Source organism: Balneola sp., assembly GCA_002694685.1.
Taxonomy (GTDB): Bacteria; Bacteroidota; Rhodothermia; order Balneolales; family Balneolaceae; genus Gracilimonas.
In genome coordinates this window covers 173,015-230,685 of the sequence record NZMW01000010.1, presented here as the reverse complement: position 1 = coordinate 230,685, position 57,671 = coordinate 173,015, and the positions used below count along the sequence as shown (strand labels likewise).

Here is a 57,671-nt window from a genome sequence, read left to right as displayed (position 1 = left end):
GTGCAGTTCCCCAACAGTAATATGCAGATCTTCTTCAGAATTGAGCTTATATGTTTTCCAGATGGAATCCGCCATAAAGGGATCTTTTTTGATGATTTTCTTAAAATTCGTGTTGATTAAATATGCCTATTTTTTCGCAGATTTTATAAGCTAATAAGTAAAGAATTCTACCTCTACCTTTATTAGTTCGGCTTGTGTGTTGAACATTTATTACTCTTCCTCGTCTAAGTGTTCAAATAATTTTTATCGATCTTTTATGACTTCCAATCTTGACTGGGGACCTTTTCAGAAGTGGCTTTTTCGTTTTGTTGTCATTTATGTCCTTTTATACATTTTACCCATTGTTTGGCTGTCCATGTTACTTGGCTATACTGAACCCGCAGAATACCAAAGTAGTGTCCTTATTCTTGTAGCTATCAGGGTTGGTTTGAGTATCGCAGGCGCAACAATCTGGAGTTTTCATTACAAAAACGCTGAACCACATCCTTCCCACATATATATTTTGACGCTCGCCCTCCGTTCTTTTCTTTTTCTCACTATGATGACCTATGGCTTCGCAAAAGTTGCTTTAATACAGTTTTCTGAGGCAAGCCTTATTCAACTAGTTACTCCTGTAGGTGAACTTAGCCCAATGCGTCTGCTTTGGATTTATATGGGGTATTCTTCGGTTTACCAGATTTTCACCGGTCTCTTGGAGGTTGCCGGAGGATTTCTCTTGCTATATCGAAGAACAACAACCCTTGGCGCCTTACTTATTGCCGGGGTAATGTCGAATGTAGCTCTTATGAATTTCATGTTTGATGTTCCGGTCAAAAACCTTGCTACTCATTTATTTGTCTTTTCTTTGGTTCTTGCCGCTTTTGATTACAAGCGAATTCTAAATGTTTTTATTCTGAATAAGGACGTTAACGCGCGTGCATTTGAATCCCCATTTCAAGCCGAATGGTTTACTAAAGCAACCAAGTGGATTAGAAAAGCTATGATTGGAGCTGTAGCTCTTGGCTTTATTGTAAGCGCGGCTTTGCCTTTAACTTCCTACTCCAGTAAAAATAAACCTGAGCCTGAGCTTTTTGGCATATACATGGTTACTTCACAGGAAGCTTCCTTCCGCGAAAACGCCTGGGAATATTTCGTTATCGATCGCTACAACCAAACTTACATTCGTTATAAAAATAATTCAAAACCATATTTCAGAACTCTGGATACCGAACAACAAACGTTGACGCTTAAGCCTCAAGGAACCGGTTCTGAGCGATTCTTTACTTATATGACAAACGGCAATAAGCTCCACCTAACTGAAATCTCTGAAGGTGATTCGCTGCTTTTCAAAATGGAAAAAATCGATATGGAAATATTTCAGCTTCTCAGATAGCTCCAAAACCGCCCTTTCAAAAAAACAAATTCCTCAATTCTAAAAATTTGAAACAAATGAATTTTTTGCTAATATGTTTCAAGATTTTAGAATTGATTACTTATGAAACTACTTACCCGAACTGAAGAGTTTATTTTACTGGCTGTATGGAAGCTTAGAGATGATGCCTATAGCATCCCCATCCAGGAAAAGCTGAATGAAATAACCGATAAAGACTGGTCGCTCGGTGGAATTTATATGCCACTTGAGCGTCTTGAAAAACGAGGTTTCCTTAAATCTCAACTCTCTGACTCTACCCCCGAACGCGGTGGTCGTCAAAAGAGAATCTATTCCCTGACTCCCTCAGGAAAAGAAGCACTTCATCATGCTTACGAAGTACAGCAAGCCATTTGGCAAGGAGTCCCTCAACTACTATTCGGGGGCAATTAGCATGTCTTCCCGCCCTCCTAAACTAGCCCAGAAAATTCTAGAGAAACTCCAGTACGATGATGTCTGGAAAACCACCGTTGGCGACTTTGACGAATACTTTCATTATCTGGCAAAAAAAGAGGGACCTAAAAAAGCTAAACGCTGGTACTGGCAGCAAATACTTCGGTATGCCCCTTCAAAAATCACTCATAAATTTTACTGGTCTGCCGCTATGTTTCTTAATTACATCAAGATTTCTTTTCGGAACCTAAAGAAGCATAAAAGCTATTCTTTTATAAACATATTTGGCCTTTCTGTAGGATTGGTATGCTTTGTTTTGATCGGTTTGTTTGTGCAATATGAATTGAGCTATGACAAATTTCACGAAACAAGTGATCGTACTTATCGCGTTTTAGCTCAGCAGCCCGGCAATGAATACATGGGGTCAGACATGTACACCCTTACCCCAACAGCTCTGTCTGCTACTATGAAAAGCGACTTCCCGGAAGTTGAAGCCGCTACCTATTTCGGGATGACAAGAACTTTGCTTTCCATTGAGGATGAGACTTTTAGTGAAGCTGGAGTTTTGTCAGATGGAGATTTCTTCCAGATTTTTAGCTACCAATGGTATGAGGGAAATCCTGAAACAGCACTACAAGACCCAAATTCCATCATCCTTACAAACTCGCTTGCTAATAAACTTTTTGGTAGCGAAAAAGCTATAGGCAAACGTATAGACCAAACCTATGGAACCGGAAAAAAGGTAACCAAAACAGTAACCGGAGTGATTGCCGATCCGCCTAAAAACTCTCATTTCACCTTTAATTATGTTATCAATGATCAGGCAACTCCGTATTACACCTATAATTTGAATGAGTGGAGTAACACCAATTATTATTCATTCATCACCTTAAAGAAAGGCACTTCTGAGGAAGCTTTCGCCGATAAGCTCCCAGGATTTGTCAAAACCTATATCGGTAGTTCAAATTACTATAAGAATAGCCCGGAAAAGCTCCCTGTTCACTCGCTTCAGCCTCTCGAAGATATTCACCTTTATTCTGCCGGCTTGAACTTCAACCCATCCACTTCCGGAAGTATCAATACGGTATATATGTTCTCTGCGATAGCGATTATCATTTTGCTGATTGCGTGCGTCAATTATATGAATTTATCTACGGCTCGCTCATTAACCCGCTCAAAGGAGATTGGCGTTCGAAAAGTCGTGGGAGCTGTGCGTTCCAATATCGTGGTTCAGTTTCTTTCAGAAGCCGTAGTTATTTCTTTGCTTAGTATTATAGCCGCGGTTTTGTTCATTGCCCTCACTTTACCAATCTTCAGTAATCTGATTGGCCGTGAGTTGACTACACAAATATTTCTTCGATGGGATTTTTGGGCTTTAACTTTGGCCGCCAGTCTTGGAGTAGGCATTATTTCAGGAAGTTATCCTGCTTTATTCACATCAAAATTAAAACCTGCTTTCATCCTTAAACGCCATACTAAAAGCGGCAAGAAAACCTCATTACTGAGAAATATTTTAGTGATAGCTCAATTTACCGTCACTATCGTACTTTTGATAGGCTCCATTGTGGTGTTTCAGCAGTTAAATTTTATCCAAACTACAGATACCGGCCTTAACCGGGATCAGGTTATTACAGTAGCTACGAACGATTCAGAAATTTGGGATCGCTTTGATACGGTTAAAGAAGAACTAAACAAGAATCCTTCTGTTCAAGCAGTAAGCTCTTCTCAGTTTGACCCTGTTTATATGAGCAGCAGAACTACTGTAACCAATTGGGAGGGAAATCAGGAAGGAGATGAACTGAGTATTTACATCTCTCCGGTTGGTTTCGATTTTATAGAAATGTTCGATATACAAGTTATTGCTGGAAGGTCCTTCAATCAGGAACAGTATTCACCCGCAAAAGCAGACTTCCTCATTAATGAAGCCGCTCTGGCGGAACTTGGCTGGACGCCATCCCAAGCAATTGGCAAAAGCTTTGAGGCGTGGGGTAACTCGGGAACCATTGTTGGAGTAGTTAGAAACTTCAACTTTCTATCTCTTCGTCAGGAGATTTCTCCGCTCACCATAATGCTTGCACCTGATTACAATTATCACCGATATGTTCTTATCAAGGTTAATGGGGATCAGGTTCAGCAAACACTCGCTGATCTACAAAACTTTTTTGCCTCTTTCTCTCCAGACCTTCCATTTTCCTATACATTTCTGGATGACTCTTACAATAACTTATATGAAGAGGAGCGCCAGTTAAGCACTATCTTCAATTACTTTACCTTGCTCGCCTTCATCATTGCAAGCCTTGGCCTTTTTGGTTTGGCTACTTTTGTGATTGAGCAACGAACAAAAGAGATTGGCATTCGGAAAGTTCTTGGGGCAAGTGTTCCGCAGATTTTAACTCTGCTTAATAAAGACTTTATGAAATTAATCTTAATCAGCTTCCTAATTGCAGCGCCAGCCGGCTGGTTTTTATCTGCCAGCTGGTTAAAGGATTTCGCTTATAGAATCGAGATTGGTCCTGCGACTCTAATTTTAAGTGCATTGCTTGCTTTTGGTATTGCTCTGATCACAATCAGTTTTAAATCCATTAAAACTGCGCTGGCAAATCCGGTAAATAGTCTTAAAAGCGAATAAACTCTATGTAAGCATTTACATGAGAAAATGTGTGGAGTGATCTTTATTATGTGAGCCGTTGGAACCTAATAAAGACATTCATGAAGAAATTACTTAGCCTTTTTGTATCGGTATTCATTTTAACTTCTATTTCTCTCGCTCAGATACCTGATGAAATTGAAATTGTTGACCCTCCCTTTTGGTGGGTTGAAATGCCTGTCAACGAACTTCAGATTCAACTCTATGGAGAAGACTTAGGTCAGTATCGAGCTTCTATAGATTATCCGGGAGTTCAGATCACAAGTCAATACGCCGTAGATTCTCCCAATTATCTTTTTCTCTATTTTGATATTGACGAGTCTGCCAAGGCCGGCTCCATGCCCATCAAGCTCAAAAAGGGCAATAAAACTATCACCCTGAATTATGAATTAAGAACCCGGGAGTCTGAAGAAGGGCGCAATCTTGGATTCGATTCCTCTGACTTAGTTTACCTGATGATGCCGGACCGCTTTGCTAACGGAGACCCCTCAAACGATACCATTGAAGGAATGCTTGAGTCAGCTGACCGGTCCAATCCAGAACGCCGTCAGGGAGGGGATATACAGGGAGTGATCGATCATCTTGATTACATTCAGGATCTCGGAATGACCGCCATCTGGTTTACTCCTACCTTCGAAAATGATATGACCGCAGAATATGGTGCTTATCATGGATATGCTGCTACGGATTTGTATAAAGTTGATCGCCGGTTTGGATCTAATGAACTTTACAAAGAGTTGGTTGATGCCGTACACGATCGGGGAATGAAAGTCATCATGGATATGATACACAACCACATTGGCGACCAGCATTGGTGGATGAAAGACTTACCAACAAAAGATTGGGTTCATGATTTTGAGGAATATGGGCAAACCAATTATCGCGGAGTGATTGTGGGTGACCCGTATGCTTCCGAATCGGATATGGACCGCTTAGTAAAAGGCTGGTTTGTGAAAGAAATGCCTGATCTGGATCAGCGCAACGATCTGCTTGCTGACTATCTCATTCAAAATACCATTTGGTGGATTGAGTATTCTGGCATTGATGGAATTCGCATGGATACCTATGTATTTCCTTATAAAGATTACATGGCTCGTTGGGCGAAAGAGGTGCTGGAAGCTTATCCTGATTTCAATATTGTAGGAGAATCCTGGGTAGAGAATGTAATTGCAGAATCCTTCTGGCAATATGATGAACCGGGTGTTGAAGACGGCTATGATTCACACCTTCCAAGCGTTACCGACTTTCCTTTTTCTTTTGCCGCTCGTGATGCACTTAACGAAGGTTTTGGATGGAATAACGGGCTCACCAAACTTTTCTATGTATTCAATCAGGATATGGTTTATGCTGACCCTATGAAGAATGTGATCTTTTTAGATAACCATGATATGAGTCGTATCTATGAACATCTTGGAAAGAATGAAGCTCACTTTAAAATGCTTTATCCGTTTTTATTGACTGCCCGTGGCATTCCGGTTGTGTATTATGGAACCGAGCTTATGATGGGCCACCAAAATCGCGGAGGGGATGATGAAGCCTGGAGGCAAACAATGCCCGGTGGCTGGCCTGATGATAGCCGAAGCGTGTTCACTGAAGAAGGTCGCACGGAAAAGGAAAATGAAATTATGGAGTGGGTCAGTGATTGGGGGAAGTGGCGATTGGGTTCTCCGGCTGCTCAATATGGAGAACTGTTGCACTTCGTCCCTTATGATGGAGTTTACGTCTATTTCCGGATTCACGAAGAACAAACTCTGATGATTGTGATGAATTCCAATGAGGGTTCTGTTACTATGGATGCCGATCGTTATCAGGAAGTGCTTAAGAATTTCTCCACGGGAATGGATATGATTTCTGGTAATGATGTTGATGTAACTAACGACTTTAGCGTTAGTGGTAAGACGACTGCCGTTTTTGAGTTAAGGTGAATTAGCTAACCTCATCATGAAAACAGTGGTGGGGTTAATTTTAAATCAAAACAATACTTGAATACTGGAAGTTACGGTTCTGTTTCCATACCTCTTCAATACAACCTAAATTTCCTATTTAACTCTTTTTAGTTACATTCTTGAAAACCAGAGAGGTTCAAGATGTCGAGAGCTATCTATTTACTTCCTATTTTACTTTTTTTTTCGGGGTGTTTAATCACCAATAGTTTTGAATGTGCCCTTCCCTTTTCCGGGTATGAAAGGGCGGGATATTTCTCAACCACGCCTGTGCCTGTCCAAACCATTTCGGTGGGTGATACCGTCTTTTTTGATGTCGATGCATACTGGAGCTACGGTTATGAGTGTGAAGAAGAGTATGGTACCGAACCTCATTTAACAACCTTCATAACCAATTCTGAAAATGTCGAGTTTTACAGACAGGAAAATCACGTTTTTATGATTGGTCAAAGGCCTGGAGATTTTACCGCCACCATCGTTGGTAGTGCTTACATGACAAGAAATACGAACATGGACTCCTATTCAGTTTTCCTTCCCATTAATATTAGCGTGATTTCGGAACCTATAGAAAGAGGCCGGCAACGGGTGGTTTTCCCGCCAACGGGCAGAATTGATGGCGTTCAAATTTTGAATGTAGATACAAAGTTCCCTCGGGTCCAACTTATGGCTTCATATTCACCTGAAGTTGAGATCAATAGTTACAGAGATTTTAATGCCTTCTGGACCTTAACCCCAAGCCTTGATCCTGAAATCATTCCTGAAAGTAAGTTTACCTATAACCTCAGAGACCACGGCGGATCAGATAACAAGCATTACTTTGTGCCCGACGACTCGCTGCGTGAAATCTATCATGGCTATGTGGAAGTTCAGGCTGGTGGGAGAATTTATGGCCGAACCTTCACTCTTGATTTAAGTTCTTATCTGAATTAACAAATTAATCTCATTCCTAATATAAGCCTATAGACTGATATTAAGTTTTAATTTTAATATTACTATATTAAATATATTATTCTAAATAAGGCTATAGACTTATGAATAAATCGAAAAACCACATCCTCGCCAAACAGTTAGATCGTAAATTTGCTCAAATTGATCCTCTTAACACACTTGAGGCTTCAAAAAGTGGATGGGTGCATCAAATCCGAAAGGCGTTGAACATGTCTTTAAGGCAATTGGGTGATCGGCTGGGAATTACCCCACAGAGTACCAAAGACTTAGAGACCCGGGAAGCTAACGGCTCCGTCACTTTAAAGACCATGGAAGATTTTGGGCGTGCTCTTGAATTAAAATTTGTTTACGGTTTTGTCCCCATCGATAAGAATATTGAAGCCATGATTGAAGAGCGGGCAATGGCAAAGGCTAAAGAAATTGTACAGCGTACCTCTCACTCCATGAGATTAGAAGATCAGGAAAGATCTGAGGAACAACAGGAGCAAGCGATTAAGGAAAGAGCACAATCCATTAAAAATGAAATGCCGCGCTACCTATGGGATTAACCTTTGACTATATAACGAACCAAGACATTCTTACTGAAGAGGATCAGGATGGGTTACTCATTCCATCCATCTCAACTCTTGAAGAACTCAAAGAGTTTGAGCACCTGAATATCGAAAAGGCAGTGGAATGGTCTTTGAAAAGACGATTTAATCTAAAGACCGTTTTCTCTGAAGACTTCATTAAAACCCTTCACAAAAAAATGTTCAGTGATGTATGGAAATGGGCTGGAACATTTCGCACCACGAATACAGGCAGCGGGGTTGATAAACTTGAAATCCACACAGAACTTCGGTCACTTATAGAAGACACTCTTCATTGGATCATCAACAAAACGTATGATCCGGATGAAATAGCACTTCGGTTTCAAAGCAGACTGGTTTCCATTCATTGTTTCCCAAGTGGAAATAGCCGTCACTCCCGGTTGATAGCGGATATCATTATAACTCACATATTTAAGAAGCCTGTCTTCAGCTGGGGGCGCAACTTAACCGCCGATAATAAAATAATTAGAGAGAAATACGCTCAAGCTCAACAAGAGGCAGGTCATGGTGACTTCTCGTTGTTAATTGAATTTGCCCGGTCTTAGTTATTCCTGGCCTTCAGCACTACAAACTTCACTTAAAAGGCCGTATCTTTAAGGCTTAATCAAGCAGTCAGAAAACACTATGAGCACGGCCACAGCCGAATCACAAATTACCAAAGAGGCGAAGAAGAGACGTACCTTCGCAATTATTTCTCACCCGGATGCCGGGAAAACAACCCTCACTGAAAAGCTTCTTTTATATGGCGGAGCTTTGCATGAGGCTGGATCTATTCGTGCTCGAAAAGCAACACGTCATGCCGCATCTGACTGGATGTCTATAGAGCAGGAGCGTGGTATTTCTGTGACTTCTTCCGTACTTCGTTTTGAAAAAGATGGCATCAAATACAACCTATTGGATACTCCGGGTCACAAAGACTTTTCTGAAGATACGCTCCGAACTCTGGTAGCGGCTGACTCCGGCCTTATGGTTATTGACGTTGCCAAAGGCGTAGAGGAACAGACCGAAAAACTATTTGAAGTATGTAAGCTCCGTGAAGTTCCGGTTATCACCTTTGTGAATAAATGTGACCGCCCCGGCATGGAGCCACTCGAGATTCTAAGTAACATTGAGAATAAGCTAGGCATTGAAGCCGTACCGGCAAGCTGGCCGATGGGCTATGGCCAAAAATTTCAGGGTATCTATGATGTGATCAACAATGAAGTTCACATGTACCAAAAAACGGATCATGGTGCTAAAAAGGCCGTTACTGCCGTAATGAGTGTTGAAGAAGCCATCGAAGCCTCTTCTCTTTCCCCGGTCGAAAAAGAAGCCTTCCAGGAAGAGGTAATGCTGATTGAAGACATGTACGAAAACATGGATCGTGAAGCTTATGCTTCCGGAAAAGTAACTCCGGTATTTTTTGGCTCGGCGCTGCATAATTTTGGGCTGGATGTTTTTCTAACCTATTTCCACCAGTTGGCTCCGCATCCTCAACAGTACAAAACACCGGAAGGATTGGCTCGGGATTTAAATGATGGATTTTCCGGCTTCATCTTTAAGATGCAGGCCAACATGAATCCTGATCATAGAGATTGTGCAGCTTTCATCCGTGTGGCTTCAGGGAAGTTTGAACGAGGTCAACAGGTAACCATCGCTGGATTGGGTAAAAAAATCAAAATGTCTACTCCCCATACTTTAATGGGAGATGACCGCCAGCTTATGGAAGATGCTTACCCCGGTGATATCGTCTCGATTTTCAATCCCGGTTCATTCCGAATTGGAACTACGATTTTTGAGAAGAATGAAGTCAAATTCGATGTAATCCCTCTTTTTACGCCTGAGCATTTTCAGAAAGTAGCGACTAAAGATCCATTCAAAAGAAAACAGTTACGCGAAGGATTACGACAGCTTTCAGAGGAAGGTGTGGTTCATGTATTTGAAGTGCCAAATGGTGTTGGAAATGAGCTTCTCCTTGGTACAGTTGGGGTGTTGCAGTTTGAAGTTGTGGAACACCGCATGCAGTCAGAATATGGAGTGGAGTTAATTAAAACTCCGGTTTCTTATCACTGTGCCCGCTGGCTGCCCAACAATAATGATGAAGTTATTGAAAAGCTTGATGCCAGTTATTCCACCCACGTCACTAAGGATATGGAGGAAAACCCGATTGTACTTTTTGATTCCCAGTATGCGCTAAGCCAGGGGGAAGAGAAAGTCGGGACAGAGAATCTGTTTAAGTTCAAGCAAGGGTAAGAACTTCGAACAAGGAACACTGAATTTCGAAGGTTGAACTTTCTATGTTTTTTTTATCCTGAAAAATATGCTTCGGAAAACGCTCTTAATCTATATTATTTCAGTAGCTTTGCTCGCATTGCTTTCAATTTCCTGCAATTTAACGGGGGATGATTGTGGTCCTTTTAAGGACAAGTTTAAGGTTGTCAATTTCGATGTTGAATTAGAAAATGTTTCAATCTCTTCTTCACTTGGCGAGTTACAAATCGCCCATTCCGCTTTGCAAACAGATACCGTTAAAGTAGCTGAATTTGGCATAAGCCTCTTTCCTGTTTCCGAGTACTATTCACTTAACACTTCGCCTCGCCGTTCGTTTTCGTTCTTTTCAAAAGCCTATGCTTGCTCTCCTCCCATTCCTGTTTCGGAAGAAATTATCACTAATATTAAGATATCCAGTAACCGAGACTACAACTCCAACTTCAGCGCGGGAGATGATTTATCCGAATTATTTGACGTAATGGTCTTTTATCGGGGCGAGGGCTACGAAGCTTACAGCCTGAATGAATTTATCTCCTCCAACCCTTCCGTTCCGGATGAGTTGTTTTTGATTCCATCATCTACCCCGGAAACTACCCAACCCATTACTTTTACGATTCAATACTACCAGGATGGAATTGACCTCGACTACTTTGAGAGTACAACCAAACCTGTGGTTATTACTCCATAGCCTTAAAAAGACTTCATAAAAAAAGAACGCCCACCACAGAAGGGCAAGCGTTCAAAGTCTTTTGTTCCTTGTTGGATCTTCTTACTGCGATTTTCCTCCATTAGCTTGAAGGTCAGCAATGCAGTTTGCATCCAGCGGAGCAATCTCTCCACCAAAGAAATCACCAAATACGCCAGCATTTTCCATGGCGTAGTACATCAAGCAGCTGTCGTTATCACAGTGTCTTCCGTTTTCGGTATCCTGATGGTTCGTCTGCATTTCAGTTCCTGATCCGGGAATATTTACCAGCCCGAATAAGTGACCAAATTCATGCCGGAAAGAAATAGACTCTGTTAACCGCCTGGAAGGCTGATTGAGTCCGCCGCTTACCTCGTCATACGTTGCACCAAAAAATGCATTTGAGGTATTGAAGTATGCAATCCCAAGCACGTTGCTCTGTTCATACTCACCGTCTACAATAATCATATAAGCTTTAAGTGTGGTTCCTTCTGTGTATTCGTCACGGTGTTCCTCCTCAAGATCTCTTACTTCGTCGGCAGTGTAAGATGACTGACCAACAGCAGGAATCTCGGTCGGCGTATTAATGGTTACGGACTGCTTGTTTAGCCTTTGTTCAAAAAAGGCTTTCAGGCTATCGAGTGCCTCGGCATTTGGTTCATAGCCCTGCATGTAATCAATCTCTACTTCGAGGCTTGTAAAGGTTTCATTAGAGAGAAAGTCATTCGCTGAGGCGCCGGGGTTTTCTACATGTGAATATAGAATTTGGTCATCCCCGTCAGATCCTGTTGAATTATCTGAACAACTCACTCCCAAAAAGGCCGTGGTCAAGATTATTAAACTGAGTACTAAAAACTTTGATCGAAATATCATTTTGATTTTTGTTTGCTTCAAATTCACCTAATTAAATGGCTAGCATGGAGTTATTGTTCCATAAAATCTCAATCGTTTGGGCTTGCCCTCTATATTCCCGCTTTTTAAAATGAATGCATATGTGTAATTTATGTTATGGAATCAAAATTTCCCATTCGCAAAATTATCCATGTTGATATGGATGCGTTTTACGCAGCGGTAGAGCAGCGGGATAATCCTGATTTGCGAGGAAAACCTGTTATCGTTGGCGGCTCTCCCAGCGGGCGGGGTGTTGTAGCTACTGCAAGTTATGAGGCACGAAAATTTGGTGTCCATTCAGCCATGCCTGCTTCACAAGCTATCCGCTTATGTCCGCACGGTATTTTTGTAAAAGCGAATTTTGATGCTTACAAAAAAGCCTCCCAGCAAATCCGGGAAATATTTTTTGATTACACTGATTTGGTGGAACCTCTTTCTATGGATGAGGCCTTTCTGGATGTCACAGACAATCATAAAGATATTCCCTCGGCCACGCTTATTGCGAAAGAAATCAGAGAAAAAATATTTGAGGAAACGCAGCTTACTGCCTCGGCCGGTATTGCTCACAACAAGTTTTTAGCAAAGGTGGCTTCCGACATCAACAAACCGAATGGAATGGCGCTTATCACTCCGGAGAAAGCCGAGGCCTTTTTGGAAGAGCTCAACATCAAACAGTTTTTTGGTGTCGGGAAAGCTACTCAGAAAAAGATGCATGCGGTTGGCATTAAAACCGGAGCTGATTTAAAAGAATGGAGTGAAATTGACCTGGTGAAAGCCTTCGGGAAATCGGGGCGGTTCTACTATCGTATTGTGCGGGGAATTGATAATCGGGAAGTGAGGCCGCATCGCGTTCGAAAATCATATGGGAAAGAGCGGACCTTTTCTGATGACATCGATAGCCTGGAATGGATTAATAACTTTTTGGATGAATTAGCTCAAACCATTTCAGAAGGAATGAAGAAAATTAACGCTGCTGGAAAAACCATCACCCTGAAAGTTCGCTACAAAAATTTTGACACCATCACCCGCAGCTATTCTCTGCCTCACTATACAAATCGATATCGGGATATTATGGAAGTAACCCGTAAATTGATGGAAGAAACTGAAGTGGGGAGCCGGCCGGTTCGCCTTTTAGGTATCACCTTATCGAATTTGAACCTGAACGAAAACACGGTCTTTGAGCAGTTAGAACTTCCACTTTAATAAAGTCTATTTTAATACCTGTTTCTGGCAGCAACCACACATCCATTTGATACATGAAAAAGTTCAATCTGCTTTTTTTATTTAGTTTTTTCTTTGTCCTACAGGGTTTTGCTCAGAACGATATCGACTGGGTTTTTGACGACTCCTCGCTGCCGGAAATTTATATAGTGATTGACCAAGATTCACTAGATCAGCTTTTTGAGCCGGAAGGCTGGTACAGTGACCACGAATATCCCGCTACTTTTATTTTTAAGAGAGATGCTGAAATTGATACCGTTGATAACATCGGATTCAGGATTAGAGGTAATACCTCCAGAGCATCACAGAAAAAATCCTTCAAGGTATCTTTTAACACTTTTGTTGACGGAAGGGAATATCACGGCCTGGATAAAATGAATTTGAATGGCGAACATAATGATCCTTCCATTATCCGAAGTAAACTTAGCTGGGATCTTTTTGATGAGGTCGGCATCCCGGCTTCCCGATCAAATCATTTCAAGGTGTATATCAATGGTGAATATTACGGGCTATACATCAACATAGAGCATATTGACGATGAGTTTGTACAGGATCGATTTGGGGGTGAAGAAGGCAACCTCTACAAATGCCTCTATCCCGCCGATCTTACATATCGCGGACCCAATGGAGACGACTATAAATTTGAGGCAGATGGCCGCCGAGCTTATGAACTCAAAACTAATACGGAGGAAGATGACTACTCCGACCTCGCCTCTTTGATCAGCTTTTTTGAAAATGCTTCCGATAGCAAATTCGAAAAAGAAGTAGAAGATCACATTAATGTTGATGGTGTGCTGAGGTGGATGGCTGTCGACATTTTAACCGGAAGCTGGGACGACTATCTATTTAATAAGAACAATTTCTACCTCTATAATAACCCGGAAACCAACCGCTTTGAATTTATTCCCTACGATTATGACAACAGCTTCGGTATTTGGTGGGATGGTATTTATCCCGGTATAGATTGGGGAACCAGAAATGTTTTGAATTGGGGACATCCGGATCAGTCGCGACCTCTTTCCGAACGTATTCTTTCTGTTGATAAGTACAGCAATCGGCTACAGTTTTACATCAACGAATTAATCGAGGGCACTTTCAATGAGACTGAAATGTTCTCTGAAATCGACCGAATTAAAGCTCTCACTGAGGACGCTGCAGAAGAAGACCACTACCGCACGCTTGACTATGGCTACACCACCGAAGACTATCACAATTCTTTTGAGGAAGCGCTGGGTAATCATGTAACCTATGGCATCAAACCGTATATCACGACTCGGATCAATTCCGCTATGCAGCAGCTTTCTGTAAGCAATATTGAGCCTGTAATTAAGGATGTTAATTTTGAAGTAAGCACTGCTACAGGTGGCTTTCGGTTAAGCGTCTCAGCAGAAGTAGTGGATGAGGATGTTCCTGAAATTGAAGTTTTTATTGAAGAATCAGATCAATCATTCACGCTGTCCGCAGGAACGAGCTCTTCTTCATTAAAAACGTACAGCGGCTCTATAATTCTGGATGAGAATATTGGAGATTTCTCTTTCTATATGATGGCTGAAGATGAACAAGCGCTCTCCTCACGATACCCAAACAACAGCGATCGATTTTTGAACTATGAATTTCTTGCCTCTAAAAACAGCCTGCTGATCAACGAGTTTCTAACCGATAATGAAACCGGCATTCAAGACGAGAGCGATTCTTTTGAGGATTGGGTTGAGCTGTATAACCCGACTGAAAACAGCATTTCACTTTCGGATTATTTTTTGACGGATGATTTTGACGATCCAACCAAATGGGCCTTTCCGGATACTTCGATTCCTGCCGGTGGACATTTGTTAATCTGGGCTGATAATGATGAGGAAGAAGGACTGCTTCACACTAACTTTGGCTTGGATAATGAGGGTGAACAGCTTGGCCTGTATTTTCAGGAGGATGCAGAATTCTTTGTGGTGGATAGCCTCAGCTTCGGAGCCCTTGCCGATGATATTTCTTATGGCCGCAAAACAGATGGCGATGATGAGTGGGTTACTTTTGAAATCCCAACGCCCGGCTCAGCAAATCTTGTTTCTACTTCAAAGGAAACCGAAATCAATCATCCTGAAAATGTAGTTTTATATCAGAACTACCCGAACCCGTTTAACCCCGTCACCACCATTTCATACCAGTTAAATACAACTTCAAATGTTCAAATAACCATTTTTTCTATCGACGGAAAGCTGGTTCAAACACTGGTAAATGAACAAAAGCCGGCCGGCCTTCATACCATTGAATTAAACGGCGTTTCTCTGGCAAGCGGAACTTATTTATATAGGCTCACAACTCCGAATCTAACGATTACACGAAAACTCGTTCTTTTAAAGTAACTCGCTCTTGATAAATAAAGCTTGCTTAAAGCAAGATGTTTACTATTTTTCCGTTGGGTACAAATAACAAAACAAACATATGGCTTATAAAATCAAGTTGAGAGTAACCACTCTACTAGTAATTCAGCTTTTATTCCTCGTTTCTATTGCGAGTGCACAAGACAAGACCTCAGACATTCAGGATAGGTCGAAAGACATGTTTCAGGAAATGAATACCGGAGAGCTCACTCTTCGGTTTGTCAACGCACTTACTGGTGAGTATGTGCCGGGAGCAAGTGTTTTAATAAACGGAGAAGAGAAGTTTTCTGATTATGAAGGGAAAGTGCTTTTTAAACCTTCGATAGAAAACGGTCAGGTTCCGGTAGTTTTTGAGAAGGAAGGGTTTATCACCGCAAGGTTTGACATTGAATTGATGGTTGGCACTATATTTCAGAACCGAATTTCTGTTTCTCCAGATTTACAACCCGGATCAATTCGAATAGTATTGGACTGGTCAGATAGTCCTCGTGATCTCGATGCCCACCTTATTAAAGAGGGGGGATATCATATCTCGTATCGCAACAAAAAGTCCAGTGATGACGGAAAGGCTAAACTGGATCGCGATGACCGTAATGGTAATGGACCGGAAACGATCACCGTTAAGCAGGTTGACCAAGGGGATATATATACCTACAAAGTTCTGAATTACAGTGACCGCAGAAATGAAAATTCAATGGCCCTCGCGAACGCATCGAGAGCTACCATTCGCATTTATGGCGACAACCAGCTGCTAGGGACCTACCGAATTAACGACGAACGTTTTGGAACGGAGTGGACCGTATTCCAAATTAAAAACGGCCGTATACAGCCCGTTGATACTGTAGAGTAAGTTTTTAGTGATGAAGTGAGGAATGATAAAGTAGTTTGTTAGAGCTTATGAGCTTTTCTTCTGTCGTTGATCATGCTCAATAAAAGCTTGATTATCTTCGTCATCAGCCGAATTCTTTTAGAGGCTGTCTCATCGGATAAAAGATGTCTGCTTTTGAAGTACCAGTCCCTTGTTTCTCTTGCTGAACCCAATGCAATTTCATAAAAGCGAGCCTTCTCCTTATTAGAAATTCTTGAATACCCTTCTACTATATTCGCACTAACAGAACCTGAGGATCTGTATAGCTGATCTGCTAAAGAATAATACCTTTCAGCTATTATCTTTTGTGAGTCGAACCAGCTTACATCTGACAAGTATAGCGCCAACTTGTAGCCTTCCATTTTCCAAACCACATCATTTTTGATATCAGGATGTACAGATTTCTCCCATTCGCTATAGTTCATTGCATCTTTTTTATTTCTGTAAGAGCAACTTCAGAGGTATTCCTTACAAATAATCTATAAATAACTCACTTATCACCCGTTACTTCATCACTTTATCAACTCACAACTATCATTTTACCCAGATAATCGTGAATTTCCCATGATCACAATCAACTTAAAGAAATTGACAGAAAATGAGTGACGGTTACGGATTACTAAAAGGAAAAAAAGGAATCATTTTTGGTGCGCTCGACGATCGCAGTATCGCCTGGAGAATAGCACTGGCTTGTAAAAGGGAAGGAGCTGACTTTGTGCTTTCTAACGCTCCTGTTGCCCTCCGCCTTGGTGCACTCGACGCCCTTGGTGAAGAAACAGGCGCCCCCATCATTCCTTGTGATGTAACAAAGGATGACGAGATTGAGGACTTAATGGCTCAGACAAAAGAGCATTTAGGTGGAGTCGACTTTATCCTTCACGCCATTGGGATGTCGCCGAATGTCCGCAAGAAGCAAGAATATACCGACCTCAACTACCACTGGCTGCAGCAAACACTGGATATTTCAGCGATTTCGTTGCACCGTGTTCTTCACCATGCTGAAAAAGCAGAAATCCTGAATGACGGCGGAAGTGTTGTGGCTCTTTCCTATATCGGAGCTCAGCGTATTTTCTCTAAATATTCAGACATGAATGACGCAAAGGCGCTGCTTGAAAGTATTGCTCGTAACTATGGCAGCCGATTAGCAGATCGTGGCATTCGTGTAAACACGGTTTCTCAGGCTCCAACGAAAACTTCTGCCGGAACGGGAATCAAAGGGTTTGATGGCATGTATACTTTTGCCGATATGATTGCTCCGATGGGAAATCCGTCTGCAGATGAATGTGCCGACTACTGCGTTACATTATTCTCTGACCTTACCCGAAAAGTGACTATGCAGAATCTCTTCCATGATGGTGGGTTTGTGAACTCCGGAATCTCTGAAGAAATGATTAACGACTTAGCGAAAGTTTACGGCGATAAAAACGAAGAATAATATATGCCTGACATCATTCTCGGTATCGATCCTGGCTCCCGAAACACCGGCTATGCCCTGTTGACGGAAAAAGGCGGAAAGCTAATCGCATTACGGTGTGATGTTATCCGCCTTGCCGATATCGATGACCATGCTGAGCGGTTACAGGTTATTTTTGATCGGATTTCGGGTATCATTAAATCTAATCAGCCTACATCTTGTGCTGTTGAGACGCCTATTTATGGAGTCGATCCGATGGCCATGCTAAAGCTTGGGCGGGCACAGGCCGCTGCCATGCTGGCTATAAAAAACTCCGGCCGGGATGTGACCGAGTATTTTCCTAAGGTTGTGAAGAAGTCTATCACTGGAAACGGGAATGCCAGCAAAGAACAAGTCGCTTTTATGCTAAATAAAATGGTGAAGCTTCCTGATGAAAAGTTATCGAATGATGCCACAGATGCATTGGCTGTTGCCTGGTGTCACCTGATGAAAGGGCAGGGGATTCCCGGTTCATCTCCAACAAAGAAAACGCACCAGAATAACAAGAAGGGTGACTGGGCTAGTTTTGTGGCAGATAATCCTGACCGCATTAAGGGAATTTAGCTGGCAGTACACATATATTCAGCTTAGTAATACATCCAGATCCCTGCCTTCGCGGGGATGACTTTGAACAACTAAACTTTTTTTAACTGTCATTCCCGCGAAAGCGGGAATCTAATTGAAGGCTTAAGAGACATTGTAGATTATGATCGCATTTTTAAAAGGCTACATCGAAGAAAAAAAGGAAGGGATTGTGATTCTGGATGTGCAAGGTGTAGGATATCGGGTTGAGATTTCTTCTATCACACAAGAGCAACTCGAAAGCGCCGGTTCAGAAGTAAAGTTGCTTACTTATCACCACATTACCGATAGTGACGAGCGCCTGTTTGGCTTTTTCTCCTCTGATGAAAAGGCGTTGTTTGAAAAACTCATAACTGTAAAAGGAGTGGGGCCAAAATTAGGACTTACTATTTTATCCGGCCTTCCTGCTGATCAGTTGATTGGCGCCATCACCGGCTCTGATACGGCTACCTTATCTAAAGTGCCGGGCATTGGGAAGAAAACAGCTGAACGTATTATCGTAGAGCTGAAAGATAAGCTTGCTGAATATGCTGCATCTGTAGGTGTTACGCCAACCGGTTCTCAGGAAGCAAGCGTTTCCGGGGAAGCTATTTCTGCTCTGGAATCACTGGGGTTCAAGAAGAAAGAATCCGAGCAGGCAGTAATGAAAGCCATGAGAGATTCAGGAAGTGATGACTCTTCCGTTATCATTAAGAAGGCGCTAGCTAGCTTGAATAAATGATCTTATCGCCATGCTGAACTTGATTTAGTATCTGAGAAAGACTTTAAGTTTATTACTCTCCCGCAACCTGTGGCTCACTACTAACCAGTATTTCCTTCTTAAATACTAGAATTACATCCTCCAATATCATATAGAGGCAGGGCACTAGAACAAGGATGATTGCTGTGGCAAAAACAATTCCGAATCCTAAAGAAATAGCCATCGGAATGAGTTGAGTTGCCTGAATCGAGGTCTCAAGAATGATGGGTGTCAATCCCCCAAAGGTCGTTAATGTGGTTAGGAGAATGGGTCGAAACCTTCTTAGCCCCGCCTCATGAATAGCATCAAAGGCTGAGTGATCTTTGCGTTTTTTATTGGCAAAATCAATCATAATCAGAGAGTCGTTCAGTACTACTCCCGAAAGTGCAATCACTCCCATTAAGCTTACCAGCGACAAGTCATATCCCAATAAAATATGGCCAATTACGGCTCCTACAATCCCAAATGGGATGGCACCCATTACAATGAGAGGCTGTGCATAGCTGTTAAAAGCAATAGCAAGCAGAGCGTAAATAATCATTAAAGCCAAAGCAAATCCACCCCATAGTGCTTGAGTAGATTCCCGCATTTCTGCCTGACTTCCTTCAAAACTCCAGGTGATTCCCGGAAATTCCTGCCTAAGCTCTGGCAGTACTTCGGCCTGAATGGATTCTAAAACCCGGCCCACAGCATTAGAGGGTTCCGCATCCATGCTTACCGACACTACGCGCCGGCCATCTCGGCGGTTGATGCTGGTAAAGGCTTCTCCCTTCTTAAGCTCAACCACATCCATAAGGGGTACTTCTGTACCGTCGTCTGTCTGAATTACCAGCTCTTCCAGATTATAAATATCTCTTCGTTCTTCGAGAGGAAGTTTAACCCGAACCTCAACTTCATTGGTTCCGCGAAGCTGTCTCTTCGCCAAAGCCCCGAAAAATGCATTCCGAACCTGCTCACCGACTTCAGCGGAAGTTAGACCAAGCTTTCGACCCTCAGGCAACAACTTAAAGTCATACTGCTTTTTGCCTCGATTATAGTTATCCCCTACGTCTCGGGTAGCATCAAATGACTCAACCCGCTCAACAAAAGCCTGGCTTGCAGCTTCCAGTACATCGATATCCGAATGACTCAAATCAACGCTGATATCCGGAAGATATCCACCCGGACCTGCTTCAGCCTCAAAGTTAATTTGATCGACACCCGGAATATCCCCGATGTTATCTCGCCAAAGCTCGATAACTTCCTGCGTACTCATACTTCTTTCTGCCGGAGGTTTCATCACAATTTCAACGTCAATGAAACTCTGCCCCCGAACATTGGTTTTAATTCCCTCAGCTTCTTCAAAAAGATTATACTCCTCGAACATCCTGTAAGTGGCATTCGTCACATCCTCGGCTACCAAAGCGGCTTGTTCATTTGTCGTTCCTACCGGAAGACCAACACCTGCTTCAATCTCATCAGCGGGCTGTTCCGGCATCAGCACCATCCCCATGTGATCACTATATCCATAGCCGCCAATCACGAGTAGCAATGCAATAGCTGTGCTTAATGAAATATACCGGTTTCGAAGGCAGCTGTCTAAAAATTGACGATAGTAGGCATCAATGAAATGCTGAAATTTCTTGGAAAATGCCTGTTGCCAGCCTTCCAGCTTTTTAGTCATCTGAAATGGATTCTTCTTTGGACTGTGACCCAGATGCGCAGGAAGAATGAACAACGCTTCGAATAGTGAAACAAGTAAAACCACAATCACTACAGCGGGCAGAGGCCACCAATACTTACCTGTTACCCCCGGAATGAAAAGCAGCGGCACAAAGGCTATAACATTCGTTATTATGCTGAAGGTAACAGGTTTACTCACATCTTTTGCACCGGCAATGGCTGCCTCGATGTTACTCATTCCCCTTTGACGATACTCATACACGTTTTCACCAACTACGATGGCGTCATCCACGACAATCCCGAGAACAACAAGGAATCCAAACATTGAAATCATATTAATACTCAGGCCGATGAGCGGAAGGAATAGAATGGCCCCTACAAAAGAAATGGTCATCCCCATCATCACCCAAAAAGCCAGGCGATATTCCAGAAACAGTGCCAAAATTACCAGTACAATCACTATCGCGAGCAAGCCATTTTCTGTTAAAAGCCCCAGTCGCTCTCTATAATCCTGGGCGGTATTTCCATCTATTCTGTAGTCAACTCCCGGAGGAAATCCGGCTTTGGCTTCTTCGATAACACCCAATACTTTTTCTTCTATATCCAGTGGCGACTGATTTCCAATTCTATAAACCTGTATTTCAATCGACGTATTTCTATTGAATTGAGAAGGTAAGCCAATTTCCTCAAATCCATCTCGGATTTGTGCAAGTTCCCCCAGCGTTACCGTGCCACCTTCAGCTGATGAAATGATTTCAATCTGGCTAAATTCATCTGCCCATTGCTTACGGTCTTGCATGCGAAGCAGAATTTCACCGCCCGTCGTTTCTACTGCGCCGGCCGGAACATCAATACTTGACTGAGCCACAATATCTGCTATTTGTCCCAGCGTCAGGTTATACTCTAGCAATTTTTGGCGGGGAATCTCAATGTGCGTTACATAATCAGGGACGTTGCCGAGTTCTACCTGTGTAATTCCCTCTGTACTCAATAGTTGGTCCCGCAGCTGTTCTGCCAGTTTACGCAAGGTCCAGATGTCGGCTTCTCCATAAAGCCCTATTTCTATCACTTCTCGCTGATTAGATTGAAGGCGAACTTGGGGTTCCTCAATGTCGTCAGGGAAGGTGTTAATTCGGTTTACAGCCTGATCAATATCCTGAAACGTTTTCATCCGCTCAGCACCAGTAACCAATTCTATAGAGATATTTCCTGAACCTTCCTCAGCTGTAGAGGTAATTTCTTTAATCCCCTGCACGCCACGGATTGCTTCTTCAACAGGACGCAAAATACCCTGCTCAACTTCAGCGGGAGCTGCTCCGGGATAAACCACACTGACTTCCACAATATCCAGCGCATACTGGGGAAAGACTTCCTTCTGAATATTGAACATTGTCCAAATTCCGCCTCCCAATAAAATGATCATCAGCAAATTGGCGGCGATAGGCTTTTTCGCCATATATTCGATTATACCCGAAAATAATCCCTCTGTATTTTGGCTTGAATCACTCATTATTCACTACCACTATTTGATGAGTTCTCCAGTCGTAAAGCAGCTCCTTCTGTCACCGAACTCAAGTTTGTGGTGATAACTTCTTCGCCACCTTCGAGTCCAGCGGTGATATAAGCATATACCGCATCCTGAAATTCAATTTCCAGATTTCTGATGCTTAATGAATCTCCCTGTTTTACCCACGCGGTTTCATCAGACCTGAGGTAGTCTCGATTTAGCCTAACCACATTCTCCAGTGGCTTGGTTTGAATATTCGTTTCTACAAATGAGCCAATAATCAGCTTCGGCTTATCAGCATTTTGATTCTGAATTGAAATTGGATCAGCAACTTCAACTAAAACTCGAGCCATCCGGGTTTGATTTTCTAAGGAGCCTAATTGCCGATAAAGCGTTCCGGTTCTGGATTCATCTTCATCCCAAGCAGTTCGGTTTCTGATTATTACATCCGATCCGGTGCTGTTCTCATCAAATGATAGCCACCGTAGCTTTGATATGGGAACCGTTGTTTCAACCCAATAATGATCGACCCCAACCAACCTTCCTAAATCTTGTCCCGGACTTACCAAAGAACCGATATTTACATTCCGATTTAATATGTAGGCATCGAAAGGAGCTTTAATTGTAGTTCGCTGCAAGTCCAATTCAGCTTGTTTGTAGGATGATTCAGCTGCTTCTACCTGAGCTTTTGCAGTTTCAAGCTGAGGCTCTCGTAAAACCAATGCTTTATTTTCGGGAGCGAGGGTATCATCTAAAAGCTCATATTCTCTTTTGGCTGCCTGCTGAAGACCCATCTCCAGCTTTAAATCTGCCTGAGCCTGACTTAATTCACTTTTAGCTTGCTGAAGATTATTCTCATAATCAGAAGGATCAATGCTTAGCAGGACTTCACCCTTTCTAACATAGCTTCCGGGCGAGAACTTTTCTGATAAGCTTAATATTTCCCCGCTCACCCGCGAACCCAGAACGATATCTTGCGACGGAATTACGGTGCCGGTAGCTGTAATAGAAGGTATGAAGTCACCCTGTTCCACTTCTACCACATTCACCAGCATGGCTGTTTGTTTAGTCGCTCCGGATCGCGAAGCTTCAGGTTCTGTAGAAAAAATTAGTGCAATTAGAGCTGCTGCTCCAATCAATATTCCTACAGAAATAATTAATGTCTTTTTCCATCCCATATTTCTAAAAGGCTGATATAAACTTGTTGTTATCGTTTAATAACTTGATAACATCAACTTGTAAGCAGTGATCAGCGTTCAAAAAAGGATGTAAACGCTTGTTAGGGGAGGCTCCTACTGCAAAGATACTATGAGTGGCTTCCGTCACCTGGTTGTGAAAACTTTGCTACCTCAACAACCTAAACACACCGCCTTTAACCGGCAAGCTGTTTAGTAGTAAATTATTCAGTGGTTAGAACTTTTTCCCATCTCAAAATTTGCTACCCTTAAACATGAAAGAAAAGAGAAAAAAATTTAAAGGATCCCCGAAAAGGTATCACCCCAAAGGCATTACCATTTTGTATGAAGATTATGACATCATAGTCATAGAAAAAACACATGGCTTGCTTACTGTTCCCAACGACAAAGAAAAGGATAATACCGTTGAATTTTTGCTTGGCGACTATGTTCGAAAAGGGAATCCAAAATCCAGAAAGAGAGTCTTTATAGTACACCGACTCGACAAAGACACCTCGGGGATTCTGGTTCTGGCTAAAAGCGAGCAATCCAGAAAATTCCTTCAGGATAATTGGAAGAAAGCCACCAAGACCTATTACACGGTTATAAATGGCCACCTTAGAAAAAAGGAAGGGATATTAAGCTCCTACCTTGCTCAGAATTCGATTCATCGGGTATATTCCGTGGGAAAAGATTCAGAAGACGGAAAACTTTCAAAAACGGAATACAACGTTTTAAAGGAATCAGATGAGTACAGTTTGATAGAGGTGAACCTTTTAACAGGTCGTAAAAACCAAATTCGTGTCCATTTTGCCGAAACCGGACATCCCGTTGTGGGCGATAAAATGTACGGAAAGAAAGAAAAAGGGATTAAGCGACTCTGCCTTCATGCCGCAACACTTTCAATAAACCACCCGGTTACAAAAGAGAGAATGACTTTCGAAACCGAGATCCCTGAATACTTCACTTCTTTAGTTAGTTGAGCGGTGATATTTTGAAGCAAGCAATTCTGGCAACCGAACTAATGTAACGAACTCCATGGGAGTTTCTTTATCTATTATCATTAACTAGAGGGGCATGCTTTAATTTATGCGTAGCCTGTTCGGATAAGCCACGAACAGATTGCAATAGATATAATACTGACAACCCAAGTGCCGACTAATGCCATTACGAAAGAAACTGTGGCCATTACCAATGGAGAACCATTATAATAGAATAAACTATATATGAAGGTGAAAATGGCAAATATAAATGCTGCATTTTTGACAACCTCCTTTCCTAAAAAAATCCCATCTTTGACGCTTATTCTTTCGACTGATTTACCTGAATTCTTTAAAAAGAAATAAAGCAGAACTGGAATAGGCACCATGGAAAGGAGATCTGGAAAAGTACTTAATGTATTTGGCACACTACTAAGGACATTTCCAAGTGTAAAAAAGAAAATTAAACTAATAGCGAGACCAATAGAATACTTTTTCGTTTTGTCCATGGGTTATATTAGTTGGTTATAGTTGCGAGCTAACAACCCAGCGTTTATTCGACGCGGGGATAATGACTTCTTACATGTAGCGAAATTAAATTCTTAGAAACAAGTTTCCATCACAGTTCGTCCGCGCCCAATCTAAAAAGCTTGTTAATATGCTTTTTTAGGTAATACTTGACTTGTATGCCAGATGGTGAGCATGTCTACCCGATTTGGTTTTAACTCGTACACCAGGCGATAATTACCATGGATTAGTTCCTTTATCTCTGGTCGATTAAACTCCGGAACCATTCTTCCACTATCGGGCTGTGTTCTCAGTTGCTCACAATACTCAAAAATACCTTCGGCCCATTGGATAGCCGTAGGGATATGATCTAAAGCAATATAATCTGTACACCCTTCAATCCTTGTTAAAAATCGATCGGTTAAAATTACTTCCATTTAGAAAGATGACTTTCGATTCTATTTTTTGCTTCATCTACAGAATAGGTCTTGCCTTGTTCCACCTGTTGCTTGGCTTCCAGTAAATCTTCCAGCATTTCCATTTTTTTAGTGACCCGTTCATATTCTGATACATCCATTAAAACCGCAGCACTCTTCCCATGTTGAGTAAGTACGATAGGTTGCTTTTCCCTTTTTAAGCGTTTCACAAAATCAGCAGAGTTCTTTCTAAACTCAGAGAGGGGTTCGATATCGTTGGTAATAGAAATATTCATATCAGTACATTAAAAGTTTTTTAAAGTACTTATAATATACTGGAATGTGTTTTGAGAACCAATGGAGGACTGGGTTGGCTGACGACCCAGCGTATAACTGGTGCATGGATTATGATTTGGTTGAAGTAGCGAATTAATTTCTGGCAAACAAGTTTCCATCGCAGCTCGTCCGCGCCAGATTTAAAACACCTTGTTAGGTGGCCATCCTATTTAGATCAAAGGCTTCTGAAACATCCTTTTTATAAGTTCTACCAACGGGGATCTCCTTTTCTTTTACAATGATCTCATCCAAATTAAACGCTCTGCAAAAAACAGGATTTACGATATAGGAACGATGGACTCGCACAAAATTGGTTAATTCTTTATTTAACTTTTTGAGCGTCATGCGGGTAACTATTTTTTTATTTGCCAAATGAATGTGGACATAGTCTCCAAAACTTTCGATGAAATAAATCTTGTTGCATGCGATTCGGTGAGTTTTGCCATCACTTTTCACCTCAAGTAGTTCTTCTGTTTCATCTTGCCGAAGTTGGATTACTTCTTTTTGTTTCATCGACCAATTACGCAACGTTTCATAAGTAATTGCAGGAAGAGAAAATAGAATTGTGGTAATCATTAAATAGAACGTATCCCAGAGTACAAAGTCTACTCCTGCTACAGCATTCAAGGCTAAGAAAATGCGTTGCATTAAGACACAAACTATCTGAATATTTAAAACTCCCAGAAAGACGGTAACAGTTAACAGAAAAAATAATAGATACTTTTCTTCAAAAAGCAGGTTAGGAACCGCCCAGTAAATTAAGAAATAGGTTACTCCAATAATCATCGGCAGACTAAAACTGGCATAAACAACCCCTTGTTTCATTGAACCAATGTAAGAGTACAGTAGGGTGAAAGAGAGGAAAGCTGTCACCCAATAGGCGCTATGAATTAGAAATTGTCGTCGTTTCAAAAGCTATCATTTCTTAGTTTTTAACAAAGTACGTCGTACTACTATTGTTTTTCAAATGTGATGGCGAACAAACAGCAACTGTTTATCGCATTTTAGCTGTTATTCATCGAAAACCTATTCCAATGCAGCTAGAAACCATTATAATATTGCCAGAGCTGAAAATCGAAGTTAAAAAATGAGCTATGTGGTTTGAATATTTTATAGATGCGTTTGTTGAAAAATTTCCAATCTTCATGGTCGTAATAACTTTTTCTGGCTTCTTAGGCCTTTATAAGACAATCAAAAGTACTTCAACTCAACAGACTCGAAAAGATAGAAGTTACATTTTAGGGACCGGACTTTTTGCTCTTATTGTTGGACTTCTTGTATTTCCAATCGAAACTTTTCAAATGCTTGATACTATAAAATCAGCTGGCGATAAGCAGCCTTCAATTGTGATGGGAGGATTTTATATTCTTTTAGTACCTATGTTTTACGGGCTATTCTGGTTTTTTATCTCGTTGGCAGGATGGCTCTATCACAAAAGAAAGGTAACTACGGATTAAATTTTATAACGGCCCAGTGTTTAATCGGCGCGCGAATTATGATTTTCTTGAAGTAGCAAAATTAATTCCTGGCAATCAAGTTTCATCCAACCCCGTCCGTGTTCGATTTGAAATACTTTGTTAGGCACATTTTTTCTGTTACCAAAACCCGATTAAGTTGAAAAGATCTATGGGAAGGTGGCCTTGGTTGAGGCAGAGCCTCCACTTGGCACTCCACAGCTGAGCTACGGGACGAGGATATAGACTAAACCTGAGACTACCTTCCTAAATTGATGTAAGATCTACAGATCCCTCGAAGAAAACAGCTAAACCTTCCGTTCATTTTACTGTCGGGATGACAAATAAAATAGAATAATCCTTAGTGGTAGTTATAGAACTGACCTCTAATGAACAACCTCGTTGTCATTTCGAATGGAATGAGAAACCTAAGTATGATTATTAAAGCAATGAGCACCGGGTCAACCAATGCTCGAATAATGAATGAATGGTATGTATACCATGGTCATTGGTCATTGGTCATTGAAATATGGGATTTAGCACTTACACCCTCACCCCATATCCAACACACTATGATCTCCTACATCCACTTTACCTTTCACGCTTTTAAGATGGGTGTGCGCTCCAATAGTTGATCCTTCAGTTTCCACATCCTCTAAAGTAGCATTGTCACGAATGATAGTGTTTTCAACTTTTGAGTTCTTGATCACTGTTTTGGCCTCAATGCTGACTTTAGGGCCTACTGTACTGTTCTCAATTACTACACCTTCGCCAATAAATACGGGCGGAATAATAGTTGATCCCGGATATTTGCTCTCGTCAACTCCATCAAATTCTTTCTCGGTGATGAGTCCGGTAGTTTCCAGCCACGCGAGAAGGGTTCCGCAATCCAGCCATTCGTCAACGGTTGCCGTTTTGAAAACTTTGCCTTCTTTAATCATCATATCTAAAGCCGCAGTCAGGAAGTATTCTCCACCCGGACCTCTCATATCATCATTAATAACTTTCTCAATTTTCTCCTTCAGGGCATTACCGCTCTTGAAGTAGTACACCCCGATAATGGCTAAGTCTGAAATAAATTCTTTTGGCTTCTCTACAAAACCGGTGATGGTGTCACCTTCATAAACAGCCACTCCAAAGCGGGATGGATCTTCCACTTTCTTCAACCAGATAACGCTATCGGCATCGCCTAATTCAAAAGGTTCTTCACTGTCAAAAATGGTGTCCGCAAAAGCAATAATGACCTCACCGTCTAGGTGATCACTCGCACAAGCTACTGCATGTGCCGTCCCTAACGCTTCGGCCTGCACTTCAAAAATGGCTTCTGCATTATGTCGCTTACTCATTTCACGCAATGGCTGCTTGATGTCTTCCCCAAAATCAGGACCGAGGATATACACAATTTCACTGATATCACGATCGAGCGTGCGGTTAAAGGTCTCCACAATGCGCTCTACAATCATGGTTCCCGCTACGGGTAAAAGGGGTTTAGGTACGGTGTGCGAATGTGGACGAACTCGTGTTCCTCGTCCGGCCATTGGGATAATTAATTTCATATATTTGGCTGCGTTGATTGAAACAATTTTATTAAGTGGCGGTGAATATAGGAGGGTTATCAACCAAATTCGAGCAGGGTTTCTTTTGTTAACCTCCTTTTAACCTTGTGAATACATATCATCTGTAAGATTAAACTAAACCAAATATATTGAACTGGTATCATCTTCTCCTCGATGTTGGAGCTATCCTTTTTTGCCTCATTATGTTGCGCCATACCTGGTATCGCATGCGTTTTTTTGTGCACACCTATCAGCAGGTAGGCTATAAGAACAATGAGTTCTGGCAGTGGATGAAAGGCCATTGGGATGAGAAAGTTATCCCGGCAAACATTGCCATCCTCAATGTCTTTATCTTCATTTTTATTCTTTTCAGTGATTGGTTTTTAGAAACCTTCACTTACTCTTCCCTTTCAATTTTCTTTTTTGTGTTCAGTTATTTTTGGTTTGGCTCTGTCTCAAACTATAAACCGGCTAAGGTGAAGAAGCCTCTCGTTTATACGGCTCGGGTTATGCGGCTAATGATTCCTTTCGTCCTTTTTAGTGCTTTCTTTCCGGCACTGTTTACTTATCTGGGTTTTACTGGAATGATTCCTTTTATTCAGCTTCCTTTGCCTAACTTTTTTGCCGGACTTCAAAATTATGACCTAACCATCCTGGTTTTTGGCTGGGCGTTCGGCACCATGATTGTCCCATTTTTTGTGCTCCTTTCAGGACTTCTCACCAAACCCATTGAACTCTACATCCAGTATGGTTTCAAGCAGCAGGCCCGTAAAAAATTGGCTTCTATGCCGGATCTTAAAGTGATTGCCATTACCGGCAGCTATGGAAAAACCAGCACTAAGTTTATGATTCGTGACTTGCTGAAAGAGCGCTTTAATGTGTGTTCAACTCCGGGCAGCTACAATACGCCAATGGGTATTTGCAAAGTTATTAACAACGACCTCCAATCACACCACCAAATCCTTATTCTTGAAATGGGCGCTCGATACGAGGGTAACATTCAGGAACTTTGTGATATTGCAAAGCCGGATATTTCTGTGGTTACAAATGTAGGAGTGGCTCATTTGGAGACGTTTGGCTCACAAGATGTCATTGCCCGCGAAAAAGGCAGGCTCGTTGATAATTTGACTGCCGGCGATGTCGCTATTTTAAATGGGGACGATGAGCGGGTGGCAAAGATGGGCGCCGGTCGAGAGGAGATCACCCGAATTTTGGTTGGATTAAATCATGGAAGTATTATAGGATCAAATATCTCTTATGATACATCAGGAATGGAATTTGATGTTTCCGTTGATCAAGATTCTGAGCGTTTTAACACCCAATTGCTGGGTGCTCATAATGCTCAAAACCTTTTGCTGGCTGTTGGCGTGGCGCATCACTTTGGCATCCGTTTAAAAACGATGGCGATTGCCGCAGCTAAGATCGAGCCGGTCGAGCATCGGCTGGAGCTTAGAAAGCAGGGCGATCTTTTTGTGATTGATGACGCTTTCAATTCGAATCCGGTGGGAGCAAAGAATGCGGTGGAAATCCTGAGTCAGTTCAACTCCGGGCAACGAATTATAATAACGCCGGGAATGGTAGAGCTTGGTGAAATTGAGGAAGAAGAAAATCAAAAATTTGGCGAGGCCATCGGCAAAGCAAATTTGGACTTAGTCGTTTTAGTGGGAGAGGAGAGAGCCAAGCCAATTTTAGAAGGCATCAAAAACTTTGACAGCACCGCCATGAATGTCAGAGTCGTAAACACCCTGTTCGAAGCTAACGAGCTGGTGCGCAAACACGCCCGTGGCGGAGACATCATCCTCTACGAAAACGACCTCCCTGATGTATATAATGAGTAGGAAATTTTAAATTAGAAATGTTGAATTATGAATGTGGGATAACTCTTTAAGAAAAGACCCTGCCCTCCAATTTATAATTTATAATTCAACATTTCTAATCCCCTACTCATACCGAACTGCATCAGCTGGTTGAACCTGAGAGGCGCGATGTGCCGGATACCAGCTTGCCAGTAAACAAAGCATTAAGCTCGCTGACAGAATAATAATCACATCAACCGGACTTATCATTACCGGATAGGCATCAATTATAAAAGCAGAAGAGAGTTTAACCAGCCCAAAATTCATTTGTGCCCAGCTTAAGAGCAATCCTAAAGCGCCTCCAATTCCACACCCAATTAACCCAATATAAAGTCCCTGCTTCCTGAATATTGATTTAATACCGGCCTGACTATATCCCATCGACATCAGGATTCCAATATCCCGCTGCTTTTGGATCACAATCATCGTTAATGAACCGATGATATTCAGCACGGCTACAATCACTATTAATATCAGTATCACAAAAGAACCCCACTTTTCAAGGTACATCACATCATACAGTGGTTTTTGTAAATCGTACCAGCTGGAAATTTTAAACTCGCCTCCCAATATTCCAGAAAGCTCTTTCTTCACGTTCTCAGCATCTTCATTATCATACAGTTTAAGGTCGATTCCAGAAATCTGATTCCTGGATTTGAACAACCTCTTTGCCGCTTCAATATCCACGAATACTTTTGGACCGCCCGCTACCTGCTGTAAGAAATAAGAACCCCTTAAATCAAACCGGAAGGTTTGAGGGACGGTAATTTGGGTAAGCGCATTTTTCATTCCCGCCGCACTTAATAAGGCAATGTCATCGTCAATATTCAAACGCAGCCTGTTTTTCAGTTCGTCATGCACAATGATACCCGGGGTGCGGTTGCGTACTGAGATATCAAAGACTCCGCTTGTTATGCTCTCTTCAATATCTACCAGCTGGAAAAAAGAATTCCGCTCTATTCCTTTCACATCAACCACCTCATTCTGAACGCCTTCCATAGCCAAAAGAGCCTTTCCTTCTACATAAGGTGAAATAACTTTGACTTCCGGCAGCGAACGGATTTGCTCCATAATCGCCTCATTTTGTGCGAAGGTTGCCTGACCTGAGGCCTCAATTCTGACATCCGGATCATAGGAAAGCAGGAAGCTTTTTATCACATCAAAGAATCCATTAAAAACAGACAAAACCACGATTAACAAAGCTGTGCCAATGGTTATACCCGTAATACTAATAAAGGTTAACGTAGAGATCAGCGAGATGTGCTTTCGGGAAAACAGGTAGCGACGTGCAATAAATCCGGAATTCTTCATGCCCCAAAATATAGAATCAAGCAATTGAAAGCACTTTAAATGAAGACGGAGATTTGTTAAAGTTTTAGTATCTTTAGCGCCCTTTCTAATTCAATAACGGGAATGAGTTCTACGCTTAATAAAGAAATTATTGGTGCCATATCAGACGGTTCGCATGGCGATCCCTTTTCTGTACTTGGTCTTCATGACGTTGAAATTGATGGGAAGACAAAATTAGTCCTCCGCGCCTTCCGCCCTGAAGCTAAGTCTGTATCAGTTATCATTGATAAGAAAAAATATGAACTCGACCGCCTATCTAAAGATGGTCTTTTCGAACGGGTATTTGCACGCAGAAAAAATCGCTTTAGCTATGAGCTGGAAGTAACTTCACACGACGGGAAGCTTTTCACCGTGTCCGACGCCTACCAATTTGATTCCCTGATTAGTGATTTTGACCTACAGCTTTGGGGCGAAGGAAACCATCATCAGGCTTACGAATTTATGGGCGCCCACCAGCGCACCATTGATGGTGTCGATGGAACTCATTTTGCAGTAACCGCTCCTTGCGCCACACGAGTAAGTGTAATTGGTGAATTCAACAGCTGGGACGGACGCGTACATCGCATGCGTAAATTTCATGACCAGGGAATTTGGGAGATTTTCATTCCGCATGTAACAGAAGGTGATTACTACAAGTTTGAAATTAAATCTCCTGTACAAGATCCTCCTCTAAAAAAATCTGACCCCTTTGCTTTCTATTCTGAATTGCGCCCGGGTACAGCCTCCATCGTTACTGATATCGAAAACTATTCATGGAATGATGATGAATGGTTGAAAAAACGACAGGATAAACAAGCCTACGATCAGCCCATTTCTATTTATGAGATGCACTTAGGCTCTTGGAAAAGAAACCCCGACAAAGACCCTGGCTTTTTAAATTACCGCGAAACAGCCGATCAGTTGGTGCCATACCTCAAAGATCTTGGCTACACCCATGTTGAGTTACTGCCTATTGCCGAGCACCCTTATGACCCTTCTTGGGGCTATCAAATTACCGGCTATTATGCGCCCACAAGTCGCTTCGGCACCCCTGAAGATTTTATGTACTTCGTGGATAAATGCCACCAGGCCGATATCGGAGTACTTGTTGACTGGGTTCCTGCTCATTTTGCAAAAGATGAACATGGCCTCCGCCGCTTTGATGGCACCGGCCTTTTCGAACATGCCGACCCGCGCAAAGGCGAACACAAAGATTGGGGAACCTGCATTTTTAACTATGGCCGCACTGAAGTTCAGAACTTCCTCATTTCAAACGCTATTTTTTGGTGTGATAAGTTTCACATCGACGGCCTTCGTGTAGACGCTGTTGCCTCTATGCTCTATCTGGATTACTCAAGGGAAGAAGGAGAGTGGGTACCGAATCAATATGGTGGCCGGGAAAATATTGAAGCCATCGACTTTCTTCGGAAATTTAACGACTCGGTTCATCACCATTTTCCAGGCGTAATTACCTTCGCTGAAGAATCTACATCCTGGGGCGGAGTATCTCGCCCAACAGAAACCGGCGGACTTGGCTTTGACTTTAAATGGAATATGGGTTGGATGAATGACAGCCTGACCTATATTGAGAAAGATCCTCTTTTTAGAAAATATCATCAGGACCAGCTTACTTTTTCTTTGATTTACGCTTTTTCTGAACACTTTACGCTCCCTTTTTCTCACGATGAAGTGGTGCACATGAAGCAGTCTATGCTTTCCAAAATGCCCGGCGACGATTGGCAGAAGTTTGCCAACCTGCGGCTTTTATACCTATATATGTACACGCATCCAGGCAAAAACCTGCTTTTTATGGGGTGTGAATTTGGGCAGTGGTCAGAGTGGAGTGAAGACCGATCCTTAGATTGGCATCTCCTGGAATGGGAAAAGCATCAGGGACTTAAGCTATTAGTCAAAGACCTGAATGGCATCAACGCCAAAGAAAAGGCTTTACATGAAGCTGATTTTGACTGGCGCGGTTTTGAATGGATTGATATCAGCGATGCCGACAATTGTATTATTTCATTTGTTCGCAGAGCTAAAGATCCCGAAAATTTTGTTGTTGTGATCCTTAACTTTACACCTACTGTTCATTATGGATATAAGGTAGGCGTACCGGCTGCTGGCGAATATGAAATTTTAGTTAACAGTGACTCTGAATTTTATGGTGGCAGCAATGCCGGAGATACTCAAATTCATGCCGAATGGGGAGATTGGCATAATCAAGATGCTCATATCTCAATAACAATACCGCCTTTGGCTGGCGTAATTTTAAAACCAAAGAGTTAATACATACATGAGGTTTCCACGCTCTTGCGGTTGTTTAGTTCATCCAACCTCGTTTCCCGGAAAATATGGAATGGGAGATTTTGGATATGAAGCCCGCACATTCATCGACTTTTTACAACGAACACATCAAACTATTTGGCAAGTATTGCCCCTTACCCCGACCGGATACGGGAATTCCCCTTATGCAAGTTATTCTGCTTTTGCGGGCAACGTATACCTAATCAGCCCCGATATCCTTCATGAAAAAGGGTTACTTACCGAAAAGGAAATTCAGAGCATAGAATTACCTTCGAAAGTCACCGCTGATTACGATTCCTCTTTTCAAAATAAGGACCGCGTTTATCAGCTTGCAGCAGATCGCTTTTATGAAAACATTTCAAAAGAAGAAGAGAAGGCGTTTGAAGCTTTTAAAAAACGCAATGAGCATTGGCTAGATGACTATGTCCTATTCATGGCATGCTCCCTTCACTATAATAAACAACCTTGGAATACCTGGGATCCGGATCTGGCACAAAGAAAGCCTAAAGCTCTTAAAAGCTACCGCAAAAAATTCAGTGAAGAAATAAAGCTGCAGTACTGGTTGCAGTTTGAGTTTGATAATCAATGGAATGACCTGAAAAATTATGCCAACGATCGCAACATTCGAGTGGTTGGTGACATTCCCATTTTTGTAGATCACAACAGCGCTGACGTTTGGGCAAACCCAAAATATTTCGAAGTTGATGAGCAAGGAAATCGACAACTGGTTGCCGGCGTTCCACCTGATTATTTTAGTAAAACCGGACAGCTTTGGGGAAACCCTTTATACAAATGGGATGAGCTCGAAAAAGATGGCTTTTCTTGGTGGGTAGATCGTTTTAAGCATATGTTTAATGCTTGTGATGCTATCCGGGTTGATCACTTCCGCGGTTTTGATGCTTACTGGGAAGTGGAGGCAAACCAAAAAACAGCCGAAGTAGGAAAGTGGGTAGACGGCCCCGGCGAAAAACTCTTTGATGCCATTTTAGAGAAATGTGGCGAGCTACCTATAATAGCTGAAGACCTCGGCTTTATGACTGAAGGAGTTCAAAAGCTCCGGGATAACTATAATTTTCCTGGTATGAAAATCATACAGTTTGCCTTTGACTCAGACTCAACAAACAGTTTTTTACCGCACAATTATTCTCAAAACAGCGTTGTTTATTCCGGCACTCACGATAATGACACCACTATTGGGTGGTACAATACAGCCGGCCAAACCGAGCAACATCGGGCTCGCACATATACCCGTTCATCAGGCGAAAAAATGCATTGGGAGTTTATCCGCTTAGGGATGATTTCGGTTTCAGATCAGGCTATATTCCCACTTCAAGACTATATGGGACTAGATGGCACTCATCGAATGAACGTCCCGGGCACCTCATCCGGCAATTGGCTTTGGAGATACACAACTGAGATGTTAGAGCAGGTTGATGAAGAGCAAATTAAGCACCTTGCAGACCTGAGTAACCGACAAATTAATAGCAATACTTAATCTATAATGCCTGATTTCATATACAGACGGTGTTTTTGTATATTTAAGGCTTAGTTATTTATTAGATACTTATATGGCGTTTTCACTTAATCACTTACCTAAAAGAACAGAAAAACCCCGAAACGAAGGCCTTACTATGGCTCTTGACAAAGGGTACAGCGTTCGTCAAGCAGAAGACTTTGTAGAATCCAGTTCAAAATATGTTGACGTTGTTAAGCTTGGCTGGGGAACTTCATATGTAACCCAGAAGCTGGAAGAAAAAATTGCCGTTTACCACGACGCAGGTATCCCGGTTTATTTTGGAGGAACGCTCTTTGAGGCTTACGTACTTCGCGATCAGCTTGATGCTTACGTGGAGTTGATGAATAATTATGGCATTAAGCATGTAGAAGTTTCAAACGGAACGATCTGGCTGTCTGATGACAGAAAGCAGGCTATTATCAAAGAGCTGAGTCAAGACTTTACTGTTTACTCAGAAGTAGGGAGTAAAAACCCTAACGATATTATTCCTCCTTACAAATGGGTTCGCATCATTGAAAAGGAATTGACCGCCGGCGCTGTTAAGGTGATTTGTGAAGCCCGCGAAAGCGGAACCGTCGGAGTGTTCAGGCCAAATGGCGAAGTGCGCTCTGGGCTCATTGAAGAAATAACGGATCAAATTCCCCAAGGAAAATTGATTTTTGAAGCCCCGCAAAAAGAGCAACAAGTTTGGTTCATCAGAAAGTTTGGGAGCAATGTAAACCTGGGTAACATCCAACCAGCAGATGTAATTTCTGTTGAAACATTGCGGCTTGGCTTAAGAGGAGACACATTACTAGATTTTTACTCATTAGATGACGATGAGGATTTAAACAAAGTCATGAAAGACAACAATACAATCTCTAACGAAGAGTAATCACTGAGAGCATATATTTATGAAAATTCTTTACGTTGCAGCAGAAATTTCCCCCTTCGCACGCATGACTTATACAGCCGACCTACTTCGGTTCTTGCCTGCATCACTTCAAGACAAAGGATTCGAAATTCGGATTCTGCTTCCCAAGTATGGCTCAATCAATGATCGCCGAAATCGCCTTCATGAGGTAATTCGCCTTTCAGGAATTGAAGTTGAAGTGGGAGATAAAGTTGAGACTATGAAAATTAAAGTAGCCAGCATTCCCAATGCTAAGCTGCAGGTTTATTTCCTCGATAACGACACTTATTTCAAGAGAAAAGGCCTATTCAAAAAACCAGATACCGACGAGTTTTACGAAGATAATGACGAACGTCTTGCCTTCTACAATAAAGGAGTCCTGGAAACAGTTATTAAGCTCGGCTGGGAGCCGGACATCATCCACTGCCATGATTGGCCTGCTGGTTTGATCCCTCTTTTAGTGCGAACTAAATACAAGGAAGAGAAAATTTTCAAAAACACACAAATCGTGTATAACCTGCATCACCCAATTAACGAAGGTGATTCTGATTCTGCGCGTGTGTTAGAACTTCTCGGACTTCCAGCTGATACCGACATCGACAACCTTACAGAAGAAGGACGCGTGGATCTTTTAAAGCTTGGCCTCAAATACAGTGATCATGTTGTGACGGGTAACTACCTGAAAGACGAATTTGATGACGTATTCAAAGAGTTAGGTATCAAGCCAGAAAAAATCCAGGGTTCTCCTGAAGATGTATCTGACAAGTTTGCCGAATACTATCGGTCAATTTCTGATGCTGAATAATAGATAGAGAACAATTTAAATACTTATTTAATGAACAGATCTAATAAGGGCTTCTTTTCCTTATGTATCTCCCTGTTAACTTTACTTATAATTTTCAATGGCTGTGAAGACCCCGGAAGCGTAGGCAGTGACTTTGTTGACCGACCTGCTTTAAGGGTCGATACTCTTACACTATCAAGCACCCAAGAAATGGCTTATAATGGATATTCAGGCCGTTTGTTTGTTATGCCAATCGGTAAATATTCCGACCAGTTATTTGGTGATATTACTGCCAATGGGTACTTGCGGCCAACTGTTTCCCCTGAAATCCCGGATTCGGTAGCAATATCTAGTTCTTTCCAGCTAAAGTTGGGTATTTCAATTGATAGTTTGGAAACACCCTATGGAGATACCCTTTCGCAGTCCCAATTCACCGTCCATGAAGTCACTTCAAAATGGCGGGGAAATTCTTTAAGAATCGATGATGACATTCAGTATGGCAATCAAATTGGTAGTTTTACCACTGGCAGCAATAGTGAAATTATTGTCGATTTGGACGAGCAGTGGGTAGATACTTATAAAAGTTACTTTAACAGTAATGATTCAAGCCTCGACTCATTATATGTTTCCGAGTTTCAAGGTTTAGCAATAGTATCAGACCAAAACAATTCCAAAATTTCCTTCCCAACCGCTTCAGGCTTGCGTTTCTTGCTTATCAACAGGCCAGCAGCTGATGATCCGGATACCGTTTCTGTTGGGCTAAATGATTATGGTTTTACCCTGAACAGAACAGGTGCAACAAATCCTCCCACCGCATTCCCGCTCCACTCAACACTTGAAGGAATGAGTACGGTTTCTTTTCCTGATTCTGTACTTAAAGCAGACTTTTCAACAAGCAATATTGTGAAGGCCGAAATGGTCTTTTACGAAGCTGCCAACGAATTAGCCTCAGGCTTACCCCCGAATCACTTGCGCCTGCCGGTTCAAACTATACAGCTTCACCCGGTAACCAGCTTTGAACCATCTTATGAATATCAGTTTACTCCGCCTCTCAGAAGTGGGTCCAAAGTTACTGACACTGACTATTATACTGTTAGAGTTACTAACATTGTAAATAATATCATCTTTGGCAGTCAGGAAATCGAGGAATTAGCTCTGGGTATTGGCTCTATTGCCGGAACCTTGCGCTCAACTCTTATTTATGGGGCTACAGCGCCAGAAGACGTTCGACCTAAATTGATCATTACATCCATAGTGGATTAACGGCATGAAAACGATTAAAAAACTCACATTACTGACAGCCCTTCTTTTCACAGCCACCAACTTAGCTGCCCAAATTGAAGGAGCTAGCGAGAAGAGAAGTGGGTCTTTCTACTCATTATTTGGGGTAGGCTTCCCAACTGACAACAACAACCCCAGAGAATATGGATTGGGAATATCCGGTGTTTCGTTAGATAATATGGATTCCAATTCACTGCAGAACCCGGCGATGTGGGGTAAAAATGCATATACTACTGCATCATCCGGCTTTAACTTCTCTAAGTACAATACCTCTAATTCTACTTCAACGAACGTTAACACACTACTTGAGGCTGGATACTTTCAATTTACGTTTCCAATTATTCGTCAAAAGCTGGGCATGTCTGCTTCCATGTACTCAGTAACCCGCTCAAATTATCGATTCGTTACCTCAGACTCTTCAAGCATTTCAACCGATAATACTCTCGGTTATGCCTCTGATATTCGCGGGGCAGGAGGTATCAGCAAACTTGAAATCGGATTTGGATGGAATATCAATAAATATCTTTCTGTTGGTTACGCACCTGCACTGGCTTTTGTATCTGAAAACAATTCGCAGGATGTCTTTTTCTCAAACACCTCTTACACGACAAGCAACCTTGACTCTAAAATCACCGGCGCAGCCCTCTCGCATCGTTTTGGCGCTCTGTTTACGTTCCAAAAACTCTTCTCAGATAAAGACAGGCTGAGCTTTGGCGCAACCGCCAACCTACCCTTTACTATAGATGCCGAAGAGAAAGTCACAGTTAGTAAGCAAATTGGTGGGCAGAATGAAGAGGTGCTTCTTCGAGAAACAGATAATGGGAAAATTTCTTTACCTGTAGAATTAAACGCCGGATTGACTTATTATCCAAGCACTTTGGTAAATTTCTCTGTAGAAGGTCTTTATGAGCAGTGGGGCGATTTTGAGTCCACATTCAGCTCAAACGAAGAAATGTCTATGATGAGTGACCGTATTAAGGCTGGTATTGGGGGAGAGTATCACCCATATAGAACAAATTCATCCAAGTTTCTTTCTAACTTTAGGTACAGTGGCGGTGTTTCCTATGATTCAGGCCACCTTACCATTGAGAACCAGGATATAAACACCCTTTGGTTTTCTGCTGGTTTAGGAATAATTTCACCACGGTCAAACTCTTCTGTAGATCTGAGTATACGCTATGGATTGAGAGGAACAACAAATAACGACTTGATAAGAGAAAAGATTTGGGCATTTAATTTGTCCGTTAATTTATCAGAATTAATGTTTTTCCGTCAAAAATTGAACTAAGACAATAATCTATTTTATAATATTTAAACTATCTGATTAGTTTACATGTTAATAGTATAAACAACTACTAGATCGATGAAGCAACTAATTACACTTTTAGGGTTCCTTTTACTTAGCTCTTCCCTCACTCAAGCTCAGGCAAATTGCCAAGATGCTCCGCCTGATGGGCTTTCTCCTTTAGCTGCATATTCACTTTTCTATGAGAATTTTCGGAATGGAGAATATGAATTTGCCCTCAGATACGGTAAATGGATGGCTTGTGCAAAACCAGAACAGCTACAAGGCAACCCACAATTTAGCCTAGAGAAGCAATACAGCCGTTTGGTTAAGATTTATGATGAAATCGGCAGAACCAAAGAAGACCCTGCTTTAAGATCTGCTCACGTAGATACCGCCTTAACGCTTTTAAATGAAAGCCTTGAGTTGTTCGGTACAAATCCTGAAAGCAGATACGACATCATTTTTGATCGTGGCCGGTTTTACCAGCAGAATTATGATTATGTAGAAGACGGTCTTCAAAAGGCATATGACGATTATATTGAGCTTTTTGAAATTGACACCGAGAGAGCCATTGGAATGGCAAATGGGTATTACCTACGTCTAGCTCTTGACAACCTTGTAAGTAAAGGTGACAAGGCAGAAGCTCAGGCTTTCATAGATAAAGTGAAGCCACTAGCCACTGGAGACAATCTTGAGTTTATCGAGGAGCAGCAACAGGAGCTTCTTGGATCTCCTGAAGAGCAAATCGGTTATTTCGTGCCGATAGTTGAAGAGAATCCACAAGATTTAGCAGCTTGGAAGGCTTTAGAAAAAGCATATGAAGAGACTGGAAATCGTGAAAAGCGTAAAGAAACTCTTATCAAAATTAATGAGCTGGACCCTAGTTATAACTCTGCACTTCAGCTTGCCGAGTTAGCTAAAGGTAATGCTAACTACTCTGAGGCTGATAAGTTTTTCAACCAAGCTTTAAATCGAGCTTCAGCAGATAATCAGAAGACCCAAGCATTATTAGACCTTGCAGATGTAAACATTAACCTTGAAAAGTTAACAACTGCTAAAAAATATGTGCAGGACGCCATCAAAATAAATCCAAATAACGGATCTGCTTACATTAAAATGGCAACTATTTATTCCGCAGGAATTACTAGTTGTACAGAAGATCGTAAATTAGGTGCTGAAGATAGAGTTGTTTACTGGTTAGTTATTGATTATTTGAATAAGGCTAAACAACAAGATCCTTCTGTTTCAAGTACAGTAAACCGACAGATGCCTAGTTATGAGGCAGTAACACCAACCACGGAAGACAAATTTTTCACACTTAATCTCGAGAACGGACAAAAATTAACCATTGATGGCTCTCTTTTACCATGCTATAGCTGGATAAATGAGACCGTTACCGTTCGGTAATTTGCTATCAATAAAAACATTTGTATCTTTTCTCATCTACTAAATTCAATGGTGCGGATTTAAAAACATCCGCACCTCTTTTTTCCTCCCCTCCTTTTTAAATACACAAACATATTTGAATTTTACTTTTCAATCTCAGGAGAAGGATAACAACACGCACTAATCAATGGCACGTAGAAAAAACAACAAGAACCGTAATAAGAACAACCGTAACCGAAACAATAATAAAAGCGGGAACGTGTTCATCCCTAAATTTTACTGGAAAAATAACCAGGGAATTGCAGGGAGATATGCCGGTGTTTTAGAAATTAACTCCAAAGGTTGGGGCTTTATCCGAAAGCTGGATTATGAGTTTACCTATCAGCCACAGGACCCTTTTTTGAAGCCGGATGAGGTTAAAGAATTAGACCTGCGCCCTGGACTTGTCTTGGAAGGTGAGTTTGAAGAAGATAATAAAGGTCATAAACACGTCGCTTCAGTAGATGTTGTAAATGGAAGGCCTGTTGAAGCCTGGACCAAATCCAGTCGCTTTGAAAGACAAACTCCTATTATGCCTGTAGAGTGGATTAAACTTGGGTTCAACGCGGATGATGTTGAAATGCGGGTCGTTGATTTAGTTGCACCCATCGGTAAAGGGCAGCGCTCATTGATTGTAGCCCCTCCTCGAACAGGTAAAACAGTCCTGCTAAAGAAAATTGCCAAGTCACTTAATGACAATCACTCGGATGATATTCATGTAAGTGTATTACTTGTTGATGAACGACCGGAAGAGGTAACGGACTTCATTCGCTCTACTCAAGCAGAAGTTTTTGCTTCTTCTAATGATAAAAACACTCAAAGCCATATTCGCATTACGGAGATGGCTCTTGGTTATGCTAAGCGTAAAGCCGAAATGGGAGAGGATTCCGTTCTTTTAATTGATTCTATTACCCGCTTAGGACGTGCCTACAACGCCGTACAATCTAACAGCGGAAGAACACTTTCAGGTGGTTTAGACATCCGTGCCCTTGAAATCCCTAAGAAGATTTTTGGTTCAGCCCGAAAAATTGAAGGCGGTGGCTCACTTACTATCATCGCGACTTGCTTGATCGAAACCAATTCCAGAATGGATGACCTGATTTTTGAAGAATTCAAAGGAACGGGTAATATGGAGCTGGTTCTGGATCGAGAGTTGGCTAACGATCGAATCTATCCGGCCATCAACATCTCATCTTCGGGAACTCGAAATGAGCATAAGTTTATTACCGATTCTCTTGAAGAGCGCAATATGGTAAGAAGATATCTTTTGAAGAAATCACCAAAAGAATCCATGCTTGGCTTGTTGAAAGTGCTTAAAAACACAGACAGCAACCAAGAGCTTCTGAATCAGATTGCAACGCTGGCATAAGATTAATTTGTCATCTCGCGACGAATGCCCGAGATCTGGTTGGTTGAAAAGACTAACTTTATCTTATACGATATCCAGATTCCTGTCTGCACAGGAATGACTTTTTTGTATTACAACCGGTGGAACTGAGTCACCATACTCTACTCTTGTTCCGACCGCTCTGCGTCGGAACAAAAACTACGCAACCGGAACTGATGGGTCGATCTCTGACGCCCAGGCTTTCATTCCACCTTTCAGGTTGCTGGCATTCTCAAAGCCCTGACTTTCCAAATAAGAAACGGCTCTTGAGCTGCGGTTTCCACTTCGGCACATCACAATAACTTCTTCGTTCTTTTTTTCTTCAAGCTCTTTCATTCTGTTTTGCAACTGCCCTAAGGGGATGTGCTCTCCATCAAGATTAGAAACCAGGTATTCAACATCCTCACGAACATCCAGCAGGAAAAACTCTTCGTTAGCTTCTCGTTTTTCTTTGAGCTCTTGTACTGTTACTTCTTTCATTATGCTACTATTTAATCTGGGGTGTATCGATCTAATTTAAATTGTTTACCAAGATAGAGTCTCTTCGCTTTTTCATCTTCAGCAAGCACATCTGCAGAGCCCTCCATTAATATATTTCCTTCAAACATGAGGTAGGCCCGGTCTGTTATAGCAAGCGTTTCATGCACATTATGGTCTGTGATCAGAATGCCAATATTTTGATGCCGCAGACCCGAAACTATTTGTTGAATGTCCTCTACAGCGATAGGATCGACCCCGGCAAAGGGTTCGTCCAGTAAAATGAACTTAGGATCTGTGACTAGGGCTCTGGCAATCTCGCATCGCCTTCGCTCACCGCCCGAAAGGCTGTAGCCCTTGCTATCCACAACTTTGTGAAGTCCAAACTCATCGATTAGCTTATCGACTTTTAGGTCCATTTCTTTTTTAGGAACGGAAAGAAATTGAAGAACCGATTCAAGGTTTTCACGAACCGTCAGGTTTCGAAAAACGCTGGCTTCCTGAGCAAGATATCCAATTCCCATTCGAGCGCGTTTGTACATGGGCTCTCCGGTCAGGTTTTTATCGTTTAGGAAGATTTTCCCGGCATTGGGGGTCACTAAACCAACCATCATATAAAAGGTCGTGGTTTTACCAGCACCATTCGGCCCTAAAAGACCCACAACTTCGCCTTGTTTTACATTGATGGAGACATCTTCCACAACCGTTCGCTTGCGATAGCGCTTTACCAGCCCTTCGCTATGCAAGATTAATTCCGGTTGGGTCTCTGTGCTCATAGATATCAGTTAAGCTACTGAAAGGGCGTTCAAAATAGACTCGAAAATTGGCTTTCCGTCTTCTGAGCCAAGAATTTTCTCCATTGCTCTTTCGGGGTGAGGCATCATACCCAAAACATTGCGCCCGGTGTTACAAATACCAGCTATGCTGTCGATCGATCCATTAAAGTTGGCTTCTTCTGTCAGTTCACCGTTGGCGTTAGAGTATCTGAAAAGAACCTGGTCATTATCCTGAAGAGATTTCAATCCATTTTGGTCAATAAAATAATTTCCTTCTCCGTGAGAAACAGGAATATCAAAAACCTGTCCTTTTTCTAGTGAATTCGTGAATAACGAATTTGTTGTCTCACATCGGATAAAAACATCTTTACATACAAACTTGAGCTTCTGATTGTGCATCATTGCACCCGGAATCAACCCCGCTTCCAGCAAAATCTGGAATCCGTTACAGATGCCCATTACAGGTCCGCCTTTTTCAGCGAACTTCACCACTTCCTGCATAATAGGAGAGAAGCGGGCAATGGCGCCGGAACGAAGATAGTCACCATAGGAAAATCCGCCTGGGACAATCAGAAAATCAATATTAGAAAGGTCGGTTTCTTTGTGCCAGAGGAATTTCACATCGCAGTTCATTACGTGTTTCATGGCATGATATGCGTCATGATCGCAGTTGGAGCCGGGGAATACTATTACGCCAAATGTGGGCATTTCTTTATCCTTTTATTTCAGTAACCAGTTGAATTTCTTTAAGCACGCTGTCAATGCGCAGGCAGTCTTCGAACTCGCCTTCGTGCACCAGCGCTTTACCTTCGTTATGGACTTTCCATGTCTTGTCTTCAGCTTCGGATAAACTGCATCCGGTTGCCTTCATAAGCTGGGAAATGACTTCCTCAAAGGTGTGAATGTCGTCATCAAAGAGGATAAGCCGCCATGGTGTGTTTACCGATTCCTCGACCTCCTCTTTTTCCTTAACCAGAGTTTCTGAGGATTCATCAGGCTTAGTTCCAGACAACACAAATTCGTCGATATGTTGGGCCTTCAGAATCATCAATTAAGATTCGATCGTTATTTCGAAATCTTCCATTACTTCATTTGCCAGCAGTTGCGCACAGGCTGACTCTACAATTTCTTTGGCCGCAGCTTCATCTTTGGCGTCCACATCAAGTTCAATAAATTTACCAATTCGAACTTGCTGAACTTCATTTAAACCAAGATTCTGAAGGGCGTGATGAGCGGCTTTACCTTTAGGGTCCAAAATAGATGGACGGAGCGTTACATTTACTTTCGCTTTGTACATAGTTGGGCTTCGTTTAAGTGAGTGCCAAAGTTAACCTTTCTGAGACTTAGCTGCTAACTCTGTTTGGGGGATTGGTGCTGGATTTAAAAGAACAGCTGTCATGCCGAACTTGATTCAGCATCTCTTTCGAAAAAGATCCCGGATCAAGTCCGGGATGACAACGTATTTACAATCGCGCTTTTCATCTCCTCAACCGACAGTTCATCCGGCTCAAGCCAATTGATAAACTCCCATCTCTTAAACCAGGTGATTTGTCGCTTCGCATAACGTCTTGTACTAATTTTGATTTTCTCCACGGCTTTTTCCAGCGACCACTCGCCATCCAAATAGTTGATAATCTCTTTGTAACCCACCGTATTTAAGGATTTGAGATCTTTTGAGTGACCCGCTTCCAGAATAGATCTAACCTCTTCTACCAATCCGGCCTCAATCATATGATCAACCCGCTGGTTTATTCGGTCATATAGCTTTTCCCGCGGCCACTTCAACCCAAAAACGATGGTATTTTCATCCGGTTTAATTTCTTGTTGATTGTGAAAGCTGCTGAATGGCTTTCCTGTTTGCATCCAAACATCCAGCGCGCGGATGATTCGCTGCGTGTTCATGCCATCCATTTTCTCAACATAATCCGGGTCTATTTCTGAAAGCATCCCGTATAATGACTCAATTCCCTCTTTATCAATTCGAGACTCAAGCTGTTTGATATTCTCTTCATCTGATTCAGGCATTTCGTTGAAGGGTTGAATCAGGCTTTGAAGGTGAAGTGTACTTCCCCCGGCATAAATTACGTGGTCTGATTTTTTGAGAATCCCTTTTTCCCATTCTGCCGCGCGCTTTTGGAAATCCATTGCCGAGTCTTCTTCCTCCAAATCCAGCAAAGAAATGTTGTAGTGCTTCACTCTTTCCTGTTCTTCTTTTGAAGGTGTGGCGGTTCCAATGTTGATATGTTTGTAGCATTGCCGGGAATCCGCAGAAATGATAGAAGTATTGAGTTCTTCAGCAAGCTGTAAAGAAAGTTCGGTTTTACCCGCTGCTGTTGGGCCTAAAAGTATGATTCGCAAAATGTGAAGTTTTGGAATTGTGATTTCATTCAATAATAAAACAAATAATGGGTATAAAGGGCGGAAATCTAATCTCAGATACTATATACAGAGTGATATTAAATTAATAGCCCATACAGGTATTTTTATGTACATTAAATAAGGTCAAGTGGGTACAATCGTAGCGAAATGTTAATTCGAATATCTGTTTTTTGGTTGCTCGTTCTTTTTTTTCCATGGCATGTAATGAGTCAGGTTCAGGGAGAAGATGCGACTTCGAATTTAACTCAACACAATTTCGAAGAAAACCCGGTTATTTATATTGATGATAACTGGGAGTTTTATTGGGACCAGCTAATCATGCCCGGTAACTTCTCTACGTTTGAAGATGATAAAGCCATAGTCAATTTCCCATACTTATGGTCAAACAATGGTTATCCATCTTTTGGTGCGGCTACCTATAGAGTTAAGTTGATCCTTCCAAAAGTCACCCCAGATCTTTCTCTAATCATTCCGGATGCCTACAGTTCCTATCGGCTATTTATAAATGGAGTGTTGTTTGCTGAGGATGGAGTCCCTGCTTTAAAAAAAGAATCATACTCTCCTTCATGGAGCCATACTCTAAAGTCCTTAAATCAATTGCCAGATTCTTTACAGGGTAACGACCTTGAATTAGTATTACACATAGCAAACTTCGATCACAGTAAAGGAGGAAGCTCACAGAATATTTTACTTGGAACTACAGAAGCTCTGAATAACAGAAAGCTAAAAGACCAAGCTTATTCATGGACGCTTACAGGAGCCCTTATATTAGCTGGTCTATTTTTTCTATCTCTTTTTCTGTTCAGTAGTAACGATAAAAGCATTTTGTATTTTGCGTTATTCTGTTTGTTCTATACGTATCGCGTAGTAGGGTTTGGGGTTTATCCGCTTCACGACCTCATCCCAAATATCCCCTGGATCGTTACCATACGGCTGGAATATCTAACGCTATTTATTTCCGTTTTCTTTTTTGGGTTATACACTTATCACCTTTATCCAAAAGAGGCCTCTAAACTGTTGGTTAATATCCTGAGCGGTATTTGTCTACTATTTGCCATTACATGTATATTCTTTCCTCCTCACATTTTCAGCTTAACGATACTTCCATTCTTTATCATCCTGTGCATATATATTGCTTACGCATTTTATATTTATGTGCTTGGTATGCTCAATAAAAGGCCCGGATCTGCTTTTGCGTTGGCCAGTACAGGTGTGGTTTTCAGCATCTTTTTATATCAAATACTTAACTACTTCGGATATATAGACAGGTTTCAGGTTTTCAACTATTCCGGACATCTTTTATTCATTTTTCTTCAGTCACAAATTCTCAGCTACCGGTTTACAAATTCTTTAAAAGAAGCTCGAATAAATGCGGAGGCTGCTTCGCTGGCAAAAAGTGACTTTTTATCAACCATGTCTCATGAGATAAGAACTCCCCTCAACGCTGTAATTGGATTTTCAGATCTACTGGACGATGGAACTTTAGATGCCAAAAAAGAGGAGTACGTTCGAACCATCAGGCTCAATGGTGAAAACTTGCTGGGAATAGTCAACAATATTCTAGACTACTCCAAGATTGAGTCAGGAAAATTAGATATTGAATATTCCGAAGTGAGTCCTAAAAAGCTGATTAAGATGGTCTTTGAGGTTCTCTCTCCCCTAGTTAGTAACCGTGAAATTGATTTGATATCAGATTTAGACGACAACCTTCCCTCCACCATTAAAACAGATAAAATACGGTTGCAACAGGTCCTTATAAACCTAATTAACAATGCAGTAAAATTCACCGATCAGGGATCCGTAACCGTTTCGGCCGGGATTAATACTGATAATTCTCTTTCCGGAAACATCTGGTTTACAGTTCAGGACACTGGTATAGGAATTAATGAGCAGGATATAGAGAAGCTATTCAAACGCTTTTCTCAAGTAGATTCAGGAATTACCAGGCGTTATGGGGGGACAGGCCTAGGACTCGTTATCAGTAAAGAAATCGTTGAAGCACTTGGCGGCGATATTAAAGTCAAAAGTAAGAAAGGAACTGGAACAACTTTTACTTTTACCATTCAGGCAGACTTAATCCCTGGCAATAAAGACTTCACCACGGTAGAAGAAAGGGCTGATTTAAACCAAAAAATTGATCCTCTTTTGAAGGAGAAGTTTCAACACCTTAATGTTTTACTAGTTGAAGATAATGTTTTCAACCAGCGGGTAACACTTAGAATCCTAGAGCTGTTGGGCATAGAAGCTGACCTTGCTGAAAATGGACAAGAAGCGACAGTAAAATCAAATACTACACCTTATGATATCATCTTCATGGACATGCAAATGCCTGTTATGGACGGTCTTGAAGCCACTCGCCAAATACGAGAAAATGAAGAGAGTTCTTCTAGTAAATCAACTATTATCGCACTGACCGCAAACGCTACAACAGAAGACAGGGATAAGTGCTTTGAGGCTGGTATGAATGACTTCTTGAGTAAACCAATAACTATTGATTCTACTTTTCAACTGATAAAAAAATGGGTTTAACCTGTTTTCTATATATCAAACCTCAGCGAAATACGGTGGGTAAATCCTAAATCACTTGAAGCGCCCGCAAAGCTAGTGAAGCCGTAATCAAGTACAAAAGAAGAGAGTTTTAGCCCAAGTCCCAAAGTAGGAGAAACCGAGAATCCGGAAACCGGATCGGTGATAAAATTGGTAACACCAGCACGGAAGGCAATCATTTCCTTATAGGATATCTCACTTCCAAGATGGGGCTCAATACTCATGCTGCCAACGTTGATATAATAGGCCTGTCTATTTTCAAAAAGCAGGTCAACATCAGCGGCGGCTGACACAAGAAAGTCAGTATTGATCGGGAATAGCTTTGAGACCCCCATTTTAACGGACGGTAAAACAAATTCATTTTGCCCGGTTGGGAGGGAAGCTCCTAAACTATCGAATTGAGCTTCATAATCACCAAATTCAGATTCGCTCACATCCCACATTTTCTGCATGGTGGTGACGTCGTGAACAGTCACTCCAAAGTTGGCGAAGTCTGTTTTATACTTTGCCCCTATATCGAGGCTGTATCCCCACGCTTCAGCAAACGGACCTAATTTCTGCCGAATGATTTTAGCAGATGCTCCATATGAAAGCTTTTCCGTTTTCTGAGTAGCGTACGAGAAGAACAGCGCCATATCTGCTGCGCTAAATCGGGTGATATATGTTTCTACATCTTGTTTGGGTTGATCTCGTTCACGATCCCAGGCGTTTAGCGTATTCGCGATATTATCCACACCCTGACGGAAAAAGCTGACTGATACTACACCCTTATTTGATTTCAATGGCATCGCCGCTGCGCCATAATCATACCCAACAATTCCGCTAAAGCGCTCGGAATGCATGTACATAATTTGCGGCGTGTCAATCTCTGCCAAGCCGGCCACATTCCAATAAGCGGATGTCACATCATTAGTTAAAGCAACATGGGCACTTCCCATTCCCAAAGCACGGGCACCACTGCCGGTAGAGAGGAAATCATTGCCATACTTAGCCTGATTAGATTGGGCAAAAGTGAGAACGGGGGTTATCACAAACATTAAAAGCGCGGGAAGGAATCGGGTCATCAAAAACAGCGATAAAATTTATAGTTACTGTAGCGCTTTAAACGATATAATCTGTGACTTATTTGAGGTGAAAATTGCCGTTTCTGCGGTTGCAGAGAGAGCCAGTATTTCTTAGTATAAGCACACTGCACTGAAAGGGCAACTGTTGGTTAAAAAACGCCCTTTAATCCACTTAAATAATGCATTTATGAAATTTTCTGTATCGAGCAACGAACTCAATAAGGGACTTTCGGCCGTTATTGGAGCCGTACCCTCTAAGGCCACGCTTCCTATTTTGGAAACAATTCTTTTTGAAAGTGAAGATGGCAAACTAAAACTCACGGCAACCGACCTTGAGATTTCAATCATAGAATATATTGATGCTGATATTGAGGAAGACGGAGCTGTAGCAATTCCCGCTCGCCGCCTGTTAGAAACGTTGCGTCAGCTTCCTAAGATCCCTGTATTTTTTGAAGTGGATGAACGCAGAAACATCAATTTCCGTACCGATAAAGGTAATTACAAGCTTGTTGGTGATGATGCTGATGAATTTCCAGAGGTTCCAAATCTGGATGACGGCACTTTAATCAACACGACTACAGAGTTGATGAATAACGCCATTCACAAAACACTGTTTGCTGTTTCAAGTGATGATTTACGTCCGGCTATGATGGGCGTTTACTTTCAGATTGGAACTGAAGAAAGCAAGTTTGTCGCTACCGACGGCCACCGTTTAGTGAAGTATACCAACAAAGATATTACTGCTGAAAAAGATGTCAACTTCATTGTCCCGGATAAAGCGTTAAGCCTCATCCAAAAAACAATTGATGGTGATGAATGTGACCTTACGGTAACAGAAGATCACGCTCGCTTCAAGAGTGGCGGAACCATCGTGATTACGCGGCTTATCAACGAGCAGTATCCAAATTACGACTCCGTAATTCCTCGCGATAACGACAAGTTCCTCACCATCAGCAAAGAGCAGATGCTTTCAACTGTTAAACGTGTAGCTATTTTCTCAAGCACAACTACGCGGCAGATTCGCCTTCAGCTCGGCTCCGATAAATTGACGATACGCGCCGAGGATCTCGACATGAGCAGTGAGGCAAAGGAGACCATCAGTTGTGAGTATACTAATGAGGAGATGGAAATTGGCTTCAATGCAAAATACCTGGGTGATGTTCTTAGCAACATTGATGATGATGAAGTAACGTTTGAGTTTTCATCTCCAAATCGCGCCGGTATTGTCAAGCCGTCTGAAAAGAATGACAACGAAGATATTCTAATGCTGGTAATGCCAGTGATGCTCAACAGCTATGCTTGATGAGTCAAATAATTACTCTCACATCTGATTTTGGTCTGCAAGACCATTATGTGAGCGCTATGAAGGCGGTCATCCTTGGGATTGCTCCCGATGCCCGCCTCGTCGATATCTCCCATGACATCCCCCCCCAAGACATTATGGCCGGGGCATGGGTGGTTCGTAATGCCGCTTTTCTTTTCCCTCCGGGCACCGTACACGTTGTTGTTGTGGACCCCGGTGTGGGAACTCCACGTCACCCCATCGCCCTAAAAATTAAAGACCAATATTTTGTAGGTCCTGATAACGGCATCTTTTCTCTTTTCTTTGATGAATTTGATTACGAAGCCATTAAGCTGAACAACAAAGACTTTTGGCGACAAGAAGGGTTATCCAAAACATTTCACGGCCGGGATATATTTGCTCCCGTTACTGCTCACCTTAGTAATGGTGTTTCTTTTGAAGAAATCGGAGAGCCGATAGAAGAACTGGTTACTTACCATTGGGCTGTTCCTATTGCCGATAAAGACGGACTTCAGGGCTGGGTAGTTCATATCGACCGTTTCGGAAATCTCATTACCAATATTTCGGAATCTCTGATTGACGAGCACATCAAAAGGAAAGATGTTAAGATTTATGTGGGAAACACGATGCTCAAGGAAGTGGTAACTACCTTCGGTGATGTGGAAGAAGGTGAACCCGCTGCTTTTATCGGTAGTTCAGGGATGCTGGAAATTGGGATTAATAAAGGAAATGCCGGACGGATGTTAAGTGTTGATAAAGGTGCGCAAATCTCGATCGTTCTTCAAAAATAGCTGTAACACCTCGAGCTATTTGGCGTATTCATCACTAAATAAAATGATTAGTTTTTATGAACCTAGAATTACGCTCACCGATTGATGAACGAGCCGGGATTTCCATTCCCAAAGAAGTTGCCAACTTGTCTATGCCTTTTAGCGGAACCGTTGGCTCCAAAGAGGGAGACGAGTATCAGGTTAAAAACAATATCATAGATCTTTTGGGGAAAGAGCCTGAGTTCACTTCCATCGCTCAAAGCACAAACCACTGGAAACTGACGGCTGCTATTTACGAAGACATTTGGCGCAAACGCTCCCTGTCGCTTTTATCCGGTGAAGAATTTCCTATAGAGAAAGAACACGAGCTTCTTATCGACTGGACAGCTCCAAAAGAAGATGGATATTATTTAGATCTGGGTTGCTCAACCGCTTTGTATGGACGAGCGCTGAAAGCCGCACAAAAGAAAGCCAACATTGTAGCTCTCGATTTTTCTTATCAGATGCTGGAAGAGGCCCGACTCAAAGCCGAAGCTGATGAAACCGATATGTATTTCGTCCGGGCTGATGGGAGAGAGATGCCCTTCTTCTCAAAAACCTTTGATGGCATTGTGATGGGAGGAACCCTCAACGAACTCACTGAAGAGCTGAAAGTCCTTTATGAAGCTAAGCGAATTATCAAAGATGACGGTGTTTTCTTTATGATGCACCTCATTAAATCCGATGCTTGGTACGGTCGGTTGCTTCAGGAGTCAGCCGCTATTGGTGGAATTAACTTCTGGACCGTAGATGAAAGCAACAAGATGTTTAATCAGGCGGGCTTTAATGTAGAAGAACAGCTGGTTAAGGGCATTGTTTGCTTTACTAAACTCACCCCTGCTTAAAAGCTTTAGCCTAAAGTTATCGGCAAAGCATCTTTACAAATACACAGACTAGTTCAAGCGTCCGCTTGGATAGTGCCTTTATAGGGCTTTTGCTGTACAACATACACCGCACAAGCGGATGCTTGCGCTATTTGGACTGACTGACATAAGCACATACAACGCCCATTTACGCTCGTGCTTACGCTCTGCGTCTGCACGTAATTACCTGACCAATAATTCGCTCCGACGCAGAGCGTCCGGAGCGAGGGAATTTATAGTAGTTTAGTTTTCTAATCTGAAATTAACCGATAGCGCATATTGAACACAAACCGGCTCCCCATCCTGCTCTCCGGGATCAAAGGTAGCCGTTTTTACTACTCGTAATGCTTCCTCATCTGCTCCTGCACCAATTCCTCTAATGACTTTCGCATCACGTACGTCTCCGAATTTATCTACAACAAACTGTACCGTAACCCTGCCCTCTACCCCGGACTCTTTTGCCTCCTTTGGATATTCTATTTTTCCCTGAAGATTAGCCATGCTGCCTTTTAAGTCTGGCATCTGCTCGGCGACAACAAAAACTTTATTACACACGGCAAGATCTTGCTCATTTTCAAAGATAGAGCAGCTTGTGAGCGTAACAAATAATACTGTTGTCCCCAATAAGTAGAGAGGCTTTGATGTATATGATCGCATAGCGTTTTCCAGCTTACATTTGATCTGGAGCAGTAATACCTAAAATCCCCAGTCCATTTCTGAGCACTTGGGCTACTGCTTTAGCAAGCTCCATCCGTGCCTGAGCAAGATTTTCATCTTCCCCTAAAATACGGCAGTCGTGGTAGAAGCTGGTGAAGTCAGAGGCGAGTTCATTTAGGAATGTAATGACATGATGAGGTTCTCGACTCCTTGCTGAAGTAGCAATAGTGTCAGGAAATTTCAGCATGGTTTTAATCAAGGCAATTTCGGTTGGATGATCAAGCAGGCTTAAATCAACATCACCGGAAAAATCATACTCATCTTCAACTTTGCGAAGAATACTGGCAATGCGAGCGTGTGCATACTGAAGATAGAACACGGGATTTTTCTCGCCGGCTTCTTTAGCCTGGGCGATATCGAATTCAAGGTGCGTATTTGGAGAGCGCATCAGGAAGAAGAAGCGGGTTACATCGGCACCTACTTCATCCATCAGGTCATCAAGCGTTACGAAATTAGCTTTACGCGTACTCATCTTGAAGGGCTTTCCATCTTTCACCAATGTCACAAATTGATAGACAATCACATCAACTTTATCCGGGTCATAGCCCAGCGACTTGATCCCATTCATCACATCCGGATAGGTTGCAATATGATCGGCTCCAAAAACATCCACACACAGATCAAAACCACGATCCAGCTTGTTGGCGTGGTACGCGATATCCGGAAGTCGGTATGTTGGCTCACCGGTGCTTTTTACTAATACCGTGTCTTTTTCTTTGCCAAACTCGGTTGTTTTAAACCAAACGGCTCCCTCTTTATCGTAGGCGAGATCCAGCTCGCGGAGCTTTTCTATTGTTTCATCAATCTTTCCGTTTTCATACAGACTTCTTTCATTGAAAAAAGAATCCATCTTGATGCTCATCCGCTCAAGCGTAGCACTGATGTCTGCAAAAATTTCTTCTTCCGCTTTTTCTTTGAAGGGCTTTTCATCTTCAGCTGAAGTTAGTTCTCCTCCTTTTTCATCCATTAAAGCCTGTGCAATATTTTTGATGTATTCCCCTTCATATCCGCCTTCAGGAAATTCATTGTCTTTACCCAGCAGCTCTAAATACCGGGCACGTACACTTTCACCCAAAACACGCATTTGTCGGCCAGCATCATTGAAGTAGTACTCTCTTTCTACTTCGGCGCCGGTCCATTCCAGCAGGCGGGAAACCGTATCTCCCAAAACGGCATTTCGGCCGTGACCAACCGTCAAAGGTCCCGTTGGATTCGCACTTACAAACTCAACAAGTACACGCTTTTCTTTATTCGAATCTGATTTTCCGTAATCACTTCCCGCTTTCAAAATTTCAGAAAGCTCATCAAACAAGTACTCTTCAGCAAAACGGAAATTTATAAATCCTGGTCCGGCAATTTCTACGGCTGATATTTTTTTCTCATCGTATTCCAACTTATCAACAAGCCGTTGTGCAATTGCTCTTGGATTGTTGCGAAGTGGTTTGGCCAGCATCATAGCGATGTTGGTGGCAGCGTCTCCATGATCGGGTTGGTTGGGCTCCTCAATTCGGATTTCCGGTTTTTCTTCCAGCTCAAATTGATCCAGCGATTTGCTGATGATCTCGACTAAGTATTCTTTCATGAATGAATGGATTTCAAAATTCACTTTAAAGATAAGGGAAATGTGCCTTAGGATTCAGTTCTTTTAGCCTGAAATGGTAAAGATAAAAATGAGAAGCGCGATGATTAGAATAACCACGTAACCTTGCAGCATCAAAAATACTTTGAGCACGGTTTTCATGATGCTTTGCCCAAAAAACTCTCTCAGATAGCTGTACATATAGTAGAATAATAGGATGGTAGATGTCGCACTGATTCCTATAATCAATATTCTTAGTCCACCCGTTTCGGTATATATCAGCATAAAGTGGTCTGTTATTGCTCGCACTATAAATAGAAAGAATAAAACGGAGTGAAGATGTAAAGCGAGAACCAAAGACTCGATATAATTCTTGCCCTGTTTTCGATGAAGCAGATGAATAACACCTGCAAAAGCCGGTGCAAACAAAATGATAAATGACTTCATGAAATTCGTAAACTGTTCCTCATTCCCATCAAGGTCAAAAGAATTCATGAATAAAATGCTGTTCACTTCTGTAATGGAAAGCACAAAAAAGTAGAGCGCACTAAAGGTGAAGTAAACCCTAAAAGGAGATATGTAGCGCTGCCTTTTTCCGGCTAAATATTGCTTTGTGATATATCCGGGCTTCAGAAAAAGATCTTTTAGCGTTTTCAGCACGCGATTATCGATATTAAACAATGTATCGATAGAATCCTGGGTAACCGCCGTCAACGATAGCTTTCCTTCAAAAAACTTCTGACCACAATTAGCACAGAAGTTTCCGGCTTTTTGCGTTCCGCAATTCGGACAGCTTTTTTTTGTTGGTTCTGAGGCGGCTTTCATTCCCGAAAATAGCAAAGATTTGCTTTTTTCCTCCTTAAAAAAAAGAGCCCGTTGTTCACGAGCTCCTTTAATAATCAAAACAAAGTATGAATTATTGCTGCATCATAGCATCAACCAGTTGTTTGAACTGAGCGTAGGTTCTGGGATTATTTTCCAGTTTTGTGCCATTTATGTAAAACGTTGGGGTGGAGTTCACATTCAAATTAATGCCCTCTCTTTTATCCGCCATTACAATACGCTGCATGTCGGCTGAGTTCATATCATTTCGGAATTTTTCCATGTCAAGATCCAGGCTTTTGGCGTAGCCGATAAATATTGCTTCGGCATTTCCACGGGCCCACTGTTCTTGTCCGGCAAAAATCATGTCGTGCATTTCCTCATATTTTCCCTGCTCACGAGCCGCTTCAGCTACTCTTGAAGCTAATCCTGCATACTGGTGCATGCTCAATGGGAAATGCTTGGTGGTGATGGAGATTTTATCCCCGTACTCTTCTTTAAGTTGCTCTTCGATACTCACAAAATACTTGCAAGCCGGGCATTGGTAATCACTATATTTTACGATGTTGATTTCTGCATTTGAATCTTGAGCAAATACCGTTCCAGTAAATAATACTGCAAACAGACTGAGTAAGAATAATCCTCTTTTCATGTCGTCAATCCTTCCTTCTTCTTATGATGATTTACTTTATCAAAATGTCGCCTTAAGATACTACTCATTTTTTCAATTATCTGTGGAATCTCACTCACTTGATTCTCTTTTCCGAATGATAAACGTACAAACTCCCGAGCTTCTTGTTCACTTTTTCCAATAGCCGTCATTGTTTTGTTTGGCTTTTCTGAGCCGACCTGACACGCACTCCCTGTTGAGATAGCAAGCCCCGCCTGACTACACTCCAGCATAAAAAACTGTCCTTCCATCCCCGGTATTCGCAATCCTAAAATATTTGGGACATAATTGGAAGGGTGCTGTTCAACTACTATATCAAACTCCAATTTTCTCAACTCATCCAGCAGCTTTTCTCTGAATTCCAGAATTCGAAGCTGTTCATCTGTTCTATTTTGCGTGATCAGTTTGGAGGCTGTAGCAAAAGCAGCTACACTTGGCACATCGTTTGTTCCGGGCTTAAATTTCTTTTGGTTATCAGAATCCGGAAAAACAGGTTTCCAGCCTATCTTTGGGTTCATCCAAACAGCCCCACATCCTTTGGGACCATATATTTTGTGGCTTGAAATGGAGACCGCGTCTACATTTAATTTTTGAACATCAACAGGAATGCGCCCGAAGCTTTGTACGCAGTCACTGTGAAGCATTACTCCCCGATCCTGCAAATACTGCCCGATCTTTTCTAAGTCCTGAATGGTTCCAATTTCTGAATTCACATGTTGAATAGAGGCCAGAACCGTATCGTCCCGAACCAGTTCTTGTAATGCCTCAAAATCGATTTCTCCAAACTCAGTTACCGGAACAACCGATACTTCATACCCTTCATCCTTCAGCTTTAAGAAAAGATTGCGGACCGAAGAGTGTTCAATTGGCGTAGTAATGATATGCCCCGTTTTTTCTTCCAGCGAGTTCAACAAAGAATAAATAGCCAAAAAGCTGGACTCCGATGCTCCTGAAGTGAAGTACACATCTTTTGGACGAGCATTAATTGTACTTGCCAAAGTCTTTGCAGAGGCCTCT

52 protein-coding genes and 1 pseudogene (2 of these 53 running past the window's edge) are annotated in these 57,671 nt (G+C 42.0%); 30 read left to right on the top strand and 23 right to left on the bottom strand.

Going from position 1 to position 57,671, the window contains the following annotated elements; translation table 11 throughout:
- On the bottom strand, nt 1–75 hold the 5' end (the start) of the coding sequence (locus tag CL667_10630) for a hypothetical protein (GenBank protein MAL18157.1). 690 nt of this gene lie to the left of the window's left edge; only the first 75 of its 765 coding nucleotides appear in the window; the start codon lies at nt 73–75; its stop codon lies off the left edge, out of view.
- Between the two features lie 181 nt (nt 76–256).
- Between CL667_10630 and CL667_10625 the strand changes: the two genes are divergently transcribed.
- From CL667_10625 to CL667_10585, 9 genes are all read left to right on the top strand, one after another.
- Nucleotides 257–1,372 (top strand): hypothetical protein, encoded by a 1,116-nt coding sequence (locus CL667_10625; GenBank protein MAL18156.1) that lies wholly within the window; start codon nt 257–259, stop codon nt 1,370–1,372.
- Nucleotides 1,373–1,474: 102 nt separating this feature from the next.
- Nucleotides 1,475–1,801 (top strand): hypothetical protein, encoded by a 327-nt coding sequence (locus tag CL667_10620; GenBank protein MAL18155.1) that lies wholly within the window; start codon nt 1,475–1,477, stop codon nt 1,799–1,801.
- Nucleotides 1,737–4,430: a hypothetical protein gene (locus CL667_10615; GenBank protein ID MAL18154.1), complete on the top strand. Its 2,694-nt coding sequence runs from the start codon at nt 1,737–1,739 to the stop codon at nt 4,428–4,430. Before CL667_10620 ends, CL667_10615 begins: the two co-directional genes overlap by 65 nt.
- 80 nt (nt 4,431–4,510) lie before the next feature.
- A complete protein-coding gene (locus tag CL667_10610) occupies nt 4,511–6,373 on the top strand; it encodes a glycosyl hydrolase (GenBank protein ID MAL18153.1) in 1,863 nt (620 codons plus the stop codon).
- Nucleotides 6,374–6,535: 162 nt separating this feature from the next.
- Nucleotides 6,536–7,321 carry a hypothetical protein gene (locus CL667_10605; GenBank protein MAL18152.1) on the top strand — a complete coding sequence of 262 codons (786 nt, stop codon included), beginning with the start codon at nt 6,536–6,538 and terminating at the stop codon, nt 7,319–7,321.
- 101 nt (nt 7,322–7,422) lie between these two features.
- Nucleotides 7,423–7,887 carry an XRE family transcriptional regulator gene (locus tag CL667_10600; GenBank protein MAL18151.1) on the top strand — a complete coding sequence of 155 codons (465 nt, stop codon included), beginning with the start codon at nt 7,423–7,425 and terminating at the stop codon, nt 7,885–7,887.
- Nucleotides 7,878–8,474: a cell filamentation protein Fic gene (locus CL667_10595; GenBank protein ID MAL18150.1), complete on the top strand. Its 597-nt coding sequence runs from the start codon at nt 7,878–7,880 to the stop codon at nt 8,472–8,474. Before CL667_10600 ends, CL667_10595 begins: the two co-directional genes overlap by 10 nt.
- A 79-nt stretch (nt 8,475–8,553) precedes the next feature.
- The gene (locus CL667_10590) at nt 8,554–10,161 is read left to right on the top strand and encodes a peptide chain release factor 3 (GenBank protein MAL18149.1); all 1,608 of its coding nucleotides are present in this window, start codon (nt 8,554–8,556) and stop codon (nt 10,159–10,161) included.
- Nucleotides 10,162–10,228: 67 nt separating this feature from the next.
- A complete protein-coding gene (locus tag CL667_10585) occupies nt 10,229–10,867 on the top strand; it encodes a hypothetical protein (GenBank protein ID MAL18148.1) in 639 nt (212 codons plus the stop codon).
- Between the two features lie 81 nt (nt 10,868–10,948).
- On the opposite strand, the gene CL667_10580 is transcribed toward CL667_10585, so the two are convergent.
- On the bottom strand, nt 10,949–11,737 hold the full coding sequence (locus CL667_10580; GenBank protein MAL18147.1) for a peptidase: 789 nt from the start codon (nt 11,735–11,737) through the stop codon (nt 10,949–10,951).
- A gap of 135 nt (nt 11,738–11,872) precedes the next feature.
- Here CL667_10580 and CL667_10575 point away from each other — a divergent pair, with 135 nt between their 5' ends.
- The 3 genes from CL667_10575 to CL667_10565 all read left to right on the top strand — a co-directional run bounded on the left by CL667_10575 (nt 11,873) and on the right by CL667_10565 (nt 16,201).
- Nucleotides 11,873–12,958, top strand: coding sequence for a DNA polymerase IV (locus CL667_10575; GenBank protein MAL18146.1), 1,086 nt, complete (start codon nt 11,873–11,875; stop codon nt 12,956–12,958).
- A gap of 53 nt (nt 12,959–13,011) precedes the next feature.
- Nucleotides 13,012–15,333 (top strand): hypothetical protein, encoded by a 2,322-nt coding sequence (locus tag CL667_10570; protein ID MAL18145.1) that lies wholly within the window; start codon nt 13,012–13,014, stop codon nt 15,331–15,333.
- Nucleotides 15,334–15,412: 79 nt separating this feature from the next.
- Nucleotides 15,413–16,201 carry a hypothetical protein gene (locus CL667_10565; GenBank protein ID MAL18144.1) on the top strand — a complete coding sequence of 263 codons (789 nt, stop codon included), beginning with the start codon at nt 15,413–15,415 and terminating at the stop codon, nt 16,199–16,201.
- A 38-nt stretch (nt 16,202–16,239) separates the two neighbouring features.
- On the opposite strand, the gene CL667_10560 is transcribed toward CL667_10565, so the two are convergent.
- Nucleotides 16,240–16,644: a four helix bundle protein gene (locus CL667_10560; GenBank protein ID MAL18143.1), complete on the bottom strand. Its 405-nt coding sequence runs from the start codon at nt 16,642–16,644 to the stop codon at nt 16,240–16,242.
- Between the two features lie 173 nt (nt 16,645–16,817).
- Here CL667_10560 and CL667_10555 point away from each other — a divergent pair, with 173 nt between their 5' ends.
- From CL667_10555 to CL667_10545, 3 genes are all read left to right on the top strand, one after another.
- Nucleotides 16,818–17,654: an enoyl-ACP reductase gene (locus CL667_10555; GenBank protein ID MAL18142.1), complete on the top strand. Its 837-nt coding sequence runs from the start codon at nt 16,818–16,820 to the stop codon at nt 17,652–17,654.
- 3 nt (nt 17,655–17,657) lie between these two features.
- Entirely contained in the window at nt 17,658–18,236 is a 579-nt protein-coding gene (locus CL667_10550) for a crossover junction endodeoxyribonuclease RuvC (protein ID MAL18141.1), read from the top strand.
- Between the two features lie 142 nt (nt 18,237–18,378).
- A complete protein-coding gene (locus tag CL667_10545) occupies nt 18,379–18,975 on the top strand; it encodes a Holliday junction branch migration protein RuvA (protein MAL18140.1) in 597 nt (198 codons plus the stop codon).
- 52 nt (nt 18,976–19,027) lie between these two features.
- On the opposite strand, the gene CL667_10540 is transcribed toward CL667_10545, so the two are convergent.
- Nucleotides 19,028–22,165, bottom strand: coding sequence for a multidrug transporter (locus CL667_10540; protein MAL18139.1), 3,138 nt, complete (start codon nt 22,163–22,165; stop codon nt 19,028–19,030).
- Nucleotides 22,165–23,340: an efflux transporter periplasmic adaptor subunit gene (locus CL667_10535; protein MAL18138.1), complete on the bottom strand. Its 1,176-nt coding sequence runs from the start codon at nt 23,338–23,340 to the stop codon at nt 22,165–22,167. The genes CL667_10540 and CL667_10535 overlap by 1 nt, the downstream gene beginning before the upstream one ends.
- A gap of 272 nt (nt 23,341–23,612) precedes the next feature.
- Between CL667_10535 and CL667_10530 the strand changes: the two genes are divergently transcribed.
- Nucleotides 23,613–24,320: an RNA pseudouridine synthase gene (locus CL667_10530; GenBank protein MAL18137.1), complete on the top strand. Its 708-nt coding sequence runs from the start codon at nt 23,613–23,615 to the stop codon at nt 24,318–24,320.
- A 104-nt stretch (nt 24,321–24,424) separates the two neighbouring features.
- On the opposite strand, the gene CL667_10525 is transcribed toward CL667_10530, so the two are convergent.
- The 4 genes from CL667_10525 to CL667_10510 form a co-directional block, all read right to left on the bottom strand.
- Entirely contained in the window at nt 24,425–24,826 is a 402-nt protein-coding gene (locus CL667_10525; protein MAL18136.1) for a hypothetical protein, read from the bottom strand.
- A 144-nt stretch (nt 24,827–24,970) separates the two neighbouring features.
- Nucleotides 24,971–25,261, bottom strand: coding sequence for a plasmid stabilization protein (locus tag CL667_10520; protein MAL18135.1), 291 nt, complete (start codon nt 25,259–25,261; stop codon nt 24,971–24,973).
- Nucleotides 25,252–25,536 (bottom strand): prevent-host-death family protein, encoded by a 285-nt coding sequence (locus CL667_10515; GenBank protein ID MAL18134.1) that lies wholly within the window; start codon nt 25,534–25,536, stop codon nt 25,252–25,254. Before CL667_10515 ends, CL667_10520 begins: the two co-directional genes overlap by 10 nt.
- Nucleotides 25,537–25,729: 193 nt before the next feature.
- Entirely contained in the window at nt 25,730–26,449 is a 720-nt protein-coding gene (locus tag CL667_10510) for a hypothetical protein (GenBank protein ID MAL18133.1), read from the bottom strand.
- A 221-nt stretch (nt 26,450–26,670) separates the two neighbouring features.
- On the opposite strand from CL667_10510, the gene CL667_10505 reads away from it, so the two are divergent.
- On the top strand, nt 26,671–27,033 hold the full coding sequence (locus CL667_10505) for a hypothetical protein (GenBank protein MAL18132.1): 363 nt from the start codon (nt 26,671–26,673) through the stop codon (nt 27,031–27,033).
- 548 nt (nt 27,034–27,581) lie between these two features.
- On the opposite strand, the gene CL667_10500 is transcribed toward CL667_10505, so the two are convergent.
- Nucleotides 27,582–28,586 (bottom strand): glucose-1-phosphate thymidylyltransferase, encoded by a 1,005-nt coding sequence (locus CL667_10500; protein ID MAL18131.1) that lies wholly within the window; start codon nt 28,584–28,586, stop codon nt 27,582–27,584.
- A 149-nt stretch (nt 28,587–28,735) separates the two neighbouring features.
- On the opposite strand from CL667_10500, the gene CL667_10495 reads away from it, so the two are divergent.
- Nucleotides 28,736–30,424, top strand: a complete 1,689-nt coding sequence (locus CL667_10495) for a hypothetical protein (GenBank protein ID MAL18130.1) — start codon at nt 28,736–28,738, stop codon at nt 30,422–30,424.
- 102 nt (nt 30,425–30,526) lie between these two features.
- Here CL667_10495 and CL667_10490 read toward each other — a convergent pair whose 3' ends face one another.
- On the bottom strand, nt 30,527–31,753 hold the full coding sequence (locus tag CL667_10490) for a hypothetical protein (protein MAL18129.1): 1,227 nt from the start codon (nt 31,751–31,753) through the stop codon (nt 30,527–30,529).
- Nucleotides 31,754–31,855: 102 nt separating this feature from the next.
- Between CL667_10490 and CL667_10485 the strand changes: the two genes are divergently transcribed.
- The 8 genes and pseudogenes from CL667_10485 to CL667_10450 all read left to right on the top strand — a co-directional run bounded on the left by CL667_10485 (nt 31,856) and on the right by CL667_10450 (nt 42,630).
- Nucleotides 31,856–34,057: a 1,4-alpha-glucan branching enzyme gene (locus tag CL667_10485; protein MAL18128.1), complete on the top strand. Its 2,202-nt coding sequence runs from the start codon at nt 31,856–31,858 to the stop codon at nt 34,055–34,057.
- Nucleotides 34,058–34,064: 7 nt separating this feature from the next.
- Entirely contained in the window at nt 34,065–35,570 is a 1,506-nt protein-coding gene (gene malQ, locus CL667_10480) for a 4-alpha-glucanotransferase (GenBank protein MAL18127.1), read from the top strand.
- Nucleotides 35,571–35,643: 73 nt separating this feature from the next.
- The gene (locus tag CL667_10475) at nt 35,644–36,465 is read left to right on the top strand and encodes a phosphosulfolactate synthase (protein MAL18126.1); all 822 of its coding nucleotides are present in this window, start codon (nt 35,644–35,646) and stop codon (nt 36,463–36,465) included.
- 19 nt (nt 36,466–36,484) lie between these two features.
- On the top strand, nt 36,485–37,288 hold the full coding sequence (locus CL667_10470; protein MAL18125.1) for a hypothetical protein: 804 nt from the start codon (nt 36,485–36,487) through the stop codon (nt 37,286–37,288).
- A 30-nt stretch (nt 37,289–37,318) separates the two neighbouring features.
- Nucleotides 37,319–38,530: a hypothetical protein gene (locus CL667_10465; GenBank protein ID MAL18124.1), complete on the top strand. Its 1,212-nt coding sequence runs from the start codon at nt 37,319–37,321 to the stop codon at nt 38,528–38,530.
- A gap of 4 nt (nt 38,531–38,534) precedes the next feature.
- Nucleotides 38,535–39,836 carry a hypothetical protein gene (locus CL667_10460; protein ID MAL18123.1) on the top strand — a complete coding sequence of 434 codons (1,302 nt, stop codon included), beginning with the start codon at nt 38,535–38,537 and terminating at the stop codon, nt 39,834–39,836.
- Nucleotides 39,837–40,013: 177 nt separating this feature from the next.
- A pseudogene (locus CL667_10455) lies at nt 40,014–41,243 on the top strand (hypothetical protein).
- Between the two features lie 166 nt (nt 41,244–41,409).
- Nucleotides 41,410–42,630 carry a transcription termination factor Rho gene (locus CL667_10450; GenBank protein ID MAL18122.1) on the top strand — a complete coding sequence of 407 codons (1,221 nt, stop codon included), beginning with the start codon at nt 41,410–41,412 and terminating at the stop codon, nt 42,628–42,630.
- 177 nt (nt 42,631–42,807) lie between these two features.
- Here the strand turns inward: CL667_10450 and CL667_10445 are convergent, their stop codons facing one another.
- The 6 genes from CL667_10445 to CL667_10420 form a co-directional block, all read right to left on the bottom strand.
- The gene (locus tag CL667_10445) at nt 42,808–43,128 is read right to left on the bottom strand and encodes an NADH oxidase (protein MAL18121.1); all 321 of its coding nucleotides are present in this window, start codon (nt 43,126–43,128) and stop codon (nt 42,808–42,810) included.
- A gap of 11 nt (nt 43,129–43,139) precedes the next feature.
- On the bottom strand, nt 43,140–43,901 hold the full coding sequence (gene lptB / locus CL667_10440) for an LPS export ABC transporter ATP-binding protein (protein MAL18120.1): 762 nt from the start codon (nt 43,899–43,901) through the stop codon (nt 43,140–43,142).
- A gap of 9 nt (nt 43,902–43,910) precedes the next feature.
- A complete protein-coding gene (locus CL667_10435) occupies nt 43,911–44,609 on the bottom strand; it encodes a phosphoribosylformylglycinamidine synthase I (protein MAL18119.1) in 699 nt (232 codons plus the stop codon).
- Between the two features lie 4 nt (nt 44,610–44,613).
- Nucleotides 44,614–44,949 (bottom strand): Clp protease ClpS, encoded by a 336-nt coding sequence (locus CL667_10430; protein ID MAL18118.1) that lies wholly within the window; start codon nt 44,947–44,949, stop codon nt 44,614–44,616.
- 3 nt (nt 44,950–44,952) lie between these two features.
- Nucleotides 44,953–45,198: a phosphoribosylformylglycinamidine synthase gene (locus tag CL667_10425; GenBank protein ID MAL18117.1), complete on the bottom strand. Its 246-nt coding sequence runs from the start codon at nt 45,196–45,198 to the stop codon at nt 44,953–44,955.
- Between the two features lie 143 nt (nt 45,199–45,341).
- Entirely contained in the window at nt 45,342–46,259 is a 918-nt protein-coding gene (locus tag CL667_10420; protein ID MAL18116.1) for a tRNA (adenosine(37)-N6)-dimethylallyltransferase MiaA, read from the bottom strand.
- Nucleotides 46,260–46,427: 168 nt separating this feature from the next.
- On the opposite strand from CL667_10420, the gene CL667_10415 reads away from it, so the two are divergent.
- Nucleotides 46,428–48,809 (top strand): ATPase, encoded by a 2,382-nt coding sequence (locus tag CL667_10415; protein ID MAL18115.1) that lies wholly within the window; start codon nt 46,428–46,430, stop codon nt 48,807–48,809.
- An 8-nt stretch (nt 48,810–48,817) separates the two neighbouring features.
- On the opposite strand, the gene CL667_10410 is transcribed toward CL667_10415, so the two are convergent.
- Nucleotides 48,818–49,891, bottom strand: a complete 1,074-nt coding sequence (locus CL667_10410; GenBank protein ID MAL18114.1) for a hypothetical protein — start codon at nt 49,889–49,891, stop codon at nt 48,818–48,820.
- A 187-nt stretch (nt 49,892–50,078) separates the two neighbouring features.
- On the opposite strand from CL667_10410, the gene dnaN reads away from it, so the two are divergent.
- From dnaN to CL667_10395, 3 genes are read left to right on the top strand one after another with little or no spacing between them, the layout of a single operon-like run.
- Nucleotides 50,079–51,194: a DNA polymerase III subunit beta gene (dnaN, locus tag CL667_10405; GenBank protein MAL18113.1), complete on the top strand. Its 1,116-nt coding sequence runs from the start codon at nt 50,079–50,081 to the stop codon at nt 51,192–51,194.
- Nucleotides 51,194–51,985: a hypothetical protein gene (locus CL667_10400; GenBank protein ID MAL18112.1), complete on the top strand. Its 792-nt coding sequence runs from the start codon at nt 51,194–51,196 to the stop codon at nt 51,983–51,985. The genes dnaN and CL667_10400 overlap by 1 nt, the downstream gene beginning before the upstream one ends.
- A gap of 56 nt (nt 51,986–52,041) precedes the next feature.
- The gene (locus CL667_10395; GenBank protein MAL18111.1) at nt 52,042–52,848 is read left to right on the top strand and encodes an SAM-dependent methyltransferase; all 807 of its coding nucleotides are present in this window, start codon (nt 52,042–52,044) and stop codon (nt 52,846–52,848) included.
- 261 nt (nt 52,849–53,109) lie between these two features.
- Here the strand turns inward: CL667_10395 and CL667_10390 are convergent, their stop codons facing one another.
- The 5 genes from CL667_10390 to CL667_10370 all read right to left on the bottom strand — a co-directional run.
- A complete protein-coding gene (locus CL667_10390) occupies nt 53,110–53,523 on the bottom strand; it encodes a hypothetical protein (GenBank protein MAL18110.1) in 414 nt (137 codons plus the stop codon).
- A gap of 13 nt (nt 53,524–53,536) precedes the next feature.
- Nucleotides 53,537–55,165, bottom strand: a complete 1,629-nt coding sequence (locus CL667_10385; GenBank protein MAL18109.1) for an arginine--tRNA ligase — start codon at nt 55,163–55,165, stop codon at nt 53,537–53,539.
- A gap of 63 nt (nt 55,166–55,228) precedes the next feature.
- On the bottom strand, nt 55,229–56,065 hold the full coding sequence (locus tag CL667_10380; GenBank protein MAL18108.1) for a hypothetical protein: 837 nt from the start codon (nt 56,063–56,065) through the stop codon (nt 55,229–55,231).
- Nucleotides 56,066–56,078: 13 nt separating this feature from the next.
- Nucleotides 56,079–56,636, bottom strand: coding sequence for a hypothetical protein (locus tag CL667_10375; protein MAL18107.1), 558 nt, complete (start codon nt 56,634–56,636; stop codon nt 56,079–56,081).
- Nucleotides 56,633–57,671: the 3' portion of a cysteine desulfurase gene (locus tag CL667_10370; GenBank protein MAL18106.1), read on the bottom strand. Its footprint extends 134 nt past the window's final position; 1,039 of the gene's 1,173 nt are visible here — the last part of the coding sequence; the start codon falls outside the window, past its right edge; it ends in the stop codon at nt 56,633–56,635. Before CL667_10370 ends, CL667_10375 begins: the two co-directional genes overlap by 4 nt.

Coding starts and splice junctions, on each gene's coding strand:
- CL667_10625 (MAL18156.1), top strand. CDS start 257: ATGACTTCCAATCTTGACTGGGGACCTTTTCAGAAGTGGCTTTTTCGT.
- CL667_10620 (MAL18155.1), top strand. CDS start 1,475: ATGAAACTACTTACCCGAACTGAAGAGTTTATTTTACTGGCTGTATGG.
- CL667_10615 (MAL18154.1), top strand. CDS start 1,737: ATGCTTACGAAGTACAGCAAGCCATTTGGCAAGGAGTCCCTCAACTAC.
- CL667_10610 (MAL18153.1), top strand. CDS start 4,511: ATGAAGAAATTACTTAGCCTTTTTGTATCGGTATTCATTTTAACTTCT.
- CL667_10605 (MAL18152.1), top strand. CDS start 6,536: ATGTCGAGAGCTATCTATTTACTTCCTATTTTACTTTTTTTTTCGGGG.
- CL667_10600 (MAL18151.1), top strand. CDS start 7,423: ATGAATAAATCGAAAAACCACATCCTCGCCAAACAGTTAGATCGTAAA.
- CL667_10595 (MAL18150.1), top strand. CDS start 7,878: ATGGGATTAACCTTTGACTATATAACGAACCAAGACATTCTTACTGAA.
- CL667_10590 (MAL18149.1), top strand. CDS start 8,554: ATGAGCACGGCCACAGCCGAATCACAAATTACCAAAGAGGCGAAGAAG.
- CL667_10585 (MAL18148.1), top strand. CDS start 10,229: ATGCTTCGGAAAACGCTCTTAATCTATATTATTTCAGTAGCTTTGCTC.
- CL667_10580 (MAL18147.1), bottom strand. CDS start 11,737: ATGATATTTCGATCAAAGTTTTTAGTACTCAGTTTAATAATCTTGACC.
- CL667_10575 (MAL18146.1), top strand. CDS start 11,873: ATGGAATCAAAATTTCCCATTCGCAAAATTATCCATGTTGATATGGAT.
- CL667_10570 (MAL18145.1), top strand. CDS start 13,012: ATGAAAAAGTTCAATCTGCTTTTTTTATTTAGTTTTTTCTTTGTCCTA.
- CL667_10565 (MAL18144.1), top strand. CDS start 15,413: ATGGCTTATAAAATCAAGTTGAGAGTAACCACTCTACTAGTAATTCAG.
- CL667_10560 (MAL18143.1), bottom strand. CDS start 16,644: ATGAACTATAGCGAATGGGAGAAATCTGTACATCCTGATATCAAAAAT.
- CL667_10555 (MAL18142.1), top strand. CDS start 16,818: ATGAGTGACGGTTACGGATTACTAAAAGGAAAAAAAGGAATCATTTTT.
- CL667_10550 (MAL18141.1), top strand. CDS start 17,658: ATGCCTGACATCATTCTCGGTATCGATCCTGGCTCCCGAAACACCGGC.
- CL667_10545 (MAL18140.1), top strand. CDS start 18,379: ATGATCGCATTTTTAAAAGGCTACATCGAAGAAAAAAAGGAAGGGATT.
- CL667_10540 (MAL18139.1), bottom strand. CDS start 22,165: ATGAGTGATTCAAGCCAAAATACAGAGGGATTATTTTCGGGTATAATC.
- CL667_10535 (MAL18138.1), bottom strand. CDS start 23,340: ATGGGATGGAAAAAGACATTAATTATTTCTGTAGGAATATTGATTGGA.
- CL667_10530 (MAL18137.1), top strand. CDS start 23,613: ATGAAAGAAAAGAGAAAAAAATTTAAAGGATCCCCGAAAAGGTATCAC.
- CL667_10525 (MAL18136.1), bottom strand. CDS start 24,826: ATGGACAAAACGAAAAAGTATTCTATTGGTCTCGCTATTAGTTTAATT.
- CL667_10520 (MAL18135.1), bottom strand. CDS start 25,261: ATGGAAGTAATTTTAACCGATCGATTTTTAACAAGGATTGAAGGGTGT.
- CL667_10515 (MAL18134.1), bottom strand. CDS start 25,536: ATGAATATTTCTATTACCAACGATATCGAACCCCTCTCTGAGTTTAGA.
- CL667_10505 (MAL18132.1), top strand. CDS start 26,671: ATGTGGTTTGAATATTTTATAGATGCGTTTGTTGAAAAATTTCCAATC.
- CL667_10500 (MAL18131.1), bottom strand. CDS start 28,586: ATGAAATTAATTATCCCAATGGCCGGACGAGGAACACGAGTTCGTCCA.
- CL667_10490 (MAL18129.1), bottom strand. CDS start 31,753: ATGAAGAATTCCGGATTTATTGCACGTCGCTACCTGTTTTCCCGAAAG.
- CL667_10485 (MAL18128.1), top strand. CDS start 31,856: ATGAGTTCTACGCTTAATAAAGAAATTATTGGTGCCATATCAGACGGT.
- malQ (MAL18127.1), top strand. CDS start 34,065: ATGAGGTTTCCACGCTCTTGCGGTTGTTTAGTTCATCCAACCTCGTTT.
- CL667_10475 (MAL18126.1), top strand. CDS start 35,644: ATGGCGTTTTCACTTAATCACTTACCTAAAAGAACAGAAAAACCCCGA.
- CL667_10470 (MAL18125.1), top strand. CDS start 36,485: ATGAAAATTCTTTACGTTGCAGCAGAAATTTCCCCCTTCGCACGCATG.
- CL667_10465 (MAL18124.1), top strand. CDS start 37,319: ATGAACAGATCTAATAAGGGCTTCTTTTCCTTATGTATCTCCCTGTTA.
- CL667_10460 (MAL18123.1), top strand. CDS start 38,535: ATGAAAACGATTAAAAAACTCACATTACTGACAGCCCTTCTTTTCACA.
- CL667_10450 (MAL18122.1), top strand. CDS start 41,410: ATGGCACGTAGAAAAAACAACAAGAACCGTAATAAGAACAACCGTAAC.
- CL667_10445 (MAL18121.1), bottom strand. CDS start 43,128: ATGAAAGAAGTAACAGTACAAGAGCTCAAAGAAAAACGAGAAGCTAAC.
- lptB (MAL18120.1), bottom strand. CDS start 43,901: ATGAGCACAGAGACCCAACCGGAATTAATCTTGCATAGCGAAGGGCTG.
- CL667_10435 (MAL18119.1), bottom strand. CDS start 44,609: ATGCCCACATTTGGCGTAATAGTATTCCCCGGCTCCAACTGCGATCAT.
- CL667_10430 (MAL18118.1), bottom strand. CDS start 44,949: ATGATTCTGAAGGCCCAACATATCGACGAATTTGTGTTGTCTGGAACT.
- CL667_10425 (MAL18117.1), bottom strand. CDS start 45,198: ATGTACAAAGCGAAAGTAAATGTAACGCTCCGTCCATCTATTTTGGAC.
- CL667_10415 (MAL18115.1), top strand. CDS start 46,428: ATGTTAATTCGAATATCTGTTTTTTGGTTGCTCGTTCTTTTTTTTCCA.
- CL667_10410 (MAL18114.1), bottom strand. CDS start 49,891: ATGACCCGATTCCTTCCCGCGCTTTTAATGTTTGTGATAACCCCCGTT.
- dnaN (MAL18113.1), top strand. CDS start 50,079: ATGAAATTTTCTGTATCGAGCAACGAACTCAATAAGGGACTTTCGGCC.
- CL667_10400 (MAL18112.1), top strand. CDS start 51,194: ATGAGTCAAATAATTACTCTCACATCTGATTTTGGTCTGCAAGACCAT.
- CL667_10395 (MAL18111.1), top strand. CDS start 52,042: ATGAACCTAGAATTACGCTCACCGATTGATGAACGAGCCGGGATTTCC.
- CL667_10390 (MAL18110.1), bottom strand. CDS start 53,523: ATGCGATCATATACATCAAAGCCTCTCTACTTATTGGGGACAACAGTA.
- CL667_10385 (MAL18109.1), bottom strand. CDS start 55,165: ATGAAAGAATACTTAGTCGAGATCATCAGCAAATCGCTGGATCAATTT.
- CL667_10375 (MAL18107.1), bottom strand. CDS start 56,636: ATGAAAAGAGGATTATTCTTACTCAGTCTGTTTGCAGTATTATTTACT.